The following is a 55492-nucleotide window of genomic DNA, read 5'->3' as shown; positions in this document are numbered from 1 at the left end:
TGGCCGGACTGGAGTCCGGCGACTCCGTGTTCTCCGCCGCCGACGGCGTCTTCGCGAGCAGCCGCACCTCGCCGCCGAAGATCGGCTTCCTGTTCCCCGGCCAGGGATCGGGCCGGGGCGGGGAAAGCGCGCTGCGGCGGCGGTTCGCCGCGGCTGCCGACCTCCACCGCGCGGCCGGGCTGCCCGCGGGCGGCGACCAGATGGCCACCGAGGTGGCGCAGCCGCGCATCGTCGCCGGTTCCCTCGCCGGGCTGCGCGTGCTGCGCCAGTTCGGGATCGAGGCGGATTCGGCGACCGGGCACAGCCTCGGCGAGCTGACCGCCCTGCACTGGGCCGGTGCGCTGGACGAGCGGGCGCTGCTCGAACTCGCGAAGGTGCGGGGCGAGGTGATGGCCAGGACGGCGGACGGCTCCGGGGCGATGGCCGGGATCGCCGCGTCGCCCGACCGCGTCGAGGAACTGGGCCTGGGCGACGAGGTGGTCATCGCCGGGTACAACGCGCCTCAGCAGACCGTGCTGTCCGGCTCGGCCGAGGCGATCGACCGGATCGTGGCGCGGGCGAAGGCGGAAGGCCTCGGCGCGGCCCGGCTCAAGGTGTCGCACGCGTTCCATTCGCCGGCGGTCGCGCCCGCCGCGCGCGCGATGACCGCCCGGCTCGGCGAATTCTCCTTCGCCCGGCTCGAACGGCCGGTGGTTTCGACGGTCAGCGGGGACGTGCTGCACGCCGCCGAGGACCTGCCCGCGCTGCTGTGCGAGCAGATCGTGCTGCCGGTCCGCTTCCGGGAGGCCGCGACCCGGGTGGCCGAGCGCAGCGACCTGGCCGTCGAGGTCGGCCCGGGCCGCGTGCTCGCCGGGCTGTTCGAGGAGACCGCCCCGGAGACTCCGGTGCTGTCGATCGACACCGACGACGGGTCGCTGGCAACGCTGCTGCGAGTGCTCGGCGCCGCGTTCGCCCTGGGCACTCCGATCGCGGCCGGGGCACTGTTCGAGGGCCGGGCAGTCCGGCCGCTGCCCGAGGACGGCCGGTACCGGTTCCTGTCCAGCCCGTGCGAGGCCGCGCCGAAGATCGACGCGGAACTCGCCGCCGAACTGGCCGCGAAGAAGGCCGAGGCGGACGAGAACACCAGTGCCGCGGGCGACGGCTCCGGAAAGTCCACTTTGGACCTTCTGCGCGAGGTCGCCGCCGACCGTGTCGAGCTTCCGCTGGAGACAGTCACCGCCGACACCCATCCGCTGGACGATCTGCACCTCTCGTCGATCACCGTGGGCCAGCTGGTCAACGACGTCACCCGGGTGCTGGACCGTCCGGCGCTGGCGGGCATGCCGAACTTCGCGACCGTCCGCCTCGGCGAACTGGCCGAGATGATCGACGAGCTGGCGGCGACCGAGGGCGGCGCGGACTCGGCGGCCCGGGGAGAAGCGCCGGGGATCGGACCCTGGGTCCGGCCGTTCGCAGTCGAGCACGTGCCCGCGCCGCGCCCGGCCGCGGCGGAGCACACCAGCGAAGGCGACGCCCAGTGGCAGGTGTTCACGACTCCGGGAAATCCTTTGGCCGCACCGTTGCGGACCGCGCTGGCGAGCGCTGGGGTGGGCGACGGCGTGCTGCTGTGCCTGCCGTCGGACTGCGGCCCCGAGCACGCCGGGCTGTTCCTCGAGGCCGGACGCGCGGCGCTGGCCGCACCGGCCGGTACGCGGTTCGTCGTGGTGCACCACGGTTACGGCGCGTCCGGCCTGGCCAAGACCTTGCATTTGGAGGACCCGTCAGCGAAGACCACGCTCGTCGACCTGGCCGACCCCGAGCCCGCCGATCCGGCCGCAGTCGCCGCCGCGGTGGCCACGGTGGCAGCCGAGGTAGCCGCGACCTCGGACTTCGCCGAAGTCCGCTACGACGCCCACGGCGACCGGACCGTACCCCGGCTCACCGCGCTGCCTCCCGCTCCGGCCGGTCCGGTCCAGGAGTCGCTGGACCGCGGCGACGTGCTGCTGGTCACCGGCGGCGGCAAGGGGATCACCGCGGAGTGCGCCTTGGCGCTCGCCAAGGACTCCGGCGCCCGGCTCGCCTTGCTCGGGCGCAGCGACCCCGAGGCCGACACCGAACTCGCCGAGAACCTCGACCGGATGGAAGCCGTCGGCATCCGCTGCCGCTACGAGCGCGCCGACGTCACCGATCCGGCGCGGACAGCCGACGCCGTCCGCAGGCTGGAAGCCGAACTCGGCCCGGTGACCGCGATCCTGCACGGCGCGGGCCGCAACGAACCGGCCGCCCTGTCCAGCCTCACCGAGGACAGCTTTCGCGAGACGCTCGCCCCCAAGGTCGGCGGATTGGCCGCGGTGCTGGACGCGGTGGACCAGGACCGGATCAAGCTGCTGGTCACCTTCGGCAGCATCATCGGCAGAGCAGGGCTGCGCGGGGAAGCGCACTACGCCACGGCGAACGACTGGATGACCGAGCTGACCCTGCGTTTCGGCCGGGAACACCCGGCGGCGCGGGCGGTCGCGCTGGAATGGTCGGTCTGGTCGGGCGCCGGGATGGGGGAGAAGCTCGGCGTGGTCGGCGCGCTGACGCGCGAGGGCATCACGCCGGTCCCGACCGAGGAGGGGATCGCCGTCCTGCGCCAGGTGCTGGCCGATCCCTCCGCGCCGCCGGTGCTGGTGGTCTGCGGGCGCACGGCCGGGCTGGCCACCCTGCCGATCCGGAAGCGGGAGCTGCCGCTGACCCGGTTCGTCGATCGCGCGGTCGTGCACTACCCGGGCGTCGAACTGGTCACCGAGGCGGACCTGTCCGCGGGCAGCGATCCCTACCTGGCCGACCATCTGCTCGACGGCCAGCTGCTGTTCCCCGCGGTGCTCGGCATGGAGGCGATGACGCAGGCGGCCGCGGCCGTGCTCGGCCGTTCCGGCACGCCGGTGTTCGAGGACGTCGAGTTCCTCCGGCCGGTCATCGTGCCGCCCGGCGGGACGACGACGATCCGGCTGGCCGCGCTCGCCCGCGACGCCGACACCGTCGACGTGGCGCTGCGCAGCGGGGAGACCGGGTTCAGCGCCGACCATTTCCGCGCCCGGCTGAGCTTCGCGCGGCAGGACGTGCTGGGCGAGCGGACGTCCTGCGAAGCCGCCCTTCCGCCGGTGCCGGTGGAGCCGGTGAGCGAGCTGTACGGGTCGGTTCTGTTCCAGGGCAAGCGGTTCCAGCGCGTGCTGGGCTACCGCCGCGCGTCCGCCCGGCACGCCGTCGCCGAGATCGCCACGACCGCCAACGTGGACTGGTTCGCCCCGTTCCTGCCGCAGGACCTGCTGCTCGCCGACCCCGGCGCCCGCGACGCGATGATGCACGCCATCCAGTGCTGCGTGCCGGACGCGACCTTGCTCCCGCAAGCGGTCGAGCGGCTGTACCTGGCCGAACCGGGAAGCCAGCACGAGGACTACGTCGTGCTGGACGCGCGGGAACGGTCCCAGGAAGGAGACAGCTACGTCTACGACCTCGACGTCCGCAATCCGGACGGGACGCTGGTGGAGCGCTGGGAAGGGCTCAAGCTCCGCGCGGTCCGGAAGCGGTCCGGGGCCGGGCCGTGGGTCCCGGCCATGCTCGGGTCCTATGTGGAACGTGCCTGCGAGCGAGTGCTCGGCGGAAGCCGGGCGGTGGCGCTGGAGCCGGACCCGGCGGGCAGCCCGGCCAGGGGGATCGCCGGACGGCGTGCACAGACGGCGCTCGCCGCGGGCCGGACGCTCGACCGGCCCGTCTCGATCCGCTACCGCCCGGACGGCAAACCGGAATTGGACGGCGACAGCGGCACTGCCGTCACCGCGTCGCACACCGCGCAGCTGACGCTCGCAGTGACCGGAACCGGTCCGCTCGCCTGCGACATCGAAACCGCGGTCGAACGGTCCGAAGAGGACTGGTCCGGGCTGCTGGGCGAAGAACTGCGCACCGCGGGGCACCTGCTGGCCGCGGACCTCGGCGAACCGCTCGCCGTGGCCAACACCCGGGTGTGGAGTGCGCTGGAATGCGTCCGCAAGACCGGCGAGATGACCGGCACGCTCACCGTGCGCGAGACAGCCGAGGACGGTTGGGCGCTGCTGGCCTGCGGCGCCGCGCGGATCGCCACCTGGGCGACGACGGTCGGCGACCGGCCGGACCCGATCGTCTTCGCCGTGCTCCAGGGAGAGGAGAGCTGAAGATGACCGACTACTACGAGATCCGCCACACAGTCGGCTTCGAAGAGACCAACCTGGTGGGCAACGTCTACTACGTCAATTACGTGCGCTGGCAAGGCCGCTGCCGCGAGCTGTTCCTCAAGGAAAAAGCCCCGGCCGTGCTGGAAGAACTCCGCGACGACCTGAAGCTGTTCACGCTCAAGGTCGAATGCGAGTTCTTCGCCGAGATCACGGCGTTCGACGAACTGTCGATCCGGATGCGGCTGGAAGAGCTTACGCAGACCCAGCTCCAGTTCGCGTTCGACTACGTGCACCTGCACCCGGACGGCGATCGGCTGGTCGCGCGCGGACGGCAGCGGATCGCGTGCATGCGCGGCCCCAACCGGGAAACCGCGCCGTCCCGGGTTCCCGAGCACCTGCGGGAAGCGCTCGCCGCGTACACGATCGACGGCGCGGCGGACGGCAAGGGCATCTGACGTGGCCGGGGAACAGGACAGGTTCGCCGACCAAGGGGTGCTCGCCCGCCTGTCAGCGTCATCCGCACGGCCCACGCTTCCCGAAAAGCACGGCCTGCGCCAAGTGCTGGGCCAGTTCGCGACGGGAGTCACGGTGCTGACCGCGGGCGGAGCGGACGCGCACGGGATGACCGCGAACGCGCTGTCTTCCGTCTCGCTGGAACCGCCGCTGCTGCTCTGCTGCGTCTCTCGGGCGGCACGGATGCACACCGCCATCGTCAGCGCGGGTTCCTTCGCGGTGAACATCCTTGCCGCCGGGCAGCAGGAACTGTCGAAGTACTTCGCCGATTGGCGGCGTCCCGCGGGGATGGGCCAGTTCGACGCGGTCGCCTGGACGGCGGGCAGCGAAACCGGCGCACCGCTGCTGGAAGGCACGCTGGCGTGGCTGGAATGCGAGCTGGAGCAGGTAGTGGCCGGCGGCGACCATTCGATCTTCCTGGGCCGGGTGGTCGCCGCCAGCCGCGGCTCCGGCGAGCACGCGCTCGTCTTCTACGGCGGCCGCTACCACCACGTCGACGGGCACGCCCGCGCGGCGTGAAGACAGCGCCGCCGATCGCGCCGGGCCGCCGGTCCGGGCGAAAACCGCACAGCAGGCCGGAATCGACGTGGTCGGTGCCGACCGGAGCGAGGAGGACCGGCATGACCGCGAACGGACCCATCGGCCGACCGGCGGCGCCTGCGAAACCCCGGCCGGAAACCGCCGACGAGCCGGTGGAAACCAGGATCCGGACGTGTGCCGCTCTCAGCCGCGGAATCGTGTGGGCGGACATCGTCGCCGAGATCGAGCGGGACGCCGCCGTCGTGCGGCGCAGAGAAGCGGCTTGAGCGGCGCGCGGCCAGTTCGGTTGGGTTCCCGAAACCTTCGCGGCCGCCCCGATCCCGCAATCGATGAGGCGCTGAACCCCCGGGGCGGGAGACGACCATCGACAGCGGCGACGACGACAACCGCGAGCTGCCGAGGAGACATCGTGCGCACACCAGACACCTGGGACCTCTTGGTCGACCGCTCCGACCCCGCCGACCTCGTGCTCCGGCCGGGACCGGACCGGCCGCTCGAGCCGGGCCAGATCCGGCTGGCGGTCGAGAAGTTCGGGCTGAGCATGAACAACGTCACCTACGCGCGGCTCGGGGATTCCGCGCTGCCCTTCTGGAACGCCTTCCCCGCCCCGGAGGGGTACGGCCGGCTCCCGGTCTGGGGGTTCGCGCACGTCGAGGAGTCCCGGCACCCGGAGATCGAGGCGGGCCGCCGGTATTTCGGCTACCTGCCGATGGCCAGCCATTTCACCCTCGCGGCCGAGCCGGACGGCGACGGCCTGCTGGACGTTTCCGGCGTCCGCGATTTCATGCACGTCTGGTACCGCACCTACCGGCCCGCGCCGGCCGAGGACGAGCTGGACGACCGCCGCGCGCTGCTGTGGCCGATCTTCCCGGCGTCCATGGTGCTGAACGACTATCTGCGGCGGACCGGCGCACACGGCGCGGACACCGTGGTGGTCACCAGCGCCTCCAGCAAGACCGCGATCGGCATGGCCGGGCTGCTGGCGGGCAACGGGCAGTTCCGGACCGTGGGCGTCACCGCCGACAAGCCGTTCCTGACCGCGCTGGACCGCTACGACGAGGTCGTCTCCTACGACGAGCTCGCCGCGCTGGCGGCCGGCAAGGGGACGGCCGTGCTGGTCGACTTCACCGGCGACGCCAAGCGGCTCGCCGCCGCCTACGAGCTCCTCGCGGACCGGCTGGTGTACACCGCCCTCGTCGGATACACCCACCCCGACGCCCAGCTGGAGCCGCCGGAACTGCCCGGCCCGGAGCCGGAGATCTTCTTCACCCCGGCCTACGAGGAGGAAACCGCGCGGGCCGAAGGACAACCGGCCTACCGCGGGCGGTACACGGCCGCCGAGGAACAGTTCGTCCGGAGCAGCACCTCGTGGCTGCGCATGTCCGCCGGGAAAGGGCCGGACGCGGCGGCCGACGTCTTCCGCTCGCTGCTGGCGGGCGAGCCGGGCCCGTCGGCCGGGCATGTCCTTCGACCGTAGAGGAGAGGTTCCGCCATGCGACCGTTCCGCATCGACATCCCCGAAGCCGACCTCGACGACCTCCGGCGGCGGCTGGCCGAAACCCGGTGGCCCGCCGAGATCCCGGACTCCGGCTGGGAACGCGGGGTCCCGCTGACCTACCTCCGGGAGCTGGCCGAGTACTGGCGCACAGAATACGACTGGCGCGCCGCCGAGGCCGAGCTCAACCGGCTTCCCCAGTACACCACCGAAATCGACGGCGTCTCGGTGCACTTCGCGCATGCCCGCTCGCCGCACCCGGACGCCACGCCGGTGCTCCTCACGCACGGCTGGCCCGGTTCGTTCACCGAATTCCTCGACGTCGTCGGGCCGCTGACCGACCCGCCCGCGCACGGCGGCGACGCCTCCGACGCCTTTCACGTCGTCATCCCCTCCATCCCCGGCTACGGCTTCTCCGGTCCCGTCCGGGAGAGCGGCTGGGACGTGCCGCGAGTGGCCCGCGCCTGGGCCGAACTGATGCGCCGGCTGGGCTACGACCGGTACTTGGCCCAAGGCGGCGACTGGGGCGAGGTCATTTCGCTGGAGCTGGGCCGGACCGACCCCGAGCACGTCCTCGGGGTGCACGTCAACATGCTGGTCACCTTCCCGGCTCCGGACCTGGAGCTGAGCGACGAGGACCGGGCGCGCGTGGCGCACGGCCTGCACTTCGCCGAGGACGGCACCGGCTGGCAGAAGATCCAGTCCACCCGGCCGCAGACGCTCGCCTACGGCCTCACCGATTCCCCGGCGGGCCAGCTGGCCTGGATCGTGGAGAAGTTCAAGGAGTGGACCGATTCGGAGAAGACGCCGGAGGACGCGGTTTCGAGAGACCGGCTGCTGACCAACGTGACGGTGTACTGGCTGACCGCGACCGCGGGCCCCAGCGCGCAGCTGTACTTCGAGACCACGCGCACCACGCCGGACTTCATCCGCACCTGGGGCGGTCCGTGGCCGCTGACCGTGCCGGTGGGGGTCGCGGTGTTCCCGGCCGACGCGACGCGGCCGGTGCGGGCGCTGGCCGAACGCGCGCTGCCCACCCTGGCGCGCTGGACCGAGTTCGAGCACGGCGGCCACTTCGCCGCGCTCGAACAGCCCGAAAAACTGGTCGGCGACATCCGGGCGTTCGCGCGCTCGCTGCGCCGGTGATCGGAGGCGACGATGCGTGTTCTGTTCCTCACCGTGGCGAACCGCTCCCACCTGCACATCGCGACCCCGTTCGCCTGGGCGCTGCGGACCGCGGGCCACGAGGTCCTGGTCGCCGCCCAGCCGGATCTGGCCGGCTCGATCGGAGCCACCGGGCTGACCGGGGTGGCGGCCGGCGACCTGGTCGAGGTCATCGGCGGCATGAACGAGGCCGAGCCCGCTCCGGGCACCGCGGCCCCGGGCGGGCCGCGGCCCAACCCGGTGCAGACCCAGTACGCCGAGGACGATCCGGCGGCCGAGTTCGAGACGCTGGTCGAGCGGCTGTACCCGCTGATGTGCCCGGATTCCCTGTTCGACGACCTGATCGGGTTCGCCCGGACCTGGCGGCCGGACCTGGTCGTCTGGGACATGCTGACCTACGCGGGCCCGGTGGTGGCCCAGGCCTGCGGCGCGGCGCACGCCCGGCTCGTGCTGGCCACCGACGGCGTCGCCCAGGTCCGGTCGGCGTTCCTGGCCGGGCGCCGCGGCGCGGACCGCGACCCGATGCGCGACTGGCTCGGCCCCAAGCTGGCCCGCTTCGGCGGGGAGTTCAGCGAGGAGACCGTGCTGGGCCAGTGGACGCTGGACCTGATGCCGTCCTGGACCTGGCATCCGCCGGGGGTGACCTACCTTCCGGTGCGGCACATCCCGTTCAACGGGCCGGCGATGCTGCCGGACTGGCTGCGGGAGCCGCCGGAGGGCCGCCGGGTCTGCCTGACCCTCGGCAACTCCCACCGCGAGGCGGGCCGGGTCGAGGCCAGCTCCCGCGATCTGCTCTCCGCGGTCGCCGACCTCGACGTCGAGGTGGTCGCGACCCTGACCAAGGAGCAGGCCGGCGAGGCGGCGCTGCCGGACAACGTCCGCGCCGTGGACTTCGTCCCGCTCAACTTCCTGCTTCCCAGCTGCAGCGCGATCATCCACCACGGCGGGGCGGGCACGTTCGCCTCCGCCGTCGAGCACGGCGTTCCGCAGCTCATCACGCCCAGCTGCTGGTGGACCGAGAAGTGGTACGGCCCGGTGGCGATGGCCAACGGCCTGGAGAAGCGCGGGGCCGGAATCTACGTCGGCGACTCCGACGTGATCACCCCGGACGCGCTGCGCGGTGCGCTGGTCCGGCTGGTGGACGACCCTTCCTACCAGGCGAACGCCGCGCGGCTGCGCGAGGAAGCGCTGGCTACGCCGACTCCGAACGACATCGTGCCGGAGCTGGAACGGCTCACCGCGGCTCACCGGACGGAGGCGCCGTGACCCGCACTCTGGAAGAGAGCGACCGCACCGCGGCGGGGCGGACCAGGCGTCCGCGCGACCGGGCCTGGTGGCTCGTGGGCGCGGCGATCTCGGTGGCTTTCCTGGCCTACGCGCTGCCGCCGTACCTGACGCTGAACCCGCGGCTGTCCCGGCTCCCGATGACACCTGGTTTCCCGGAGCACTACGGGTTGCTCGTCGCGCACATCGCGTGCGGGACGATCGCCATCGCCACCGCGCCAGTGCAGGTTTGGGGCCGGCTCCGGCGGCGGCGTCCGGCTTTGCACCGCGTTCTGGGCCGGGTGTACGTGTTCGCCGGGGTGATCCCGGCGGCCCTGCTGTCCTTCGTGATCATGCCGGTTTCGCTGTACCCGCCCGGAAATCTGGTCACCGGCGTGCTGTGGCTGGCCGCCACGGTGGTCGCCTACGCGCACGCTCGCGGGCGCAGGTTCGCCAGGCACCGGCAGTGGATGATTTACAGCGTCGCGCTGACCTACTCGGTCGTGTGGGGCCGCCTCGTGCTGGTGGCTCTGCCGTTCGTTCCCGGCTACTCGCCGCCGTGGGCGATCATGGCCGGGCAGACCGCGACCTGGATCGGGTTCACCGTCAATCTGCTGCTGGCCCAGTGGTGGCTCGGCCGGACGGCTCGCCGCCCGGCCCCGGTTCCCGTTCGCGGCTGAACGGCGGACGGCGCCCCTCGGCAGAGCCGCTGAGGGGCGCCGGTGTGTCATCGGTCAGGCGGCGGGAAGTCCGGCTCGGCGGCGGCCCCAGCGTCGCATGACGGGGCGTTCGACGCCGATGTGGAGCAGCCAGCCGGCCAGCACGGTGGTCACGAAGAACCCGATCAGCACGAGGATCGCGACTCCGGTGGAGAACTGACGGCCGCCCATCAGCGTCCGGCCGTACAGCAGGACGAGGCCCTGACAGAGGTAGAACGCGAAGGACACCTCGCCGAGCCAGACCATCGGGCGGCTGCGCAGCCCGCCGGTGCGCGCGCCGCGCACGTCCGCGGACGCGAAGGAACCGACCAGCAGCCCCAGGGGCACGATCATCACCGCGTCGAACCGGAACACCGGCGGCAGCCAGAGGGACAGGGCGTAGCAGACGGCGAACGCGAGCGAAGACCGGCCGATTCCGGCGTGCCGCCACCGGCCGGTGCGCACGATGCGGGCGATCAGCATGCCGAGCACGAAGTCCGGCAGCCGGGTCGGCGGGAAGAAGTAGCCCAGCCAGAACTGCGCGGTGGAGGGGGATCCGCCCGCGCCCGGCCCGCCGGTCACCGCGGGCAGCGCGAACTGCACCAGCAGCGCCACTGCGGCCACAATCGCGACCACGACGCCAGCCGCCGGCCACAACCGGCGCTCCGGCAACCGCGAAACCGGGCCGATCAGCAACGGGAACAGCAAGTAGAACAACAGTTCCGAGCACAGCGACCAGCTCGGCGAGTTGACGCTGATCGACGCGCCCGGATCGGGCGAGAAGGAATGCACGAGCAGAAGGTTGGGCAGCCAGCGGGATATCGGCGTCGCCGCACCGGCGAACAAGATCATCGTCAGCGCCCAGGTGACCGCGTGGTTGGGATAGATCTTGAGCAGCCGGCGCCGCACGAACGAGCGTCCGGATTCGCCGGGCCGGTGGGACCAGGTCAGGACGAACCCGCTGAGCACGAAGAAAAACGACACGGCGGCGAAACCGCTGGTGTTGAGCACCTCGGCGTACGGGACGGCGACGGCCGGATCGGCGAACAGGTTCACCGGCTGGCCCGGCGTCACCGGCGACGCGGTCAGCGAGCTGTGGAAGGCGAAGACCAGACCAGCGGCCGCGAAGCGAAGCCCGGTCAAGGACGGACAGGCCGGCGAGGCCGGCTCCGGCTTCACCGCGGCGGGAACGGTCGGATTGACTGCGGACACGGAAGCTCCCCTCAGTACGCGCCGGACCGGAGCGGTCCGAGCGGGACGAATCCTCGTCCGGCGGGGTGCGCGCAGCGCCTCCGTGCTTGCGCGATGAAGGCAACCGAGAAGGCGATCCGCCGCCGTGCCGGTGCGAAGTTGGACGGGAAGGGACCGACAAACGGAGCAGGGAGAGATCCGATGCACGAAGGCTGTCCTGTCCTCGACCCGAGCGGTCGCGACCTCCACGGCGAAACGGCCCGGCTGCGCGGACTCGGGCCCGCGGTCCGGGTGGAGCTGCCCGGCGGCGTCCAGGCGTGGTCGATCAACAGCTACGCCGCGGTGAAGAAGGTGCTCGCCGACCCGCGGGTCACGAAGAGCGCCCGCAACCACTGGCCGAGGTTCATCAACGGCGAGATCCCGCCGGACTGGGAAATGATCAGCTGGGTCGCCATGGACAACATGGTGACCGCCTTCGGCGCCGACCACGTCCGCCTGCGCCGCCTGGTCGGCAAGGCGTTCACCCCGCGCCGCACCCAGGCGATCCGCCCGCACATCGCGAAGCTGGCGGACCAGTTGCTGGACAAGCTCGCCACCACCGGGCCGGGCGAGGTCGTGGACCTCCGGCAGGAGTTCGCCTATCCGCTGCCCGCCATGCTCGTGGCCGACCTGATCGGGATGTCCGAACAGGCCCGGGCCGAGACGGCGAAGGTGATCGACATGATGGTCGACACCACGGTCACGCCGGAGCAGGCCCAGAAGACCCTGCAAGGGTGGCGGGGGGCGATGCGGACGCTGATCGAGCACAAGCGGCGCGAGCCCGGCGCGGACATCACCACCGACCTGATCGCGGCCCGGGACGAGGACGGCTCGCGGCTGTCCGAGGACGAGCTGACCGACACCATTTTCGCCATCCTCGGCGCGGGTTCGGAGACCACGATCAACTTCTTCGACAACGCGATCACCGCGCTGCTCAGCCATCCCGGCCAGCTTGCTCTGGTGACCAGCGGAGAGATCAGCTGGGACGCGGTCATCGACGAGACGCTGCGGGTGCAGTCGCCGCTGGCGCACCTTCCGCTGCGGTACGCGGTGACCGACATCGAGCTGGACGGCGTGCGGATCCCGCAGGGCGACCCGATTCTGGTGAACTACAGCGGCGTCGGCCGCGACCCGGCCCGGCACGGCGAGAGCGCCTGCGAGTTCGACACGACCCGGGAGGACAAGGATCACCTGTCCTTCGGCTTCGGGCCGCACTTCTGCCTCGGCGCCGGCATCGCCCGCGCGGTCGCCACGATCGGCCTGTCCGCTCTGTTCCGCCGATTCCCGGAGCTGTCCCTGGCAGTGCCCGCCGAAGACCTGGAGCCGCTGCCCACGTTCATCATGAACGGCCACCGCAGCCTGCCGGTCCGTCTGACCGCCTAGCTCCTCGGCCCCCAAGAAGGCGAAAGCCGCTGACAGTGCCATGACGGCGGCATTGTCAGCGGCTTTCGCCTGTGCGGCATGGGGGAGAGGGGTTCTCCGGAGATCGACGGCGGTCGTCGGCCGCGGTGCCGGTCTTGTCGGTGAGCGGGTTGTAATGCTGACGGCACGAGGAAAACGCGCGCAGCGAAAGGCCGCCCCCGCGTTCGCGGAGGCGGCCGGTGGGTTCGCTCAGCCCTGGTCTTGCAGGACCGAAAGCGTGTTGCCCGCGGGGTCGGCGAACCACGCGATCAGCGGGCCGCCGCCGCGGTAGATGCCGCGTTCGTCGGCGTCGAAGCCGTCGTACCGCAGGAACTTCACGCCCCGGCCGGTCAGCCAGTCCACAACGGACTCGATGTCGGGCACCGGGAAGTTGAGGACCGTGTAGTTGCCCGGCTGGTGGTCCGGGTGCTGGTAGATGAGCACCTCCCGGTCGCCGGACACGTCGAGCCCGAGCAGGCCGTACTTCTCGTCGACCACGCGGACGGCCAAGCCGAGAGTCTCGGAGTAGAAGGTCCGGGCCGCGTCGAGGTCGTCGACGGCGATTCCGCTGAAAGCCTTGCTGTCGTTGAGCATCTCTGTCTCCTTACGGTCGATGGCGGCGGGAGCCGTCAGTGGCCCACCAGTTCGCCGGAACCCGCGCTTTCCTCCGCTGGGCCGGATCCTGCTTCGGCCTGGTTGTAGGCCGGGACGTGGCGCAAGGTGAGCAGGCACAGCACGCCGAGCACCGCGAACACGCCCACGCTCACCCCGACCGCCACGTTCAGCCCGTCGGTGTAGGCCGCGCGCGCAGTGGCCAGCAGCCCGGGTTCGGGATGGCCGGTGGCCAGCAGTTCGCTCAGGCTCCGCCGCGCCGCGGTGGTCTGCTCGGACGCCGGCACGTCGGAAAGGCCGGCGCGGTACACCGCCGCGCCCAGGCTGCCGACCAGTGCGATGCCCGCGGCCAGGCCGAGTTCGCTGAACGCCTGGGACAGCCCCGAGGCCGAGCCCGCCTGGTCCGGCCGCACCGAACCGACCACCAGCGCCGCGCCCAGCCCGGCGGGCAGCCCGTTGCCGCCGAGCGTGACCGCCCAGCCCACCACCAGCAGCCACGGGCTTCCGGTGCTCGGCACCTGCGTGAGCATCAGATACCCGGCCGCGGCGAGGAACATTCCAGCCGCCATCACATAGCCCGGGCGGATCCGCCGGGCCAGCGCCGGGGCGCCGAGCGAACCGGCGGTCATCGCCGCGATGGACGGGACCAGCAGCAGCCCGGCGCGCAGCGGATCCAGTCCGGTCACCAGCTGGAGGAACTGGGTGACCAGGTAGGTGGTGCCGCCCAGGAACACCGCGCCGATCACGCTGATGGTCAGCGCGTTGCGCAGCGTGCGGTTGCCGAACAGTCCCAGATCCAGCAGCGGGTGGTCCACGCGGCGCTGACGGCGCACGAACAGCACGCCGACGGCCAGGCCCGCGACGACCGCGGCGACGTAGGGGAATTCCACGCCGTTGCGGGCCATTTCGGTGATGCCGTAGATGGTGCCGAGCACCGCGAACAGCGAGAGGGCGACGCTGATCAGGTCCAGCGGGGCCGGGTTCTCGTCCCGGAACTCCGGCAGCACGAAGGGGGCCAGCACGATGAGCAGCACCATGACCGGCGCGCCGATCAGGAACACCGAGCCCCAGCCGAACGACCGCAGCAGCAGCCCGCCGACGAGCGGCCCCACCGCGTTGCCGCCGACGAAGCAGCTCATCCAGGCGCCCACCGCGAACGCCTGCTGCTTGGGCTGGCGGAACATCGTGCTGATCAGCGCCATGGTGGACGGGGCCATCGTCGCGCCGGCGATGCCCATCGCCGCGCGGGCCGCGATCAGCATGCCCGCGTTGACCGAGAACGCCGCGACCAGCGTGGCCACGGTGAACGCGGCCGCGCCGAGGACGATGAGCTTGCGGCGGCCGATGCGATTGCCCAAAGTTCCCATCGTCACCAGGAAACCGGCGATCATGAACCCGAAGATGTCGGTGATCCACAGCTGCTGCACGGTGTCCACGTGCAGGCTCTCGCTCAGCCGCGGCAGCGCCAGGTACAGCACGCTCAGGTCGACGCCGAGCAAAAGCGTGGGCAGCAGCAGCACCAGCAGCCCGGTCCACTCGCGCCGCCCGGCGGCAGGCACGTGATCGGTCATTGTCCGGCCTCTTTTCGTCTCGGAGATCGGCTTCGGTACCTACTACGACGGCCGAGCCGGTCGGGAATCATCGGGTGCGCGGAAAAAACGCCGGATCCGCGCGAGAAGAGAGCGCCAGGCCCGCCGGCGCACGACCACCAGCACCGCGTCGCCGGGGCCGCGGTTGTACACCGCGCATTCCTCGCCCAGACCGGCCAGTGTCAGCACGGAGTGCTCGTCGAAGTCCGCGCCGGCGCCGCCGGGGCAGCGGATCTGCACGCGGCCGCGTTCCACCACCACCAGCGAAGAACGCTCGCCCGAGCGCCCGCGGCCGGGCCAGCACTGGCCCGGCGCGAGGTCCACAGTGGACTGCGAGAACAGCCACCGCGAGGCCATCAGACGCTCCGCGGCAGGCCGAACGCCGGGTACAGCTCGGGGGTGAACACGCCCAGTTCGGCGATCAGGCCGTCGGCCACTTCGAGCACGGTCAGCCCGAACGCCTGGTAGGCGCCGGTTCCCGGCTTGCGGGCGTAGGTCGCGACCGCGAGCTGCCCGTTGGCCGACGTGGCGCGGGTGGCGAACTCGACGGCGTCGTCGCCGCGCAGCGCCGGGGACCAGGCGCGCAGGATCGTGTCGCGGCCGGAGTACCAGATCGGGTCCGGGCCCATGTTGCCGCCGGCGCCGGACTGCTGGCCGCAGCGCGCGTCGGCGCGCAGCAGGTCGCCCAGCGCGTTGGCATCGGAGTTGTCCAGGGCGGCCATGTAGCGGCGCAGCACCGCGAGGTCCTGCTCGGAACTGCCCGGCGGCGACGTCCAGTCGATGCGCCGTCGCGGCAGGTGTTTCTTCATCGCCGGCCGGGCCCGCTGCAAGGTGCTGTTGACCGACGCGAGCGTCGTGTTCAGCACCGAGGCCGTCTCCTTGGCGGACCAGCCGAGCACGTCTCGCAGGATCAGCACCGCGCGCTGCTGCGGCGACAGGTGCTGGATGGCCGCCAGGAACGCCAGTTCGAGGGTTTCCTTGGCCTCGACCGCCTCGACGAGCGGCTCCGGGCACGGTTGCAGCCAGGGGACCGCCACCGCGGGCAGCGGCGCCGCGTCCGGGTCGCCCGGGAGCGCGCCGTCGCCGGCGAGCGGCGTGCGGGAGCGCTGGTCCAGCAGGTCGAGGCAGGCGTTGGTGGCGATCCGGTAGAGCCAGGCCCGGAAGGTGGCCCGGCCCTCGTAGCCCTCGCGTTTGCGCCACGCCCGCAGGAACGTCTCCTGCACCATGTCCTCGGACTCGTGGTACGAGCCGAGCATCCGGTAGCAGTGCGCCTGCAGTTCGAGGCGGTACCGCGCGGTCAGTTCGCCGAAGGCGGACTCGTCGCCCGCCCGCGCCGCGCTCACCAGGTCGGTGTTCTCGGCCCCGCCGCCCGGATCCACCCGCATGGTCATGGTCGTCGCCTCCCTGTTCTTCGGACCCTTGTACTCATGTGACGGCCGCCGGAGGGGAAACTCATCGGGCGCCGTTCGCCGGGCGTCACGCGGCCAGCCGATTGTCCGGCCGCTCCGGCGCGGCGGCCACCGGCGCCGGGGCCGCGCGCCAGCCGTTGCGCAGCACGCGCAGCGCGGTCGACGGGCTCAGCAGCGCCGACGGCGGGTCGACCAGTCCCGCGACCCGCATGAACGTGCTGGTGAGCCTGCCGTCCCGGACCGCGGCCGCCCGCAGCCGCGCCAGATAGGCGTTGAGGAATTTCACCTGGGCGGTGCGCTTGCCGGGTACCCCGGCGAACCCCAGGTCACCCGCCGCGGACATCCCCCATGGCACGTCGATGACCTCGGCGAGGTCGGCGAAGAACGCCCGGGCGGGCACGGCTCCTCCCGATTCCAGGCGCGACCGCAGCACGAGCGCCTCCAGGGCGGCGACGGTCATTCCCTGGCCGTACACCGGGTTGAAGCTGCACGCGGCGTCGCCCAGCACCAGGAATCCTTCCGGGAAGCGGTCCAGCCGTTCGTAACGGCGGCGGACGCTGGCGGGATACCGGAACGCGACGGCGTCGTCGAGCGGTTCGGCGTCCCGGATCACCTCGTACACGTCCGGGACCGGCAGCGACCGGGCGAACTCCAGGAACCCCTCAGAGTCGACCGGGGCGCTGTCGCCCAGCACGCCGGTCAGCGAGACGACGCACCGTCCGCCGCCGATGTCGCTGAGGAACGCGCCGCGCGGGCTCGCCGGGGTGGACACCGGGTTGATGGACAGGTCGCCTCGCAGCACGTCCGGCGAGGCAACGGCGAAGTGCCGGGTGGTGTAGCTCAGCTTGATGGGGATCCGGTCCTCCGCGGGACGCTCGTAACCGAGCTCGGCCAGCCAGGCGGGCGTGCGCGAACCGCGCCCAGTGGCGTCCACGATCAGGTCGGCTTCGAGCGCGGACGGCTCGTCCCCGGCCGTCGTGCGCACGCCGGTCACCCGATCCCGGCGAGGGGAGGCGACCAGGCCGAGGACCTCGCGGTGCTCCAGGCGGACGTTCGGGATCGCCCGGACCCGTTCCCGCACGTGGTGCTCCAGCACCGGCCGGCTGGCCGAGACACAGGTCAGGCCGGTGTCGCCGGGGCAGAGCCGCCTGCCGTCGAAGAACCAGCGCAGGCCGCCGAGATCGGCGGTCGGCACCCCGGCTCCGACCATCTGCCGGGTGAACCCGGGGAACAGTTCCTCGAGGATCTGCTGGCCGCGGGCCAGCAGGCCGTGCACGTGCCGCCCCTGCGGCACGCCCCGGCGGGCGCCGGCGACCCCGTCGACGTCGTCCCGGTCGAGGACCAGCACTTCGGCGAAGCTTTCCGACAGCACCCGGGCGGCCAGCAGGCCGGCCATGCTGCCGCCGAGCACTACCGCCCGGTCGCGATTGCGCGTCTCCATCCAGGTCGCCTCCTACGTCCAGCGCCGAGTGTCCAAACCCGGCCGAGAGTCGCACCCGCCGCGAACGGGGTACCACTCCTGCCTTGCCTCGCCCGCGCTCGCGGCGGAAGTCGTGCAAAACCCATGCGGAGCGGGTTCACCGGTCACTGTCGGCGACCGGCGTCGCGTGCCGACAATGGCACCGCGCGGACCTCTCCGGCCGCATTCCAGGACGACATTCCAGGACGACGACGCATCCTCGATGGGGGCTCGATGCTGGTACTCGGGATCAACGGCAACTTCGGGACCGAAAGCGCGGACCTGGTCCCCGGCATGCCGGACTACTACTTCCACGACGCCGCCGCCTGCCTGGTCCGCGACGGGGAACTGGTCGCCGCGGTGGAGGAGGAGCGGCTCAACCGGATCAAGAAGACGACCAAGTTCCCGGTCAACGCCGTCCAGGCCTGCCTGGATCTCGCCGGGGCGGCGCCCGGGGACGTGGACGCGGTCGGCTACTACTTCGACCGCGAGTTCACCGACCAGGCCCTCAACAACTGGTACGTGGAGAACCCGGCGACGCCGCTGCGCTACGCGAGCGACCTGATCGGGGACCGGCTGCACGGGCGGCTCGGCTGGCGGCCCCCGGACGACCGGCTGGTGTTCACCGAGCACCACGTCTGCCACGCCGCTTCGGCGCTGGCCCAGTCCGGAATGGACGAAGCCCTCGTCGTGGTGCTCGACGCACGGGGCGAGGAGCATTCCGGCACCGTTTTCCACGGCGCCGGCGCGGATCTGGCCACGCTCGGCCGGTACTCGATCGCGCAGTCGCTGGGCACGTTCTACGAATCGGCGATCAACCTGATCGGCTACCGGTTCGGCGACGAGTACAAGGTGATGGGCCTGGCCCCCTACGGAGATCCCGGACGCTATCGCGAGGTGTTCGACGAGCTGTGCCGGCTCGAACGGGACGGCGGCTACGAGCTCAACCCGGGCTCCCCGGAGATGAACCTGGTCTGTCCCGCGTTCTTCGCGAACGGATTCCTGCCCCGGCGCAAGGGCGAACCGCTGACCCAGCAGCACATGGATTTCGCGGCCGGTCTGCAGGACGCGCTGGAACGGATCGTGCTGCACGTGCTGGGGCACTGGGCCCGGACCACCGGCCTGCGCAAGCTGTGCTTCACCGGCGGCGTCGCGCACAACAGCAGCCTGAACGGGCTGATTCTGCGGTCCGGGCTGTTCGACGAGGTGTTCGTGCACCCGGCTTCGCACGACGCGGGAGCCGCCGAGGGCGCTGCCCTCTCCGCCGCTCGGAGCCTCGGCGCGGCACCGCCGCCGGTCGCCCGGATGCGCAGCGCCAGCCTCGGACCGGGCCTTGGCGACAGCTACCAGATCGAACGCGCGCTGAAGGCGTGGGGCGATCTCGTCGACTACGAGCGGCCGGAGGACGTGGTCGGCGCGACGGCGGAACTGCTGGCGGGCGGGGCGGTCGTCGCCTGGGCACAGGGCCGATCGGAATTCGGTCCCCGAGCCCTGGGCAACCGCAGCATCCTCGCCGACCCGCGGCCGAAGGAGAACCAGACCCGGATCAACGCGATGGTGAAGAAGCGGGAGAGCTTCCGGCCGTTCGCCCCGGTGGTGACCAGCCGGGACGCGGACGTCTACTTCGAGCTCCCGGCCACCGCGGCGAACTACGACTTCATGTCCTTCGTGGTCCCGGTCCGCGAGGAGCGGCGGAGCCAGCTCGGCGCCGTGACGCACGTCGACGGGACCGCCCGGGTGCAGGTCGTCGACGAGGAGGCCAACCCGAAATTCTCCCGTCTGGTGACCAGGTTCGGGGACCTGACCGGAACCCCGGTGCTGCTGAACACCTCGTTCAACAACAACGCCGAGCCGATCGTGCAGGACCTCACCGACGTGCTCGCCGGTTTCCTGACCACCGGGCTGGACGTCCTCGTCGCGGGGGATTTCGTGGTGCGCCGCAAGCCAGGGGCCGACCTGGACTTCGACGATTTCGTGCTGCGCTTCCGGCCGGTCACCCGGGTCTCCCGCACCGTCGCGACCGACGGGTCCGGGGCCGCGACGCGCCGCTGCGAGATCGCGCTGGACTACGCGACCGGCCCGCGGCGGGAGATTTCCGCCCGGCTGCACGACCTTCTGTCCGAAGTGGACGGACACCGGACCGTCGGGGAACTGGCCGCGCGCGCGGGCCATTCCCTGGACGAGGAGCTGCGGCGGGAGCTGCACTCCCGGTGGCAGGACCGGATGTTCACGTTGACGCCGAGGGTTCGGTAGGTGCTCTGGTGTCCGTTCCCAGCCAGCACCGCGCCCCGTACGGCGACGACGCGCTGCAGCACGCGTTGAACGCCTGCGCCGAGGTCCGCCGCTTGCTCGACGCGGCCGTGCGGCACCGCCGGGTGGGCCGACGGCGGGAAGCGGTCGAGGATCTGCGGACGGCGTCCGCCGCGGCCCGTTCGGCCAACGAGGCGGTCAAGTTCTGCCTGGTGCGCGAGGCCGACGCGGTCCGGGAGGAGGCGGCGAAGCGCGCCGCCTCCTGATGACGAAACCTTTCCGAGGAGGTTGGCATGACTGACAGCGCCGATGTCGTCGTCGTGGGCGGCGGGATCTTCGGCAGTTCGGCCGCGCTGCATTTGCTGGAGGCCGGGGTGCCGCGGGTGCGGCTGCTGGAGCGGGACGGCTTGTTCGAGGGCACGACCGGCGCGGGCGGCGGCTTCCTGGCCCCGTGGACCACGCTGTCGCCGCTGCACGGCGCGACCTCGCCGATGCTGCCGGTGGAGCGCTACGGCCTGGAGTTCTACGCCGGTCTGCACGAGGCAGGCTACGACGTCGACTACCGCCGCAACGGCCTGCTGTGGGTCTGCGCCAGCGAAGACGCGTGGGAACACAACCGCGGCCTCGCCTGGACGGCGGCCGACCCGGACAGCGTCCCGCTGGCCGGCGACCGGATCACCGAGCTCACCGGCGGCGTGGTGAACGGCGATCTGGTGCGGGCGGCCCAGTACCTGCCCAGCGGAGCCCAGGTCACGACCGCCAAGGTCGCGGCCGCCATGGCCGACCGCATCACCCGGGCGGGCGGCGTGATCGACACCCGGCGGCCGGTCACCGGCATCCGGGTCAGCGGCGGCCGGGCGACCGGCGTGGACACGCCTTCCGGGCCGGTGGAGTGCGACAGCGTGGTGGTCGCGGCCGGCGCCTGGAACACCGAACTGCTGCGGCCGCACGGGTATTTCCTGCCCGCCGTCCCGCAGATCACCTCGCGGATCATCACCGAGCCGCTCGGGCTGCCGGAGACCCTGCCAGTGATGATGCTCATGGGCACGCTCCCGGACGAGCCCGGCGGCGGCACCGTGCTGTGGGTGCGCTGGCACGACGGCGGCCTCCTCTGGGGCGGCATGTACACCACGTATCCGCGCAATGTCCTGGTCGACCAGCCGGTGCCCGACCGGCTGGACGAACTGCCCACCGACGGCGTGCTGGAAAACCAGCGGGTCGCCCGGGCCGCCCGCTACCTGCCCGCGCTGTGCCAGCCGAGCAGCATCCGGGTCAAGCACGGCGCACCCTGCTACACCCCGGACGACATGGCGCTGCTCGGCCAGGTGCCCGGCCTCGACGGCCTGTACGTGGTGGGCGGCGACAACGAACTCGGCGTCACCCACGGCCCCGGTTTCGGCCGGGCGCTGGCCGAGCGCATCGCGCTGGGCCGCACGGAACTGGTCGGGGACCTGGAACCGTGGCGGCCGGACCGGTTCGCCGGGATGTACTCCACCCAGTCCGAGGCGCTGGCGCCGGTCGCCGCGTCGTTCGAGCAATTGCTGGCTGGCGACTCGGCCGCCTGATCGCACAACGAAAGGGGCCGCTCCGGAAGCTCCGGGGCGGCCCCTTTCGTTGTGCCGTCAGGGTTTCTTCGTGCCGAGGAACAGCCCGCGGGCGGCGAACCCGCCGTCCGCGGCGACGTGTTCGGCCGCGCAGCCCGCCCGCTCGATCGCCGTGCGGTACTGGTCGGCGGTGAAGAGGTGCAGCGGCTGGACGTGCCGCAGGTGGCGGATCCCGCCCGGCCCGGCCACCAGGTAGTCGGCCTGATGGCGCACCGCGGCTCCGGTCCGGCGGGAATGGGACAGCCGCAGGATGACCCGGCCGGGTTCGCGCACCACGTCCCCGGCCACGTGACCATCCAAAAAGGACTCAGGCGACCACCACGGGTCCACCGCCAGCAGGCCTCCGGGAGCCAGGTGCGCGGCCATGCGGCGGCACGCGGCGGCCAGTTCGGCCTCGCCGGCCATGTAGCCGATGGAACTGGTCAGGCAGCACACCACGTCGAACGTCCGGCCCAGGTCGAAATCGCGCATGTCGCCCTGGTGCACCGGGATCCCGTCGAGGTTTTCCCGCGCGAGGGCGCACATGGACGGCGACAGCTCCACCCCGGCCAGTTCGGTGAAGTGGGCGGCCAGGCCGCGCAGGTGCGCGCCGGTGCCGCAGGCGACGTCCAGGACGGACCCGGTGCGGCCACGAGCGCGCGCGATCTCCGCGAGGACCGCCGCGTCCGCCTCGAAGTCTTGGCCGCGGCCGGCGTAGAACGCTTCGTAGACCGTGCTGACGTCCTCGTCGTAGACCGCGCTCACCGCACGCTCACCGACTCGAGCAAGGTGTCGGCCACGAAGTCGACCTCGTCGTCGGTGAGGGCCTGATGCAGCGGCAGGCACAGCGTCGCGGACACCGCGTGCGCGGCATTCGGCAGCCAGCCGGTCCAGCCGTAGGCCTCCACCTCGTGCAGCGCGGCGTAGCGGAACGTGGTGTAAATCCCGGCCGCGTACAGGTCGGCGGCGATCCGGTCGCGCTGGCCCGGGTCCACCTGGATCCAGTACATGTAGTGCGACGAGGTCTGACCGGCGGGCAGCGGCGGAGGGGTCGCGATCCCGACCGCGCCGCGCAGCCGCCGGTCGTAGTGGTCGACGATTTCCTGGCGGCGCCGGATGAACTCGTCCAGCCTGCCCAATTGCACCAGCCCGACGGCGGACTGCATGTCGTTCATCACCGACCGCCGGGAGAACGACGAGATCTGGAATTCCCACCACCGCGAACCGGCCTGCTTGGCCTGGGAGAACCCGCTGAACTGCTCCAGTCCGAAATACGCCAGCTTGCGGCCGCGCTCGATCAGCCCGGGATCGCGCGCGGCGAGCATTCCGCCGTCCCCGGTGACCAGGATCTTGGCTCCGTCGAAGCTCCACACGCCGAGGTCGCCGACGGTGCCGCAGGCCTGACCGTCCACCCGGGACGACGGCGCGCAGGCCGCGTCCTCGACGAGCAGGACGCCGCGCTCCCGGCACAGCCGCGCGATGGCCACCACGTCCCCGGCCCGGCCGCCGTAGTGCAGCACGATCACCGCTTTGGTGGCCGGCGTCAGCGCGGCCGCCACGTCGGCCGCGGTCGGGTTGAGCGTGCGCGGGTCGACGTCGCAGAACACCGGGCGGGCGCCGAGCGAGGCGATCGCGTTGCCCGCGCCGACGAAGCTGACCGTGGGCAGGACGACGTCGTCGCCCGGGCCGACTTCGGCCAGCTGCATCGACAGGAACAGGCCCTCGGTGCACGAGTTGACCGTCATCACCCGGTCCTGCCCGATCCCGAGGTGGCCGGCGAACGCGGCCTCGAACTTGGCCGTCCGCTCGCCCTTGCCGACCCAGTTGCTCTCGAACACCTCCGCCACCGCGGCGAGTTCCTCCTGGCCAAGGCTGGGCTGAAAAATGTTGATCACTGCCGGTCCCTTCCCGGTTCGCGTTCGGTCAGCAGCTGCAGCAGGCCCGCGACCGACACGCCGCCGACGATCTGCCGTCGCCGGATCAGGCCGGGGACCTCCGCCAGCGGCACCCAGTCGACGCGGTCGGACTCGTAGGCGTCCGGCGGCGGCCCGATCCGGTCGGCCCCCTCGGCGAGGAAGATGTACTGCTCGGCGTCGGTGATCCCGGCGATCGGCTGCAGGTAGCCGATTTCGCGCAGGGACCGGGGCCGCCAGCCGGTCTCCTCCTCGGCCTCCCGGGCCGCCGCCCGCGCCGGGCTCTCGCCGCTTTCCATCCACCCGCCGGGCAGCTCCCAGTTCCAGGTGTTGGTGGTGAACCGGTGCCGCCACAGCATCAGCACCCGGTCCCGGTCGTCCAGGATCAGGATCCCGACCGACGGCCCCAGCCGGATCAGGTGGTGTTCCCGCCGTTCGCTGTCGAACTCGATTTCGGACAGGCACAGCTGGACCCAGTCGCTGTGGTAGAGCTCGCGTTCTCCGTGCACTTTCCACCGCATGAGCGCTCCTCGGTTCGACACGCGTCGCGTCTCCCGAAGGTAGATCCGCGGCGCGGCCGCGTCCTCCTGCCGATTGCGCGGCGGTCCAGAGCAGAGCAGGAGATGCCGCGCGGGCGCGCCCCGGTATGTGATGGCGGGGAGGCACCGGTGCGGCGACGGCTCCAGGAGGGATGCGACATGGGTGACCGCAAGGAACTGTTGCTCGACGAGGTGATGAAGTACCACCAGGACAAGAGCCACTTCCAGGCGTTCGTGCCCGGCGTGAGCGAAATCTGGCCCTCCGGCGCGGTTCTGGACGCCGACGACCGCGCGGCACTGGTCGAGGCGGCGCTGGAACTGCGCATCGCCGCCGGGGCGAAGGCGCAGGTGTTCGAGTCGAAGTTCGCGCGGAAACTGGGCGTGCGCAAGGCACATCTGACCAATTCCGGGTCTTCGGCCAATCTCCTGGCGCTGTCCGCGCTGACCTCGCCCACGCTCGAGGAGCACGCGCTGCGTCCCGGCGACGAGGTCGTCACCGTGGCCGCCGGGTTCCCGACGACGGTGAACCCGATCGTGCAGAACGGCCTCGTCCCGGTCTTCGTCGACGTCGAACTGGGCACGTACAACACCACGCCGGAGCGGGTCGCCGCGGCGATCGGCCCGAAGACGCGCGCCATCATGCTGGCGCACACCCTGGGCAATCCGTACCAGGTGCGGGAAATGGCCGAACTGGCCGAGGACCGCGGGCTGTTCCTCGTCGAGGACAACTGCGACGCCGTCGGCTCCACCTACCGCGGCCGGGTCACCGGCGGGTTCGGCGACCTTTCGACCGTGAGCTTCTATCCCGCCCACCACCTCACCATGGGCGAGGGCGGCTGCGTGCTGACCGCCAACCTGTCGCTGGCCCGCGTGGTCGAGTCCATGCGGGACTGGGGCCGGGACTGCTGGTGCGCCCCGGGCGAAAGCGACACCTGCCGCAAGCGGTTCTCCTGCCAGATGGGCGATCTCCCGGCGGGCTACGACCACAAGTACATCTACTCGCACGTCGGCTACAACCTGAAAACCACCGATCTGCAAGCGGCGCTTGGCTTGTCCCAGCTGTCCAAACTGGACTATTTCACCTCGGTGCGGCGGCGCAACTGGCGACGGCTGCGCGACGCGCTGGACGGCGTGCCGCACCTGATCCTGCCCGAGGCCACCCCGGGCAGCGATCCGAGCTGGTTCGGGTTCGCCGTCACGGTCGAACCCGGCGCGCCGTTCGAGCGGCGGGAGCTGATCCAGTTCCTGGAGGGCCGCAAGATCGGCACCCGGCAGCTGTTCGCGGGCAACCTGATCCGGCAACCGGCTTACCAGGGCGTGCGCTACCGGGTCTCCGGCGACCTGACGGCGAGCGACGTGATCACCGAGCAGTCGTTCTGGCTCGGCGTGTACCCGGGGCTGTCCGACGAGATGATCGACTACGTCGCCGCGTCCCTCGCCGAGTTCGCCCGGGCCCGGTGAGGGACGTGTTCGACCCGGAACTGGCCGAGGTCTGGGACCTGGTGTACGAGAACGGCCGGGGCAAGGACTACCACGACGAGGCGCTGTGGGTCGCCGACACGATCCGGCGGCTGGCGCCCGCCGCGGACAGCGTGCTCGACGTCGGCTGCGGCACCGGCGGGCATCTGGCCACGCTGGCGAAGCAGTTCCGGCACGCCGAGGGGATCGACCTGTCTCCGGCGATGGCCGCGATCGCCGCCGCGAAGTCGCCCGGCACCCCGGTGCACGTCGGCGATATGTGCGACCTCGAGCTGGGCCGCCGGTTCGACGCGGTGGTGTCGCTGTACACCGTCGTCGGCTACCTGCCCTCGGCCAGTGCGCTGCGCACGGCCATTCGCCGGATGGCCGACCACCTCAATCCGGGCGGCGTGCTCCTGGTCGAACCGTGGTGGTTCGCCGAACGCTTCATCGACGGCTACGTCGCCACCGACATCGTCGAGGTGCCCGGCCGGACGATCGCCCGGATGTCGCACACCAACCGCCGCGCCGAACGGGCGCACATGCAGATCGACTACCTGGTCGCCGAGGACGACGGCATCCGGTTCTTCGCCGAGGAGCACGACTTCGGCCTGTGGTCGCGTGCGGAGTACGAGCAGGCGTTCGACGCGGCTGATTGCGACGTCGAGTACGTCGGCGACGTCCTGTACTGCGGGGTTTTCGTGGCCCAGCCGCGCGCGGGCTCCGCGCGCAATCGGGAGGACGCCGCCGGCCGGGCTCCGCTGCGACGCTGAACGACAGAACCGCGCCGGACCGGCGAAAACCGCCCGCCCGGAACACGAGCCCACCACCGTGAGGAGAAATGGTGTCGACCACCCGAGAAGTGGCCCGCGAACAGCTCGTCCGCGGTGCCGCCGAACTGGCCCCGCTGCTGCGCAAACACGCGGTGTGGCACGACGAAAACCGGCGCTTGCACGACGAGGTGGTCGACGCGGTCGCCGACGCCGGGCTGTTCCGGCTGCGCGTGCCCCGCCGTTACGGCGGCTTCGAGGCGGACGCCCGCACCCTCGTCGAGGTCGGCGCCGCACTGGGCGCCGCGGACGGCGCGACCGCCTGGACCGCGTCGGTCTGCTGGATCACCACGTGGATGGCCGGGCTGTTCCCGGACGAGGTGCAAGACGAAGTGTTCGGCGACGGCGAAGTGCGGGTGTGCGGAACGCTGAGCCCGACCGCGATGGCCAAACCGGTCGACGGCGGCGTCGTCGTCGACGGCAAATGGGGTTTCATCAGCGGCGCCCTGCACGCCCAGTGGCAGGTGATCATCGCGGTGCTGGTCGAACCGGAAGGCGAGCCGTACCCGATCATGGCCATGGCCCCGATGTCCGACCTGCTGACGGTCGACGACTGGCACACCTCGGGCCTGCGCGGCTCGGGCAGCGTCAGCACGGTCGCCAAGGGCGTATTCGTGCCGAGTGCGCGCATTCTCCCGCTGCCCGCCGTCCTGCAGGGCCAGTACGCTTCGGTGCGCAATTCCGAACTGCCGATGTTCCGCGCCCCGCTGCTGCCAGTCGCCTCCGCCTCGTCGGTCGGCACTGTGCTCGGCCTGGCCCGGGGCGCGCGGGACACCTTCCACCGGCGCCTGCCCAACCGGAAGATCACCTACACCGACTACGAAAGCCAGAGCGCCGCGCCGCTGACCCACCACCAGGTCGCGGCCGCGACGCTCAAACTGGACCAGGCCGAGTTCCACGCGCACCGCCTGGCGTCCCTGGTGGACAGCAAAGGCGCGGAAAACACGCCGTGGAAGCTGGAGGAGTGCGCGCGGGCGCGTGCCGACCTGGGCGCCGTCGTCGCGCTGGGCCGCGAGTCGGTGGACATCTTCGCCAACGCCAGCGGCGGTTCCTCCATTTTCCTGGACGTGCCGATCCAGCGGATCGCGCGCGACGTCCATGCCGTCAATCAGCACGCCCTGATGCACCCGGACACCAACAACGAGCTCTACGGCCGGGTCCTGTGCGGCCTGGAACCCAACACGCTCTACGTCTGAGCACGGGAGGACGAACACGATGACCAGCACCGGAACCGACGCCGACAAGGCCGCGATCGCCTCGCTGACCCAGCGGGTCATGGCAGCCTGGGCCTACCACGACGGCGACGCCTTCGCCGACCTTTTCACCGACGACGGCACGATGATCCTGGCCGGGCACTTCGCCAAAGGCCGCGAGGAGATCCGGGTCTTTCTGAAGGACGCCTACGCCGGCGAGTACCGCGATACCCAGGTCACCGGCAAACCGATCGACCTGCGCTTCCTGAGCCCGGACACGGCAATCCTGCTGACCGCGGGAGGCGTCCTTTACCCAGGCGAGTCGGAAGTAGCCGACCGCAACGCGATCCGGGCCACGTGGACGGCAGTGCGGGAGGGTGGCGAGTGGAAACTGGCCGCGTATCAGAACACTCCGCGGGACAAGGTTTAGGCTGGTTTCTCGGCGACGCGATGGCTTGCGACGGCTCATGGAGACGGTTCTCGTCATGGGCACCATGGCGATAGCCGATATGTGCGGAGACCTCAGGCGACCGGAGCGGCGTTCGCGCTACCGCGCTTTCTTGGTGGTCCTGCGGAGTTTGCCGCGCAGTGCGCGGAGTGCGATCGGTCCGAGATCGTCGACCACCTCGATGAGCACAGCCAGCCGTTCGAGTGCGTCCAGGGCCGCCTCGGCCCCGTCCGGGTCGACGCCTTCGTAGAGCTCCAGTCCGACGAACCCGGCGCTCACCGCGCGTGCGAGGCCCGCGGTGTCGATCACCTCGGATACCGGCGAGTCGGCCAGCAACCTGGTCAGGGCATGCTCGATCGGGGTGATCCACAGCTGCAGGGCCGTCGCCGTGGCCTCGGCGAGTTCGGGGTCGGCCTGGGCTCCGGCCAGCATCTGGGCGAGCACCGTGACGTTGCCTTGGGCGCGTTCCTCGGCATGCAGGGAGCGGCCGAGCTCAAGCAGCTGCCGCAGATCGGTGACCTGGTCGAGACGTTCGGCGAACGGTGCCACCCTGGCCTCGGTCGCGGCGAGGCACGCGGCCTGGAGCAGGTCGTGGACGGTGCCGAAGTGGTAGAAGACCAGGGCCTGGTTGATTCCGGCGGTGGCCGCGATGCTTCGCGCCGTGGTGCCGTTGAGCCCGTGCGTGCGGATCGTCTCGATCGTGCCATCGATCAGGCGTTGTCGGGTGTCGGCCACGGCATCACCGTAGAGGCCCTGGCAGCCGGCCACCGACGGCGCCCGGGTGAGGCAGTCGCTCCGGAGGACCGGCGGGCCAGTACTCGAAGTGCCACCACTCGTTGTCGTACACCCGGTACAGGTGATGGCACGCGCCATGCCGCTCCAGCCAGCGCGAACCCTCGACCGGCCGCACGTCCAGGGCAGTTCCCGCGACGTGCCGGGACTCGTTCGCCGGCAGCGCGCGCAACCGGGCCTCCGCCGGCGACCCGCTCCGACGGACCTCCTCGGCGAACAAGCGTTCCTGTTCCCCGGCGTCCCGGTGGCCAGAGGTGAGCCCGATGAGTTCACCGTCTCGCCACAACGCCTGCGTGCGCGCTGCGATGAAGGCGGCACGGGTCGCCGGTGTCAGGCCAGTGAGGTCTTCGGCGGGGAAACGCACAGCCAGGGCCCATTGACAGGCAGTACGACGAGCGCGGCGCGGCGTGATCAGGAACGCCAATGGCAACAACGCTATTGCCAGTAGCCGGGTGACCGCCTTGTACCAGCGATCACGACAGTGGGCCCAGCCGCGATCGGGACGAACGCTGGTCATCGCTACCCCCGCTCCGGTCGTTCGCACGACCGCCCAAGCCGTCTTTGAGCAGTTGCTCAAATCGAAGCATAAACGAGTTTTGAGCAACTGCTCAAGCGGTTGCGCCGTCGACTTGGACGCGCCCCCGTGCGGTCGCCTAGCAACGGATGGGGAATCTCTTCACCGAACGCAAGAGCCCAGCGATAGTCGACCCCGCCTCACCACAGTCGTGGCGCGACGGGCGAAGCCGTGGACTCCCAGCCGGGCCCCTTCGACGCTCGGCACCACCGGAATCCGTAAGGGTTGAACTGCACTGAACCATTACCGCACGATGGCGTCCATGGAAGAAAACCGTTGCCCCCGCTGTGGCTGGCCCTTGGCCGAACTGCCCGCCTCCGCTGTCGTGCCCGCGTCGGCGGGCAGCCGGGCCGACTACGTGCGTTGCGTCTGCGGCAGCTGGATCGCCCGGCTCGGCGGGGTCGTCGTGGGGTCCACCCGGCCGCGCTGACTACCAGTGCTCGGGGCGGGCCAGCCGGGCGGGGAGCTTGGTCTCGGCATCGCCGCGGGCGGCGTTTACCTGGGACTGGGTAAGGAAAATGCTGTCGGTGAAATCAGCGCCGCGGACGTCGGCGTCGCGCAGGTCCGCACCGATGAGGTCGGCGCGGCGCAGGTCCGCGCCCCGGAGGTTGGCCGCGATCAGGTAGGCGCCGCGGAGGTTCGTGCCGCGCAGATCCGCTCCGGCGAGTTTCGCGCCGATCAGGTCGGCGCCGCGGCGGTCTTTCTTGCGCCCGGCCCCGGCGCGGACCAGCTCGCTGGCGCGCACCAGCAGCGGGTTCACCTGCGCTCGGCGGGCGTTGACGTCAATGGCCAGCACCGCGTCCACGTCTCCGTCAGTCGCCTGTTCGAGTTCGGCGATCTCCGCGTCCAGTTCCGCGTGGATCTCGCGGGTTACGGCCAGCGAACGAGCCTCGGCGAGATACCAGAGCAGTTCGTGCAGATCCCGCATCACCGGCAGCGCGGCGAACATCTGCGCGCGCGTTTCGGGAGCCTGCCGCCAGCTCCGGCCGCCGAAGGTCACTTGTGACACCTGCTGTCCGGCACCGAAGCAGTCGTACGCGGTGCAGCCCGAGAAACCCTTGGGGCGCAACCGATCGTGGATCCCGCAGCGGTAGTCGTCTTCCAGGTTCGGGCACGGGTCGCCAGCTCGCTTGTCGATGGCGAAGTCGGCGGACTTCGTGAAGGTGAGCGCGACGCAGCAGAGCGCGAAACAGCTCGCGCAGTCGGCGGTCAGGGCGCGACGGTCGGGCAAGGTCTCTCCAGCGAAGGCGGGCGAACCTGTCCAGCGTAGTCGGCGCGTACGCCGGAACACCCTGGACTGCCGCACCTCATTCTTGAGCGATCGATCCAGAAAGAGGTACGATCACCTCATGGTCCGCACTCGCGAGTTCGATACCGAAGCCGCAGTGAGCCGTGCGATGGAACTGTTCTGGTCGCGTGGCTACGAGGCGACCTCGGTGCGCGATCTGACCCAGCACCTGGGAATCGGACAGGGATCGCTGTATGCCGCCTTCGGCGACAAGGACGGCCTGTACCGAGCCGCGCTGGAGCACTACCGCACGACTCTCGCGGCGACCGCCCTGGACGGCCTGAAAAACGGCGCCGACGCCCGCTCGGCGATCCGGACGCTCCTGGTCGAGCGGATCCGGATCGCCACGTCCGATGGCGGCCGAGGCTGCCTGGCGGTCAACGCCGTCTGCGAGCGCCTGCCGGGAGACACCGCGACCCGGCGCACGGTGCGGGACATGCAGGACGCCAGCCAGGAAGCGATCGCCGAGGTGCTGCGCGTCGCGGCGGAACGTGGCGAACTCGCGCTGCGGCACGATCCGTCTGCGCTGGCGGCCTTTCTGGTCACGTTCCTCAACGGACTGCTGGTCACCGCGAAGATCACTCCGGACGCCGGCGCCCTCGAACCACTCGTGGAGGTAGCTCTGGCTGCCCTCGGCTGAGCTTTGCCGCCTTCAATCTGGATCGGTCGCTCAAGAAAGGAAGATGATGCACGACCACAACGGAACCCCGGTCCGCACCGGCCGCGCCGCGGTCAACGGAACGAGCCTGCACTACCGAACCGCCGGATCCGGACCCGCGGTGGTGCTGCTGCACGGCGTGCCCAAGACGGGGTACCACTGGCGGCACCTCGTCCCGAAACTCACGCCGCACTACACGGTCGTCGTCCCGGACCTGCGCGGCCTCGGCGATTCCGCGCGCCCCGCGGACGGGTACGACTCCGCGACCATGAGCGAGGACGTCGCCGACCTGATGGCCAGCCTCGGTCACGAGACTTACGCCGTCGTGGGGGAGGATTGGGGAGCGGTGATCGGCTACCAGCTCGCCGCCCGCCACCGAGACCGCGTCACGTCTCTGGTGTTCGCCGAGGCGTTGTTCCCCGGGTTCGGTTTCGAGGACCACACCGCGCTCACCGCCGAGAACGTCGCGAGCGGCATGCATCTGTGGCACCTCGGCTTCTACTTCCAGCCGGACGTCCCCGAAATGCTCATCGCCGGTCACGAGCGCGAGCTGATCACCTATATGATCAAGTTCGAACGCAGCCGCCCGGACAGCGCCACGCCGGACGCGATCGAGGAGTACGTGCGCTGCTACTCCATGCCCGGCGGCATCCGCGCGATGCTCGCGATCTACCGGGCGATGCTCGTCGACGCCGAGCAGAACCGGCAAGCGGCGCAACGGAAACTGGACCTGCCCGTCCTCGCGCTCGGCGGCTCGGCGTTCCTCGGCGAACGCGCCGAATCCCAGATGCGGATCATGGCCGACGACGTCACCGGCCTCGTTTTCGACGCCGGGCACGACCTCGCCGAGGAAGTGCCCGACGAGATGGCCGACGCGCTCCTTCCGTTCCTCGCCAAGCACCAGTAGCGCCGGGCGTCAGGAGAGGGGCTGGTCGATCTGCTCGCGCAGGATGTCGCCGTGTCCGGCGTGCCGGGCGAATTCCTGGATCATGGCGAGCAGCGTCCAGCGCATGCTGACGGTTCCCTCGCCCGGGAACTCTTTGGTGTCGTCGAGGTCGAACCGCGCGGCGATCTCCCGTGACCGCTGGCTGGCGCGCTCGTACTCGGCGATCACGTCGGCCACGGTTTCGTCGTCGGCGACCGCGAAGGTGCCTACGTCGCGCTTGGAGTATCCGTCGCATTCGGACTCGTCGAGACCCGCCCAGAACCGCTGAAACCAAATGCGTTCCGCGGCGGCGGCGTGCTTGACCACGGAAATCGGCGTCGACAGCGACGCGACGAGCCGTCGGCGGGCATCGGCCTCGGACAGGCCGCGGAGGGTCTCGACCAGCGCTTCGCGGTTGCGGTCGAGCGTGTTCTCGAGAAGTTCTCGCTCGGTGCCGTTGGTGAGGCGTTCGGTGGGCATGGTTGTACTCCGTTCTCGGGCATGGCTGGGACGGCCTGGACGAGGCCGGGATCGGTGAAGTGTGCTCACTAGGGGAGCGCGCCTGCGCGGGCCAGGAAAGGCACCGCGAGCGATGACCGTCAGCCGGGAAGACCCGGTGACCGACCGGTATTCAACCACAACCCTGCCGGGTGTGGTGGCTGCTTCGGCAACAGCCACCACACCCGGCTACTCGGCCTCTTCCTTCTCCGCCTCGCGAAGCCGCCGCAACTCGTCCAGCTCCGCCTGCTGGGCACTGACGCGAGCGCGCAGTTCTCCCAGCTCAGCGTGCAGCGGTGCGAGCGTCTCGGCATACGTCTTGGTCGCCTGACTCAACTGCACCGCCGCCTCGGCGACCCGCTGATCGGCCGCCGCCTGCACGCCGCGCACCCGTTCGTCGGCCTCCGCAGCCTGTTCACGCAGCCGTTCGTCAGCCTGGATACGCAGCCGCTGCTCCTGCTCACGCATCCGATTTTCGTGCTCGGCGACCAGCGACGCCCGAAGCTCCTGCTGCGCCTCCGCCGCGGTGCGCCGCGCCTGCTCCAGATCCTCGACCGCCGTCGCGCGCAACGCGGAAATCTCACGCTGCAACGCCGTGACCCGATCGTGCGCGGCCGCCGCCTGTTCGAGCGCCCGCTGCCGGTTGTTCTCGGCTTCATCACGGACAGCCAGCGCGGCTTCCTGCGCTTTCCTTGCCTCAGAAGCGTTCGCGAGCGCAGCGTCGCGCTCCGCCCGGTCCACTTCGGACTGTTTCTTGGCCTCTGCCTCCGCCTCACGCGCTTCATCCGCGGCGGCCACCGCGCGGTCCCGTTCCGCCTTCGCCGCCCGGGCCTGTTCCCTCGCCTCGTCGCGCGCAGCCTCGGCTTCCTCCCGCGCTTTGAGGGCGGCCGCGGTCTGGTCGTTGACGTGCGTGCGCAGCGCGGTCAACTCCGCGTGCAGCGGGTCCAGCGCGGAGAGCGCCGCGCCGAGCTGCTCGTCGAGCACCCGGGTGTCGAGCTGGGTCATCGGCTGGTCGGGGCCGTAGACGGTCACCCAGATCTCTCGCTGCTCGTCGAGCATCGCGCAGGTGATGACCTTCGCGCCCCACCTGCCGTACCGCTCCGGATCGGCCGGGCAGTACGGCGTCGGCCGCCCGCCCTGCCGGGGGATCGGGGGGAGCGGCTGGCCGCAGTACGCACACCCCGCCTCGTCTCCGGAAGCCATCGCGCGCACGGTCGCCTCCCGGCGCTCGTCCCGGCTCCCACGCCGCATCGGTGGCGTCGCCGTCTCCATCTGTGCCCCTTTCCGCAGGTGGAGACCACTATACAGTTAGAGTTTCAATACTGAATCACTAGGTATCGGATAGCAAACTGAAACTACTGAGAATGATGATACTGCATGAACTATATGGATAACTGAGATTATTCATATAGTCATGCGTCAGACCGCCGCGATGACGCATTCTGACGCCCAGAGGCCTCAGAATCCCGGCCGTCGGCCCGGCAGCGACCGCTGCCGGGCCGCGGAGATCAGGAGAAGATCACGTCCGAGCAGGAGTAGAAGGCCTCGCCGGAGTCGGGCCAGTGGCGCTGCCAGATCGAGTAGATCAGGTGCCTGCCGGTGCGCCCGCCGGGCAGGTTCGCCTGGAGCTGGTAGGCGTTCCCGGCGATGGGCGGGTTGTCCTGCTTGTAGAACGGGGTGTCTTCCAGGTCGGACCACTTGAGCGGTTTCGTGGGGTCGTAGCCCGGTTTGGTGACGTACAGCTCGAAGGTGCCCTCGTGCGCGGCGGTCAGCTGGTACTGGAAGGTGTACGGGCCGCTGCTCGGCAGCGGGGTCGCCGGCCAGTCGTCGCGGGCCAGGTCGAGGCCCTTGTACTTGTCCCGGCCGGCGCTGCACAGCTTGCCGTCCGGGATGATCTCGCGGCTGCGGCCGCTGGCGTCGCCGATGTTGACCTCGTCCCAGTCGTAGATCGGCCAGCTGTCGCCCACCGCGACGGCGGCCTTGCACGCGGCGGACTGCGGATTCTCCGGACCCTCCTGGAAACACTGCATGATCCGGCTGACCGGATTGCCCATCGAGCCGTGCGCGAGGGCGGGGACGGCGGTGAACACCGAGGTCGTGCCGAGCACGGCGGTCAGGATCGCGACTTTGACGGCGGAGCGGGAAAACCTCATCGCGGGGTTCCTCTCTTGAGAGGTCTAGACCACCCCACGGTAGGGTTTCCGGCGCACCGGCCTGTAGGCCCGAAAGTCGGGCACGGGTGATTTCGCCCGTGCTCCGCTCGCCTCAGCGCCCCGAGAGGCGGAGAAGCGCGATCGCTGTCATCGCCCTTTGGCGCTGAATCCTTACAACTCCCGGTTCACCACGCTGCCCGTCCGCACCGTCGCGAACCCCAGCCGGTGATTGACCGCGATCATGTGCGCGTTGCCCGCCCCGGTGGCGGTCCAGACCTGCTTGACGCCAGGCCGGTCCGCCGTGAACCACCGCAGCATCTCCGACTTCATCGCCAACCCCAAGCCGTGCCCGCGATGCGCGGCCAGCACCGCGGTGTCGCCTTGCTGCAACCGCTCCGGCAGCAGCGGCCGCGACTCCATCTCCGTCAACCCGACAACCTCGCCCCCGGCTGCGACCGCCACGACCGTCCGATGCTCGATGTCCCGCGAGCGATACGAGGCCTCGACCCGCCGGACCCGGTCCACCGACCAATCCGGCGCTTCAAGGCCGGACTCGCCCAGCGGCGCGTCGCCGATCGCCGCGCGAGCCTTCGCGTACGCCTCGACCAGCTTCTCCGGTGCCGCCCCGACCCATCGCACCAGCCGGTATCCCGAAGGAGCCGCCGCTTCCCACCGTCCGCGGTCGACCTCGTCCAGCTCCATGATCTGCAGGACCGCGGAATGCACGATCCGGAAGCCGAGCCCCAGTGCCCAGCTCTCGCCGGGACCGCCGAGCGTCAGGTTCCATCCCTCCACCCGCGTCCGGCCGCGCTCCCGCAGCATCGGCTCCAGCGCGTGCAGCAGTTCCGTCCCGATGCCCTGCCGCCGCACGTCCGGGTGCACGTGGATCCGCACGAGGGCGAGCTGGTCGTTCCCGTCGGCGGGCAGGACCACGACTGCTCGGGCGACGAGCCGCTCGTCCCGGTGCGCGGTCCACACCAGCTGTTCGCCCGCCTGGATCTGCGGTGCGCGCACTCCGGAGATCGTCTCCTGCCGCGTCATCGGCGGACGTTCCGGGGTGTCCAGCCGATAGGCGGCGAACTGCAGCTCGTGCAGCTCGTCCCAGTCCGCGTCGCTCGCCCGGTCGGCGTCGAAAAGCCGTACCTCCAGCACTGCCGCCCCCTCCAGATCGGAAACCCTCTGGAGAAAGTTAGCGCCGATGCAGTGGGGTTTGCCGCCGAATTGAGACCTGGACCGGCAGTGCCGTAAGCCCGCGCAGGGTCGCGGTGTCCTCCCAAGCCGGACTTCCGGCCAAGGTGAGCGTGATTTCGTTGTCCCGCAGGCAGTCGAAAAGCGTCCGCAGTTGAAGCCCGACCAGGGCGGCACCGAGGCAGGAGTGCGCGCCGCGGCCGAATCCGAGGTGCAGGCCGCGCCGGGGCCGCGGATTCACCTCGTCTGGGCAAGGAAAAACAGCGGGATCCCGGTTCGCCGCGGCCAGCAGCACGATCACCACGTCGCCGCGCCGGATGCGCCGGCCGCCCAGTTCAGCGTCGGCGACGCACATCCGGCCGTCGGCCTGAACGGAACCGTCGAGGCGGACCAGTTCGTCGGCGAGGTCGTCCGGTCCGTCCGAAGTGGACAGCAGGCCGGGTCGGCGGGCCAGGCGCAGCAAAGCGGCTCCGAGCAGGCGGCTGGACGATTCGTACCCGGCGTGCAGGACCGCGCGGAGCGAGTTGGCCAGCAGGTCCGCCGAAATGCCCGGGCGGACGCAGCGGGCGCGGCTGGCGGCGGCGATCAAGCCGGTCTGGGCTGGAGATTCCAGCCAGCTCGAGACGAGTTCGCTCAGCTTGGCCCGGGCCTGGTTCCCGGCCGCCGCGCGGGACGGGTCGAGACCGGCGTCCATGCTGCGCACGATAGCGTTGGAGTAACGCTCGAACTCTTCGCCACCCGGCGGTTGCACGCCGAGATACCGGCTGATCGTGTCGAGCGCGACCGGGCGGGCGAAGCCGCGCACCAGGTCGGCGGGGCTGTCGTCGGCCAAGGCGAGCAGTCGGGAGGTCATGGTCGTGCGCAGATGTTCGGCCATGGCGCGCTGTGGCGTTTGGCGCAGCGCGGAGACCAGCAGGCGACGGATCCCGGTGTGCTCCGGCGGGTCCAGCCGTTGCAGGCTCAGCGACGCGGCGGGGACGTCGATCCCGGCCCGGCGGAAATCCGAGGCGTAGCGGGCGGGATCGGCGAGCACCTGGCGTCCGGCGGCGTGCTCGGTGACGACCCAGGAGCCCAGCATTCCGTGCCAGTACACCGGATGCGCCTCGCGCAGCGAGCGGTAGTACGGATGCGGATCGGCGAGCACGCGCGGGTCGAGCGGCTCGTAGTACGGGTCGTCGGGCGAGGTCACAACGTCCTCCGGTTCCCCGGCGAAGCACGCCGCGGTCGGGTGGGATGGGAGCGGGCGCGTTGCGGCCGATCGGGTCGCGACGCGCCCGCGGGTGGGCCGGATCAGTGGACGTACAGCATCAGCTTTTCACCTCCCGATTCGCGTTCCCGGCAGCGGAAAACCGCGCCCGCGGCGGGCGAAAGCCAGCGGGCGCGTTCTCGGCGTGCGGCCGCGCCGCCCGGGCTGTGGCCCATCGTGGCCGGGCCGCCTTGTCGAAACCTTGCAGCGACCTTGAAACCGCGGCGGCGGGGCTGGTATCCCGGAAATGACCCAGGGAGGTTCCGTGTGCGGCACCGAGGTCAGGGTTCTCGGAGAGGTCGAAATACGGGTCGGCGGGCGGATTCTCGGCCTCGGCCCGCCCCGGCAGCGCCGGCTTCTGGCGGCGCTGCTCGTCCAGCCGAACGTCCAGATCTCGACCGGCGAGCTGATCAGCCGGGTCTGGAACGGCTCTCCGCCGGCTCGCGTGCACACCGCGCTCTACAGCTACGTTTCCCGGCTCCGCGCGGTGTTCCAGTGCAGTGATCGACTGGTGCTGACGCGCGGGCACCGCGGATATGTGCCGCTCGTGGACGAGGACGACATCGACCTGTGCCGGTTTCGCGGCCTGGTGTCGCGGGCGCGGCAGGCCGGCACCGACCGGCGGCGGGCGAAACTGGCCTACGAGAGGGCGTTGTCGTTGTGCCGCGGCGTTCCGTTCGCCGAGGTCGACGCCGCGTGGCTGGTCGAGCTGCGCGCCCGGTTCGCGGCCGAACGCCTCGGTGCGGAGCTGGATCTGTTCGACATCTGCCTGCGGGAAGGCAGATCCTCGGACCTGCTCGGCCCGTTGAACGACTACGCCGCCGAACATCCGCTGGACGAACGGATCGCCGCACAGCTGATGACGGTGCTGTGCCGGCATGGCCGTCAGGCGGACGCGCTTCGCCGGTACGCCGGGCTGAGCCGTCGTCTCCGCGACGAGCTGGGCGTCGATCCCGGCGCACGGCTGGCGGAGCTGCACTGCCGGATCCTGTCCGGTGCGTGCCCTTAACCCGGCTCGGCCGCCCGCAGCAGCAGATCCCGCAGCGCGAGTGCGACTTCCGACGGTGTCTCGGGCAGCAGGACGACCTGGTCGGCAGTCGTCGACGGCCCGGTCAGCGGGATGATCCGCAGTCCCGGCGGCTGGTGGTCCAGCGCTGAGCCGACGGTGATCCCGATGCCCGTTCCGGCCGCGACGTGGGCGGCGATCGCCTGGACGCTGTCGGCGGTCCGGATGATCCGCAGGTCCGCGCCGCTGATCCGGAACGCGGACAGCAGCCGGTCGCAGAGCCCGCTGTTGATCTGGTGCGGCCAGGTCAGCAGCGCGGTCGAGGACAGTTCGGCCGCGCTCAGTTCCGTATGCCCGGCAAGGGGATGTGCCGCGGGAACCAGTGCGACGAACCGTTCGGCGGACAGCACTCTCGCCCGCACGCCGTTGATCCCGCCGGTCGCCCAGCCGATGCCGAGCCCGACGGTTTCCGCGCGCAGGGCGGCGAGCTGAGCGGTGGTCGGCATCGCCTCGGGCACGATCGTGACGTCCGGGAACCGCTCGCGCAGTGGCGGCAGGCAGCGCAGCAGTACCTGGTGCGCGGTGTATTCGGCGTGGGCGACGACGAGCGTGGTGCGTTTCCGGTCGCCGTTGGCCAGGGCGCGGCCGCGGTGCTGAAAGCGGCGCAGCTGGGCGAGGGCGGCGTGCGCGTCGGGCAGGAGGGCTTCGCCGAGGTCGGTCAGCGCGACTCGGCGGCTGGTGCGGTGGAACAGCTTGCCGCCCAAGCTTTTCTCGAGACGGCGGACGGCGTCGCTGACTGTCGGCTGTCCGCGGTGCAGCCGTTCGGCCGCGCGGCCGAAATGCAGCTCCTCCGCGACCGCGACGAACGCTTCCAGCTCGATCCGGTCCACCGGAGCAGGCTAGCCCGATCGATCGGTGGCACCGATCGCTGGGTGCCGGAGAACGGCGTTGATGGGGCCGGGCGGGAGGGATGAGATGGGGAGCAAGCAGGGGATTTCCCCACGACCGGAAGAAGTTCTCGCATGACAGCCACTGCCGTTGACCGCACACCCGAAGCCACCGTGACCGTCGTCTGCCATTCGGTGCACGGGCACACCCGCCTGCTGGCCGAGCACCTTGCCGAGGGTGCGCGGCAAGTGCCAGGGGTGCGGGTGCGTCTCGTCGAACTGCGGGCCGAGGACGTGAACGCGGGCCGCTGGCACGACAGCGAGGTCATGGCGCTGCTGGACCGTTCCGACGCGATCGTGTTCGGCTGCCCGACGCTGATGGGCAGCGTGTCCGCGGTGTTCAAGGCGTTCATGGAGGCCGCGTTCACGGTCTTCACGACGCAGGCGTGGAAGGACAAACTGGCCGGCGGGTTCACCATGTCCGCGTCGCAGAGCGGCGACAAGCTGGCGGTGCTGCAGCAGTTGTCGGTGTTCGCGGCACAGCTGGGCATGCAGTGGATCGGCGTGGGCGACATGCCGGGCAACAACTGGAGCGGCGGCACCCGCGACGACGTCAACCGGCTCGGCTCGTGGCTGGGGCTGATGAGCCAGAGCCACGCCGACCTCGGCCCGGAGGACGCGGGCTCGCTCGGCGACCGGGTCACCGCGCAGCGGTACGGCGAGCGGATCGCCCGGCTGACGCAGCGGTGGGTCAACGGCGTGCCGTACGAGACCGGCCGGATGACCGAGCACGAGGCCCGCGCGCTGTCGGCGTCGCTGCGGGAGGCGGTGGCCTGAGCGGCCTGGGGGTGCGGGACGCGCCCGCACCCCCAGGATTCCTACGTCCCGGCGGCGAACTCGGCGAGCAGGCCGTGCGGTGCGTCGGGGCCGAACATCTGCTTCTGCAGGTGTGCGCCGTCGGCCGCGGTTTCCGCCGCACGCGGGAACATCGCCTGCTCGTACTCGGCGAACGCGGCCTCGACGTCGCCGGGACGCGCGGCGAGAGCGATCCCGAGTTCGGCGCCGTCGAGCATGGCCAGGTTCGCGCCTTCCCCGTTCGGCGGGGCGAGGTGCGCGGCGTCGCCGACCAGCGTCACGCCCGGCACGCGCTCCCACCGGTGCCCGATCGGCAAGCCGTAGTACGGCCGGAAGACCGGTGCGGTGTCGGTTTCGGTGATCAGCGTGGTCAACGCGCTCGCCCAGCCCGCGAACTCTGCCGCGATCCGGGCCGTCGCGGCGGCGGGGTCGGCGAAATCGATGCCGCCGAACCATTCCAGCGGTCGCGTGAGCCCGATGTAGGCGTGCAGGGTCCCGTTCCGCTCGCGGTGCGCGGTGATGCACTGGCCCGGCGCGGGCACCAGCAGCATCCCGCCGCCGACCGCTTCGGCCGCGGCGGGGAAGCGGCGATCGGAGTCGTGGACGAAGGTCTCGATGGCCGCCGCGCCGGCGTATTCCGGTTTCGCCGGGGAAAGCAGCGGCCGGACCTTCGACCACGCGCCGTCCGCGCCCACCAGCAGCTCCGTGGTGACCGTCCTTCCGTTGCCGAAGGCGACCTCGTAGCCGTCGCCGACGGCGCGCACGCCGCTGACCTTGTGTCCCCAGTGGACAGTGCCGTCGGGCAGCGAGTCGATCAGCAGTTGCCGCAGCTCGCCGCGGTGGACTTCGGGACGGCCGCCGGTGCCGTCGTCGGGTTGTTTGAACAGCACTGTCCCGTCGCGGCTCAGCAGCCGGATCTCTTGTCTCCCTTCGAGGATCAGGGTGCGGAATTCCGCGGCGAGCCCGGCGGCTTCGACGGCGAGCTGGCCGTTGTAGTCGTGGATGTCGAGCAGGCCGCCCTGGGCGCGCGAGGTCGGGGACGGTTCGGCCTCGTAGACCGCGGCCGGGATGCCGTGGACGTGCAGGACGCGGGCGAGGGTGAGGCCGCCGAGCCCGGCGCCGACGATCGTGACGGGTGTGGTCATGACAAAACTCCTTCTCAAATGAGGACTGGTACGCCATTCCATATTGGAACGGCGCTCCAGATGTGTCAAGATGGACCCATGGCTACGGGGACGCGCCGGGCACAGCGGCGCACGGAGGCGCTCTCGCGGGAGCGCATCGTCGAGGCGGCGGTGGAACTGCTGGACGCGGCCGGCGAGGGCGGCCTGACGTTCCGGGTGCTCACCGAACGGCTCGCGACCGGGCCCGGGGCGATCTACTGGCACGTCGCGAACAAGGGCGAGCTGCTGGTCGCCGCGACCGACGCGGTGGTGGCGGACGCGCTGGCGGCGGAGCCGACCGGATCGCCGCGGGAAGACGTGCACGCGGTAGCGCTCGGGCTGTTCTCCGCGATCGACGCGCATCCGTGGCTCGCCGCGCAGCTTCTGCTTCAACTGTCGCGGAGCCCGGGCGGGCCGGTGGCGCCGCGCATCCTCGAAAGCCTCGGCCGCCGTGTCCGCGCGCTGGGCGTGCCGGAGGAGCACTGGTTCACCGCGACGTCGGTGCTGATGCACTACGTCCTGGGCGCGGCCGGGCAGAACGCGGCGAACAGCCAGGTCGCCTCGCCGGACGCGGACCGTGCCGAATTCCTCGCCGCCACAGCGGAAGCGTGGGCGGCGCTCGACCCCGGGGACTACGAGACGACCCGCATGATGGCGAGCCAGATGCGCGAGCACGACGACCGCGAGCAGTTCCTCGCCGGAATCGATCTCGTGCTCGCCGGGGTGGCGGCGCTGTATCCGGGCGGGCGCGCATGACCCTCGCGATCGCCGATGCCGGGGGAGCGGGCAAAGACGCGCGGGAACGATTCGCGGAATTCCTGCGCGTGTACGCCTCGCTCAACACCCGCGTCGCGTACGCGACCGATCTCGGCATCCCGCTCGACTGGGTGCCCGGCTACCAGCCGCCCGATCCGGGACGCCGCCGAGGCCGTGCGCGGCGGACGGATCCGGACGCGCTCGCGTGGCTGCCGTGGTGCCTGCGCAACGGGTTCACGTCGTTCGCCGACGTCCGGGTGGAGCACGTCGAGCAGTGGCTGGACGAGCTGGCGCGGGCCGGGTACCGCGACGCGACGCGCGGCCGGATGCTGTCGGCGGTGTCCGCGTTCTACCGCAAGTACCTGCTGCGGGAAGGCTTGGCCGGGCACAATCCCGCCGCGCTCGTGGACCGGCGCGCGCAGCATCTCAACCGGCCTTCCGGCGTCCCGTCGCAGACCGCGCGCTGGTCGTTCGAGGCGTGCCGGGCGCTGCTGCTCGCGGCATGGCTGCTGGTCGAGCACAGCCGGAACGGCCTCCGGGACCGGGCGATGGTCGAGATCCTGATCGGCACCGGGGTGCGCGCGGAGGAACTCGTCGGCGTCGATCTCGGCGACTACCGGCGTCCGACCGCAGGCGGCTTCGGCGTGCTTCGCGTGCACGGCAAGGGGTCCAAGGACCGCGAGGTCGCGCTGGCCGCGCCGGTGGCGGACGCGCTCGACGCTTATCTGGCGGAGCGGGTCACGCCGCGAGTCCCGGCGCTGCGCGGGCAGGTCGGCGCGAACCGGGCCGAGCCGCTGTTCGTGACGAGCACCGGGGCGCGCGTGCACGTTTCGCACGTGACAGCGTTGCTGCGGAGGCTGTGCGCGACGTTCTGCCAGCCGCCCAAGACCGCGCGCCTGCGGGAAGTGCTCGACACCGCCGAGGCCCGGTTCGTCGCGACGCACCTGCAGCCGTTGTGCGACACCATCCATCCGCATTCGGCGCGCCACTCCTACGCGACGCACGCGATCGAGCGAGGGGTCCCGCCGCGGCAGGTGCAGCGCGATCTCGGGCACGCCGCGTTGTCGACCACGGAGGGCTATCTCCACGACGAGAACGCCATCCGGGACTCGGCCGCGCACGAACTCGCCCCGGCGCTGCACCGCGGCTGGCTCGGCTAGTACCGCTTGTGCTCGGTGCTGATCGCCGGTTTTCCGCGCCGGAGAAGGCGAGCTAACCGAACGGGTGCCGCGGAACCGGTTAAGCCTCGATGAACGGCTCGGCGCAGAGCGTGCACGTGATCGGCCCCAGCTCCAGGATCGACCGGGCCGCGCGGATCCGGCGCGGGGGCTCGCACCGGCAGATCGCCGCGACGTAGTTCGGCCCGCCGCGATGCGCGCCGCGCCCGTCGACCGGGGCGATCACCACCGGCGGCGCGAGCGGTTCGGCGACCTCGCCCGGTGTTTCCGGGTCGTCCGGCGGTGCCGCGACGGCGCGGCGGGCGACTTCTTGCTCGCTGTGCCGCCACACGGTCAGCGCCGCTTCGAGCCGGGACAGTTCTCCTTGGTAGGCCTGGAGAGTCGCGGGGAGCGCGGTGGTCGCGGACCAGCCGATCCGGTCAGCCTGTTCGGCGCGCAGGCCGAGTTCGGCGGCCAGCGCGGCGAAGCGTTTGTTGTGGTAGCGGCCGTCGCTGACGTCGACGATGTCGCGCGTGGCGGCGAGTCCGTGCGCGGCCTCGTGCAGCGTGGTGGAGAGGATCTCGGCCGCGCCGCGCCGCAGTCCTTCCGCGCCGAGGAAGAACTCGGCGCGCGGTTCGACGCCGTCGCCGACGTGCCAGCGGGAGCGCGCGAAGTGGCCGTGGATCTCGGTGGCGGTGCCCATCGTTCCCGAGGCCAGCACCAGGATCGCCTCGGGAACGTCCGCGTGCCGCCGCCGGATTTCGGCCCAGAGCTGCTCCATCGCGTGCATGACGCGGGTCGTCGGGCCCAGTGCGGCGGTGTCCATGGACCCATCTTGCCGCTTAAGCGGTAATCAGCTCAGGGAGAGTCCGGAGAGCACCCGGTCGAGGCCGGCGGCGAAGACGGTGTCGCTGTCCGGGTGGACGGCGTCGCGCGCGGTGCGCAGCAGGGTGGGGTAGCGGCCGGTGTCGAACATCCGCCGCAGGTACGGCCCGGCGGTGCGCTGCCAGCCTTCCTCGTCGAGGCCGGTGTCGCTGACGAGCCGCCGCTCGCGGATCTCGCTGCGCACCGCGCCGGACACGTAGGCGTGCACGGTGAACACCGTGACCATGGCGTCCTCGATCGGGCCCGTCCCGGCCGCGGCGGCCAGCGACGCCTCGAGGTACGCGAGCGCGTTCGGGCCGAGCCCGGGACGTCCGCCGATGAGGTCCGCGAACCATTCGTGCCGCTGGACGGCGGCGCGGCAGCCGTGCGCGAGCGCGCGGAGGGCGGCCGCTCCTTCGGTGTCCGGGTCGGGCAGCGGAATCTCGCCGTAGACGGCGTCGGTCATCAGGTCGAGCAGTTCTTCTTTGGTGTCGAGGTAGCCGTACAGCCGCATCGGCCCGGCTCCGAGCGCGGCCGCGACCTTGCGCAGCGACACCGCTTCCAGCCCGCCTTCGTCGGCGAGCGCGCAGGCGGTCTCGACGATGCGGGCGCGGCTCAGCGGCGTCGGCGCCGCGCGCGCCGGCGGTTCGGGCCGTTCCCACACCACTTCGTCCATGCTCGCTCCTTTTTCGGGTGACAGTACCGGGGCGTCTTCGATACAGTGTATTTCGTCAATACAGTGTATCGAGGGGATGTCGTCATGCGAATCGTCATTGCCGGGGGCGGGCTCGGCGGCCTGACCTGTGCGCGGGTGCTGAAGGCGCACGGCGTCGACGCCGTGGTCTGCGAGCGCGACGCCGGTCCGGGAGCCCGGGTCCAAGGCGGCACGCTGGACCTGACGGTGGACGGGGGCCAGTGGGCGCTGCGCGAGGCCGGTCTGGAGGCCGGGTACCGCGCGATCGCCCGTCCCGAAGGCCAGGACATGGTTCTCTACGACTCCGCGGGAACCCTGCTGCGGCGGGAAGTCGCCCCGGAGGAAGGCGACGCGCGGTGGGGCCGTCCCGAGGCGGACCGGCCCGCGCTGCGGAAACTGCTGCTCGACGCGCTTCCCGAGGACACCGTCCGCTGGGGGCGCGCGGTGACGCGGGCGGAGCCGCTCGGCGACGGACGGCACCGGATTCACCTGTCCGGCGGCGAAACCCTGGAGTGCGATTTCCTCGTCGGCGCGGACGGCGGCCGGTCGAGGATCCGCCCGCTGCTGACCGACGCGAAACCGGCGTACTGCGGCGTGCACGGGATGGAACTGGTCATCCGCGACGCGGACCGGGCGCATCCGGCGGAGTCGGCGCTCGTCGGGCGGGGCAGCTTCTCCGCGCTCGGGGACCACCAGACGCTTTCCGCGCAGCGCAACGGGGACGGCACCATCCGAGTCCACATGGCACTGCGGTGCGCCGAGGACTGGCCGGAGACGTCGGGGATTCCGTTCGACGACCCGGATCGCGCCCGCGTCGCGCTGAAAGAGCTGTACGCCGGGTGGCCGGCGGAGTTCCTGGCGTTGCTGGACGCGACGTCCGGGCCGATCCTGGTGTATCCGCTGAACGCGCTGCCGATCGGGGTGCGGTGGGACCACACGCCCGGGGTGACGCTGATCGGGGACGCCGCGCATCTGATGTCGCCGTTCGCCGGGCAGGGCGCGAACCTCGCGATGCGCGACGGCGCGGATCTCGCACTGAGCCTCACCGAAGGCGGCGACGTGCGGAAGTTCGAGGAGGCGATGTTCGACCGCGCCCAGCCGGCGGCGCAGATGTCGGCGGACAACCTGGAGCTGTTCCTGTCCGAAGGCGCCGGGGAGAAGGTGCGGACCATGTTCGCGACGATGTCCGGGGAGGAAGCCTGACCGCTTTGGCCGAGTCGAGCCGGGCGTTCGCGCCGTGAGTTCCCGGGGAAGAAGTCTGACCGGCTTTGGCCGGGTGGTGTCAGGCGTTCGCGCGGTGAGTTCCCGGGGAGCAAGTCTGACCGGACTTCGCCGGGTGGAGCCGGGCGTTCGCGCGGTGAGTTCCCGGGGCGGTTGGCCGATCGGGGAACTCACCGCCGTGGCCGCGGTCGGCGGCGGCACGCGCAGCGACCGGTTCGGTCGCGCCTGGTGGATGGTCAGGCGGGTTCGCGCAGCCGGTAATGCTGGGGGCTCCGCCCGTACTCGCGTTTGAACGCGGCGCTCAGCGTGAAGGGGCTGCGGTAGCCGACCTGCCGGGCGATCGCGGCGAGCGTCGCGTCGGGTTGCTGGCGCAGGAGGTCGGCGGCGAGGGCGAGCCGCCAGGCGGCGAGGTAGGTCATCGGCGGTTCGCCGACCGCGTCGGTGAACCGCCTGGCGAGCGCGGCGCGGGAAACTCCGGTCGCGCTCGCCAGGCTGGCGACGGTCCACGGCTGTTCGGGCCGGTCCTGCAGCAGGCGCAGGGCGTGCCCGGCCACCGGGTCGCCGTGCGCGCGGTACCAGGCGGGCGCGGCCGGTCGGCCGAGCCATTCCCGCAGGACGCGGACGAGCAGGAGGTCCAGCACCCGGTCGAGGACGGCTTCCTGCCCGGGAACGTCGCGTTCGATTTCGTCGGCGAGCATCGCGACGAGCGGGTCCGGAGCGTTCCCGGCGCGGGCGGTGACGACGCCCGGCACCGCGGCGAGCAACCGTCGTGAGACCTCGCCGACGGTCGGGTAGGTGCCGGTGAGCAGCACTGTCGGACCGTCGGCGCCGGCGCCCCAGGTGCGGACGCCGAGTTCGGTCAGGTCGGTGAGGTGGCCGCCGTCCGGGGTGACGCACTCCTGCCCCGGGAGGATCACCGCTTGCGGCGGCGTCCCCGGATCGTCGGCGACGAGGTACGGCTCGGGGCCGCGGACGACCGCCACGTCACCGGTGTTCAGGTGGACGGCGTCGGCGTTGTCGGGCGCCAGCCAGGCGTCGCCGCGGACCACGGCGAGCACGGTCAGCGGCGCTTCGTCTTCGATTCGCAGCGACCACGGCGGGCACAGCACGGACCGGAGCAGGAACGCGCCGTGCGCACGGGGTCCTTCGAGCAACGCGGTGAGCGGGTCCACCTCGCCGAGACTAGCGCCGCGGCAAGCGAAGGCTCCGCTGTTTCTGTGACAGGAAGGGCCCGCATCGCGGTGCGCGGCAAAGGAATTCCGGCGGCTCGCAGCACAACCCCGGCTCAGAGGGCGAGCATCGCCTCGGCGATTTTCTCGGCCGCGCTGTCCGGGATCGCGCTCGCGGCATCGTCCAGAACGACCAGGCGCGCGCCAGGAATCTCGCGGGCGAGGGCTTCGCCGTTGCCCACGGGGAAGAACACGTCCCGGCGGCCGTGCAGCACCACTGTCGGGAGCTTGAGTTCCGGGAGGCGTTCGCGCCATCGCGGCGTGCAGTCGAGTTTGGAGAACACCGTTCCCAACTGGTTGGCCAGCTGCACGACCGGCGCCGTGCTGGCCGCGCGGTCGAAGATCCGGACGGCGACGGTGCGGGCCGCCTCCGGGTCGTTGCCCAGGACCGCGGCGCCGGCGGCGGCGTGATCGGCCACGGCGGCGCGGTCCGACCAGTCGGGCATCGGCAGGGAGAACAGTTCGCGCATGGCTTTCGCGTCGTGGTCGGGCAGGTCCGGGTCCACGGGTCCGGGCGCGACGGGACGGGTTCCGTACAGGGTCAGGGCGGAGAACGCGCCGGGGTGGTCGAGCGCGGCGACCTGGGCGACCATTCCGCTGACCCCGATCCCGGCCAGGTGAGCGGGCCGGTCGTCGAGTTCGCGGGCGAGGGCGGCGGCGTCGGCGGCGAGGTCGCGCAGGGTGTAGGCCGGGGCGTCCGGGTCGAGAGTGGTGGAGGTGCCTGCGTCGCGGAGGTCGTAGCGCACGACGTGCCGTCCGCCGCGGGCGAGTGATTCGCACAGGGCGTCCGGCCAGGACAGCATCGTGACGCCGCCGGCGAGCAGGACCAGCGGGGCGGCCGGATCGCCGAAGTGCTCGGCGCCGAGGGTGACGCCGTGGGGAAGCGTGTGCTGCACGAGGGTCTCCTAGCGAGACGATGACGCATGGTTCCGAGTGGATAAGCGATGGATCGTCTCGCGGTTCGCGGGTTGACTGGGATGCGTTGGGGGAAACAGGACGGAAGGCAAGGCGATGGTGATCGTTTCCAAGGCGGTTCTGGTGGCGGCGGTGCTCGCGGCGGGGCTGATCGCGGGGTTGTTCTACGCGTACACGGTGTCGGTGATGCCGGGTCTCGCCCACGCCGACGACCACACGTTCGTGACCGCGATGCGCCAGATCAACGAGGCCATCCTCAACGGCTGGTTCATGCTGTCGTTCCTGGGCGCGCCGCTGCTCGCGGTCGCCGCCGTGATCCTGCATTTCACGAGCGGAGCGGCCGGCGGATTGCCGTGGCTCATCGCGGGCGCGGCGCTTCTGGTGGCGACCGTGGTGGTGACCGGCGCGGTCAACGTGCCGATGAACAACGCCCTCGACGCGGGCACGGCGGACTTCGCCGCGCTGCGGGCCCAGTTCGAGGCGCCGTGGGTGCGGTGGAACGTGGTGCGGACAGTGCTGTCCGCGGCCGGATTCGGTTGTCTCGTCGGTGCTGTGGTGGCCCGGGGCGCGTGATCCCGGGCCACCGGCGGGGTCAGTCGGCCAGCCGGAAGCAGAGATCGGTGTCCCAGTTGCGGGCGTCCGGTTCGACCTGCGGGTTGGTGCGGTAGATCTCGAGCCGGGCGGCCCAGTGCTCGCCGTCGGCCTCGATCGTGCGGTCCCATCGCACGTTTTCCTTGTCGCCCCAGGCGAGCAGGTCGGCGGTGGCCGCGAAGAGGCCGCTGGGAGTGCCGTGGTGGGTGGCCTGCGCGTACCTCCCGGCAGGCAGGACGGCGTTGAAGTATTCGTCGCCGAGGTCGATCGGCTCGGATACGGGCACTCCGGCCTCGACGGTGACGGCCTGCATGTCCGTGCCGAGCACGACGTAGCGCAGGAACGGCGCGCAGGCGGGTTCGAGGCCGCGTTCGGCGAGCTTGCCGACGATCGCGGCGATCCGGTGCGCGACGGCGGGCATTCCGTCGAACGCGACTGTCGCGCGGTAGCCGACGTACCGCTGTTCGTTTCTGTCCACAATGGAAGGCATGGGGTTCCTTTACGGGTCGGGACGCGGGAATCAGCCGAGAAGCGGGCGGACTTCGATGGTGCCGTAGGCGGCGGCCGGATGCCGGGACGCGTGCTCGACGGCCTCGTCGAGGTCGGCGCATTCGAGCACGGCGTAGCCGCCGATCTGGTCCTTGGTCTCGGCGAACGGCCCGTCGGTGAGCAGGACCTCGCCCTCGCGCACGCGCACCGTGGTGGCGGTCGCGGGCGGGTGCAGGCCCCCGCCGCCGAGCAGGATCCCGCGTTCGAGCAGGTCTTCGGACCAGCCGCCGCAGCCCATCGCGAGCTGTTCCTCGGTCGGCTCCTCGGAGCCGGCGATCATCAGCAGGTAGCGCATCAGTTCTCCTCGAGGGTTTCGGCGAGGCGAGCGGCGAAAGCCTCCGGCTCGGCGGCGAAGCCGCCGTGGTCGCCCGGAAACCGCACGGGCTCGCCGCCGAGCGCGCGGGCCAGCCCGGCGCCCGCCTCGTACGCCGGGGTTCCGGCGGCGTCGCCCACCGCGACGACGATCCGGGTTTTCGCGGCGGCGAGCGCTTCGAGATCGGGTTCCCAGGCTCCGACGGCGGCCATCAGCTTGCCGAAGAACACCTCGAAGTTGCCGCGCATCCGCTTGCCTTGCTCGACGTCCTCGGCGGTCGGGTGCTCGGGCGGCGGCGGGATCTCGAACCCGCTCGCGGCCATGAACGCCCCGATCGCCGCGTCGACGCCCTGCTCCCGGTAGATCGCCGGGATGTCCGGGAAGTCGGCGAGCAGCTCGCCGAGGTACCGGCTGACCGGCGGTTCGTGGGCGACGAGCGTCCGCACCACGCCCGGATAGCGGGTGGCGTGTTCGAGCATGGTGATCGCGCCGCCGCTGTTGGCGAGCACCGAGACCGGTCCGGCGTCGTCCAGTTCGGCGAGCAGGAGCTGGACGTCCTCGGCGTGCTGGCCGACCAGGTCGTCGTCGAGTTCGGTGGTCCGGCTGCGCGAGATGCCGCGCGGGTCGAAGGTGACGACGGTGTAGCGGTCGGCGAGGAACGGGCGCAGCGCGGCGAACCCGGTGGCGTCCGCGGGGCCGCCGGGCACCAGGAGCAGCAGCGGCCCGGAACCCGCGACGTCGTAGTGGATTTCCGCGCCGGGCACGGGGAGGGTTGTGGTGATCATGGCTGTCCTTCCGGAGTCGGTTCGCTCTCCCGACGAACGGGAGCGACGCGGACAGACACCTCCGGCGGAGAAATTTCCGAAAGTCGTCTCCGGAGGTAGCTGCGTTCGGCTCCGGTGCGGGCCAACGCGAGCGCTTCGGCGTACGCGACCTGGGCTTCTTCGGTGCGGCCGAGCCTGCGGAGGAAATCGGCGCGGGTGGCGGGCAGCAGGTGGTAGCCCGCCAGGTCTTCGGCCAGCCGGTCGGCGAGGGCGAGTCCGGCTTCCGGTCCGAAGGCCATCCCGACCGCGACCGCGCGGTTCAGTTCGACCACCGGCCCGGGCCGGAAGCGCAGCAGTTGGAGGTAGAGCGCGGCGATCTGCGCCCAGTCGGTGTCCTCGGCGCGCGCGGCGGTGGCGTGGCACGCGGCGATCGCGGCCTGGACCTGGTACGGCCCGGGACTGCGCCGCCGCAACGCTTCTTCCAGAAGCGCGGTGCCCTCGGCGATCGCCGCGGTGTCCCACTGGCCGCGGTCTTGTTCTTCGAGCGGGACCAGCTCGCCGCCGGGACTGGTTCGCGTGCCGCGGCGGGCGTGCTGCAGCAGGAGAAGCGCGAGCAAACCGGTGGCCTCGGGTTCGTCCGGCAGCAGGAAACACAGCAGCCGGGCCAGCCGGATCGCTTCGACGGCCAGGTCGGGCCGCTGGAGGTCGTCGCCTTCGCTGGCCGAATAACCCTCATTGAACAGCAAATACAGCACGCCGAGCACCGCGGCGGTGCGCTCGGGCAGCAGAGGGGCGGGCGGCACGCGGTACGGGATCCCGGCGGAGCGGATCTTGCGTTTCGCCCGGACGAGGCGCTGCGACATCGTCGATTCGGACACCAGGAACGCGCGGGCGATCTCCGCGGTGCTGAGCCCGACGAGCGTGCGCAGCGCGAGCGCGACCTGCGCTTCGAAGGCGAGCGCGGGATGGCAGCAGGTGAAAATGAGCCGGAGCCGGTCGTCGCCGAGCCCGTCAACCTCGCTTCCTCCACTGTGCACAGCCGGTTCCTCCGGCACGGCCAGAAGCGCCGCCTCGCGAAGTTTGCCCGCTCCCGTTGCCTCGCGCCGGATCCGGTCGACCGCGCGGTTGCGAGCGGCGGTGGTCAGCCACGCCCCGGGCCGCTCGGGCACGCCGTCGCGCGGCCAGGCGCGCACGGCGAGCGCGAACGCGTCCTGGGCGCATTCCTCGGCCAGGTCCCAGTCTCCGGTGACGCGGATGAGCGTGGCCACGACGGAACCCCACTCGTCGCGGAACGCCTGCGCGATCGCGGCGTCGTGCTCCCCAGCCACCGTGGGACTCCCTTCTCGAGTGTCGGCGGACAGGTTCCGCCAGCACCCTCCGCACGGTAAACCGAGGCTCCGACAATTTCGCGCGCCCTAGGCTCCGGCGAGCTGCCCGATCCCGTCGAGGATGCGGTCGAGCCCGAACCGGAAATGGTGCTCGGGATCCGAGGACCCGCCGTAGGTCTGCCCCGCGGTGGTGCCGACCCGGCTGGCGCGCGGGAAGTGCACCGGATCCGCCGCCGGGATCTCGGCCAGCACCGGTGCGGAGCGGTTCCACCAGTCGAGGTCGGTCATCCCGGTGCGCCGCGCTGCGCGCGCCGAGTCCACCGAACCGCGCGCCGCACCCGCGACCAGTCCGTTGAGCAGGCTAACGATCGCGTCGAGCTGGACGTCGTCGAGGTCGAGTCCGTCCATCGCGGCCAGCTCGCGCTCGTATTTGGCGAAGGTGTGCGGGCCCAGCGTCGGACGGCCGACGCGGATCTCCAGCAGCCACGGATGCCGGTGGTAGAGCCGCCACAGGTCCTCGGCGACCGCGGCGAGCCCGGCCCGCCAGCCCTCGGGCAGTTCGCCGGGCAGTTCGCCGTGCGCGTGGTCGAGCATCAGCTCCAGCAGTTCGGCGCGGCCGGGCACGTAGGTGTAGAGCGACATCGGCGCGACGCCCAGCTCGTCGGCGACCCGGCGCATGGTGACCGCGTCCAGCCCGTCCGCGTCCGCGATCCGGATCCCGGCGAACACCACGTGCTCGACCGACAGCTTCGGCTTCGGGCCGCGGCGCGGGGGGCCGGGCACGCCCCAGAGCAGTTCGATGGTCCGCCGCGGATCGCCCGGTTCCTCGGTGTCCATGGTGTCCATTTCGCTCCTCGTACGCAGTACAGAGTTTTCCGGTAGACTATCCCGCAGAGGCCAGCCAGGGGAGGGCGGAGCACTGAATTCAGTGGTGATGGAGCCGGGACGGGTCGTGTTCTGGCGACCGGACGGCACGGTGCCGGACGGTCCGGGGACGTCCGGAACGGTCGAGGTCGTGCTGCCGGACGGGGTGCGCACGGTTCCCGCCCTGCGGCTGCCAGCCGCGGAGGCGGCGCCGGTGCTGCGCTCGCTGACGGACCCGTCGGCGCGGTTCTGGGCGCTGGCCGCGGAAGCCGCGGAACGGCTCGCCGCGGCGGGGTGGAGCGGGCCGCTCGATCCGGCCGAGGAAGCCTGGCTGCGCCGCCTCGCCGACGCGATGCCGCCGCACGCCCACGCGACGCCGGTCCCGGGCGACCCGGCGCGGCTGCCGGAGCCGTATCCGCTGCTGATGCGGTTCCTCGGCGACGTCGCCGGGGTGCGGCCCGCGCTGGGAGTGTCGCTGCGGATCGAGTCCGACGACTTGGCCGGCGGGAGGTTCCGCGCGGTCGTCCAGGTGCACGGCGGGACCGAGCCGCTGGTCGACGCGGAAGAACTGTGGCGCACCGGCAGCCAGGAGGCGCGGCACGAGGTCCTGCTGAGGGTGCGCCACGGAGCGGAAGTGTGGCCCGCGCTGGCTCCGCTGCTGTCGGCGGCGGTTCCGTCGTCGGTTTCGCTGGGAGACCGCGAGATCGCCGAACTGCTCGCGGGCGCGCTCGACGCGACGGAGCTGGCGGTGCACTGGCCTTCGGAGCTGACCGGGCTGGCCGCGCGAGCGGTGGTCCGGCCGGGCGACGCGCCGTCGGACGCGAGGACGTTCTTCGGCGGAGACCGGGTGCTGCAGTTCGACTGGCAGCTCGCGCTCGGCGACAGCGAGCTGAGCGTCGCCGAACTCGACGCGCTCGCCGAGGCCCAGCGTCCGGTCGTCCGGCTGCGGGACCGGTGGGTGCTGCTGGACCGCAAGACCGCCGACCGCGCCCGGGACCGCACGCTCAAGCCGCTGACCGCGATCGAGGCGCTGGGCGTCGCGCTCACCGGCCGCACCGAGGTCGACGGCGACGAGGTGGAGGTCCGCACCGACGGCTGGCTGGACGAGCTGCGCGCGCGGCTGGCGGCCGATCCCGAACCGGTCCCGCAGCCCGCCGGTCTCGCCGCGACCCTGCGCGATTACCAGCTGCGCGGCCTGCACTGGCTCGACACCGTGACCGGGCTCGGCCTGGGCGGCTGTCTCGCCGACGACATGGGGCTGGGCAAAACCGTCACGCTCATCGCGCTGCACCTGCACCGCGGCGCCGGTCCGACGCTGGTCGTGTGCCCGGCTTCGCTGCTGGGCACCTGGGAAACGGAGATCCGCCGGTTCGCGCCCGGGGTTCCGGTGCGCCGGTTCCACGGCGCCGCGCGGTCGCTGGACGACCTCGGCGGCGGCTTCGTCCTGACCACCTACGGCACGCTGCGCACGGATCCCGCGCCGCTGGCCGAGGTGAGCTGGGATCTGCTGGTCGCCGACGAGGCGCAGCACGTGAAGAACCACCGCTCCGACACGGCGAAAGCGTTGCGGCTGCTGCCTTCCGCGGCGAAGGTCGCGCTCACCGGCACGCCGGTGGAGAACACCCTCACCGAGCTGTGGGCGATCCTCGACTGGACCACGCCCGGACTGCTCGGCTCGCTCGCCGACTTCCGCCGGCAGTGGGGGAAACCGGTCGAATCCGGGACCGACCCGGCGGTCGCCGAGCAGCTGTCCCGGCTGCTGCGGCCGTTCCTGTTGCGCCGCCGCAAATCCGACCCGGGCATCGCGCCCGAGCTGCCCGCCAAAACCGAGACCGACCGGCCGGTACCGCTGACCGCCGAACAGGCCGCGCTGTACGAGGCGACCGTGCGCGAGCTGATGGCCGACATCTCCGAGAGCGACGGCATGGCCCGCCGCGGCCGGGTCGTCAAGCTGCTCACCGCGCTCAAGCAGATCTGCAACCATCCCGCGCACTACCTCGGCGAGTCCGAGGACAGCACGCTCGCCGGCCGGTCCGGAAAGCTCGAACTGCTCGACGAGCTGCTCGACACGATCCTCGCCGAGGACGGCGCGGTGCTGGTGTTCACGCAGTACGTGGCAATGGCGCGGCTGCTGGAACGGCATCTCGCCGCACGCGCCATTCCAGCGCAGCTGCTGCACGGCGGCACTCCGGTCGGCCGGCGCGAGGAACTGGTCCGGGGCTTCCAGAACGGCGACTTTCCCGTGTTCCTGCTGTCGCTCAAGGCCGCGGGCACCGGGCTCACCCTCACCCGCGCCGACCACGTCGTGCACTACGACCGGTGGTGGAACCCGGCGGTCGAGGACCAGGCGACCGACCGCGCGTACCGGATCGGGCAGACCCGGCCGGTGCAGGTCCACCGGCTGGTCGCCGAAGGCACCGTCGAGGACCGGATCGCGGTGATGCTGCGGGAAAAACGCGCGCTCGCCGACGCGGTGCTCGCCTCCGGCGAGGCCGCGCTCACCGAACTCACCGACGCCGAGCTGGCCCAGCTCGTCACCCTCCGGAGGCCTCGATGACCGACCGGGTCCGCGGATTCCCCGCGTTCCCCGCCCGCACCGGCCGCGGCCCGTTCGCCCGCACCTGGTGGGGCCGCGCGTGGCTGCAAGCGATGGAGGACACCGCGCTCGACCTGCGGCAGCTCAAGAAAGGCCGCCGCTACGCCGCGGCAGGCCTGGTCGGCCCGATCACCGTCAGCCCGGGCCGGATCACCGCGACCACCGAGGACGCCGACGACGGCCCGTACCGCACCGGCGTGCACCTGGCCGAACTGTCCACAGCGGACTGGGAGCTGCTGCTCGACCGCGCGGCCGACCACTCCGGGCACCTCGCGGCGCTGCTGGACCGGCAGCTGCCGCCGGAGCTGGCCGAGGTCGTCCCGCTGCTGCCCGGCATCGGCGACCTCGACCCGGACTGCGACTGCCCCGGCTGGGAGCTCCCGTGCCGGCACGCCGCCGCGCTGTCGTTCCAGGTCGCGTGGCTGCTCGACGCCGACCCGTTCCTGCTGCTGCTCGCCCGGGGCCGGACCGAGCAGGAAATCCTCGACGAACTCGGCCGCCGCACCGCCACCCGGGTCACCACCGGAGTGCTGGCCGCGGACGCGTACGCCCGGGAGGTGCCGCCGTTGCCGGATCTCGCGGAGTTCACGCCGCGCGTCCGCTGAGCCGCACCTCCGCGGTCACCCGATCCGGTGGAGCCGTGCCCGCTCGCTGTGCGG

General features: G+C 71.5%; 56 protein-coding genes (1 of these 56 running past the window's edge). 27 read left to right on the top strand and 29 right to left on the bottom strand.

Going from position 1 to position 55492, the window contains the following annotated elements; translation table 11 throughout:
• The 8 genes from ACZ63D_RS25275 to ACZ63D_RS25240 all read left to right on the top strand — a co-directional run.
• On the top strand, positions 1–4172 hold the 3' portion of the coding sequence (locus tag ACZ63D_RS25275; protein ID WP_465356812.1) for a type I polyketide synthase. It extends 1663 nt beyond the left edge of the window; only the last 4172 of its 5835 coding nucleotides appear in the window; the start codon falls outside the window, past its left edge; its stop codon occupies positions 4170–4172.
• Between the two features lie 2 nt (positions 4173–4174).
• The gene (locus ACZ63D_RS25270) at positions 4175–4627 is read left to right on the top strand and encodes an acyl-CoA thioesterase (RefSeq protein ID WP_465356811.1); all 453 of its coding nucleotides are present in this window, start codon (positions 4175–4177) and stop codon (positions 4625–4627) included.
• Between the two features lie 37 nt (positions 4628–4664).
• On the top strand, positions 4665–5204 hold the full coding sequence (locus ACZ63D_RS25265; protein WP_465357002.1) for a flavin reductase family protein: 540 nt from the start codon (positions 4665–4667) through the stop codon (positions 5202–5204).
• Between the two features lie 101 nt (positions 5205–5305).
• Positions 5306–5491 carry a DUF6222 family protein gene (locus ACZ63D_RS25260; protein ID WP_465356810.1) on the top strand — a complete coding sequence of 62 codons (186 nt, stop codon included), beginning with the start codon at positions 5306–5308 and terminating at the stop codon, positions 5489–5491.
• 143 nt (positions 5492–5634) lie between these two features.
• Positions 5635–6702 (top strand): DUF2855 family protein, encoded by a 1068-nt coding sequence (locus ACZ63D_RS25255; RefSeq protein ID WP_465356809.1) that lies wholly within the window; start codon positions 5635–5637, stop codon positions 6700–6702.
• Positions 6703–6717: 15 nt separating this feature from the next.
• Positions 6718–7866 (top strand): epoxide hydrolase family protein, encoded by a 1149-nt coding sequence (locus ACZ63D_RS25250; protein ID WP_465356808.1) that lies wholly within the window; start codon positions 6718–6720, stop codon positions 7864–7866.
• A gap of 12 nt (positions 7867–7878) precedes the next feature.
• The gene (locus ACZ63D_RS25245) at positions 7879–9150 is read left to right on the top strand and encodes an activator-dependent family glycosyltransferase (protein WP_465356807.1); all 1272 of its coding nucleotides are present in this window, start codon (positions 7879–7881) and stop codon (positions 9148–9150) included.
• Positions 9147–9827 carry a DUF2306 domain-containing protein gene (locus tag ACZ63D_RS25240; protein ID WP_465356806.1) on the top strand — a complete coding sequence of 227 codons (681 nt, stop codon included), beginning with the start codon at positions 9147–9149 and terminating at the stop codon, positions 9825–9827. Before ACZ63D_RS25245 ends, ACZ63D_RS25240 begins: the two co-directional genes overlap by 4 nt.
• Before the next feature lie 54 nt (positions 9828–9881).
• Here ACZ63D_RS25240 and ACZ63D_RS25235 read toward each other — a convergent pair whose 3' ends face one another.
• Positions 9882–11057, bottom strand: a complete 1176-nt coding sequence (locus tag ACZ63D_RS25235) for an acyltransferase family protein (protein WP_465356805.1) — start codon at positions 11055–11057, stop codon at positions 9882–9884.
• A gap of 180 nt (positions 11058–11237) precedes the next feature.
• On the opposite strand from ACZ63D_RS25235, the gene ACZ63D_RS25230 reads away from it, so the two are divergent.
• Positions 11238–12458, top strand: a complete 1221-nt coding sequence (locus tag ACZ63D_RS25230; RefSeq protein WP_465356804.1) for a cytochrome P450 family protein — start codon at positions 11238–11240, stop codon at positions 12456–12458.
• Between the two features lie 228 nt (positions 12459–12686).
• Here ACZ63D_RS25230 and ACZ63D_RS25225 read toward each other — a convergent pair whose 3' ends face one another.
• The 5 genes from ACZ63D_RS25225 to ACZ63D_RS25205 all read right to left on the bottom strand — a co-directional run bounded on the left by ACZ63D_RS25225 (position 12687) and on the right by ACZ63D_RS25205 (position 17527).
• Positions 12687–13070 carry a VOC family protein gene (locus ACZ63D_RS25225; protein ID WP_465356803.1) on the bottom strand — a complete coding sequence of 128 codons (384 nt, stop codon included), beginning with the start codon at positions 13068–13070 and terminating at the stop codon, positions 12687–12689.
• Between the two features lie 35 nt (positions 13071–13105).
• Positions 13106–14659: an MFS transporter gene (locus tag ACZ63D_RS25220; RefSeq protein WP_465356802.1), complete on the bottom strand. Its 1554-nt coding sequence runs from the start codon at positions 14657–14659 to the stop codon at positions 13106–13108.
• A gap of 42 nt (positions 14660–14701) precedes the next feature.
• Entirely contained in the window at positions 14702–15034 is a 333-nt protein-coding gene (locus tag ACZ63D_RS25215) for a hypothetical protein (protein ID WP_465356801.1), read from the bottom strand.
• On the bottom strand, positions 15034–16068 hold the full coding sequence (locus ACZ63D_RS25210) for an RNA polymerase subunit sigma-70 (RefSeq protein ID WP_465356800.1): 1035 nt from the start codon (positions 16066–16068) through the stop codon (positions 15034–15036). Before ACZ63D_RS25210 ends, ACZ63D_RS25215 begins: the two co-directional genes overlap by 1 nt.
• An 85-nt stretch (positions 16069–16153) precedes the next feature.
• Entirely contained in the window at positions 16154–17527 is a 1374-nt protein-coding gene (locus ACZ63D_RS25205) for an FAD-dependent oxidoreductase (RefSeq protein WP_465356799.1), read from the bottom strand.
• A gap of 252 nt (positions 17528–17779) precedes the next feature.
• Between ACZ63D_RS25205 and ACZ63D_RS25200 the strand changes: the two genes are divergently transcribed.
• From ACZ63D_RS25200 to ACZ63D_RS25190, 3 genes are read left to right on the top strand one after another with little or no spacing between them, the layout of a single operon-like run.
• Positions 17780–19798, top strand: a complete 2019-nt coding sequence (locus tag ACZ63D_RS25200) for a carbamoyltransferase family protein (protein WP_465356798.1) — start codon at positions 17780–17782, stop codon at positions 19796–19798.
• A gap of 8 nt (positions 19799–19806) precedes the next feature.
• On the top strand, positions 19807–20061 hold the full coding sequence (locus ACZ63D_RS25195; protein ID WP_465356797.1) for a hypothetical protein: 255 nt from the start codon (positions 19807–19809) through the stop codon (positions 20059–20061).
• Between the two features lie 27 nt (positions 20062–20088).
• The gene (locus ACZ63D_RS25190; protein ID WP_465356796.1) at positions 20089–21360 is read left to right on the top strand and encodes an NAD(P)/FAD-dependent oxidoreductase; all 1272 of its coding nucleotides are present in this window, start codon (positions 20089–20091) and stop codon (positions 21358–21360) included.
• Between the two features lie 57 nt (positions 21361–21417).
• On the opposite strand, the gene ACZ63D_RS25185 is transcribed toward ACZ63D_RS25190, so the two are convergent.
• From ACZ63D_RS25185 to ACZ63D_RS25175, 3 genes are read right to left on the bottom strand one after another with little or no spacing between them, the layout of a single operon-like run.
• Positions 21418–22143, bottom strand: a complete 726-nt coding sequence (locus ACZ63D_RS25185) for a class I SAM-dependent methyltransferase (RefSeq protein ID WP_465356795.1) — start codon at positions 22141–22143, stop codon at positions 21418–21420.
• Positions 22140–23273 carry a DegT/DnrJ/EryC1/StrS family aminotransferase gene (locus tag ACZ63D_RS25180; RefSeq protein WP_465356794.1) on the bottom strand — a complete coding sequence of 378 codons (1134 nt, stop codon included), beginning with the start codon at positions 23271–23273 and terminating at the stop codon, positions 22140–22142. The genes ACZ63D_RS25185 and ACZ63D_RS25180 overlap by 4 nt, the downstream gene beginning before the upstream one ends.
• The gene (locus tag ACZ63D_RS25175; RefSeq protein ID WP_465356793.1) at positions 23270–23812 is read right to left on the bottom strand and encodes an NUDIX domain-containing protein; all 543 of its coding nucleotides are present in this window, start codon (positions 23810–23812) and stop codon (positions 23270–23272) included. The genes ACZ63D_RS25180 and ACZ63D_RS25175 overlap by 4 nt, the downstream gene beginning before the upstream one ends.
• A 177-nt stretch (positions 23813–23989) precedes the next feature.
• Between ACZ63D_RS25175 and rfbH the strand changes: the two genes are divergently transcribed.
• The 4 genes from rfbH (at position 23990) to ACZ63D_RS25155 (ending at position 27741) form a co-directional block, all read left to right on the top strand.
• Positions 23990–25291 (top strand): lipopolysaccharide biosynthesis protein RfbH, encoded by a 1302-nt coding sequence (gene rfbH / locus ACZ63D_RS25170; RefSeq protein ID WP_465356792.1) that lies wholly within the window; start codon positions 23990–23992, stop codon positions 25289–25291.
• A 5-nt stretch (positions 25292–25296) separates the two neighbouring features.
• Positions 25297–26061, top strand: a complete 765-nt coding sequence (locus tag ACZ63D_RS25165; RefSeq protein WP_465356791.1) for a class I SAM-dependent methyltransferase — start codon at positions 25297–25299, stop codon at positions 26059–26061.
• Positions 26062–26132: 71 nt separating this feature from the next.
• Positions 26133–27314: an acyl-CoA dehydrogenase family protein gene (locus tag ACZ63D_RS25160; RefSeq protein WP_465356790.1), complete on the top strand. Its 1182-nt coding sequence runs from the start codon at positions 26133–26135 to the stop codon at positions 27312–27314.
• 19 nt (positions 27315–27333) lie between these two features.
• On the top strand, positions 27334–27741 hold the full coding sequence (locus ACZ63D_RS25155; protein WP_465356789.1) for an SgcJ/EcaC family oxidoreductase: 408 nt from the start codon (positions 27334–27336) through the stop codon (positions 27739–27741).
• Positions 27742–27858: 117 nt separating this feature from the next.
• Here ACZ63D_RS25155 and ACZ63D_RS25150 read toward each other — a convergent pair whose 3' ends face one another.
• Positions 27859–28494, bottom strand: coding sequence for a TetR/AcrR family transcriptional regulator (locus tag ACZ63D_RS25150; protein ID WP_465356788.1), 636 nt, complete (start codon positions 28492–28494; stop codon positions 27859–27861).
• A 4-nt stretch (positions 28495–28498) separates the two neighbouring features.
• Positions 28499–29068, bottom strand: a complete 570-nt coding sequence (locus tag ACZ63D_RS25145; protein ID WP_465356787.1) for a D-alanyl-D-alanine carboxypeptidase family protein — start codon at positions 29066–29068, stop codon at positions 28499–28501.
• A gap of 319 nt (positions 29069–29387) precedes the next feature.
• Here ACZ63D_RS25145 and ACZ63D_RS25140 point away from each other — a divergent pair, with 319 nt between their 5' ends.
• The gene (locus tag ACZ63D_RS25140) at positions 29388–29555 is read left to right on the top strand and encodes a hypothetical protein (RefSeq protein WP_465356786.1); all 168 of its coding nucleotides are present in this window, start codon (positions 29388–29390) and stop codon (positions 29553–29555) included.
• Here the strand turns inward: ACZ63D_RS25140 and ACZ63D_RS25135 are convergent, their stop codons facing one another.
• Entirely contained in the window at positions 29556–30356 is an 801-nt protein-coding gene (locus ACZ63D_RS25135; RefSeq protein ID WP_465356785.1) for a pentapeptide repeat-containing protein, read from the bottom strand.
• A gap of 118 nt (positions 30357–30474) precedes the next feature.
• Here ACZ63D_RS25135 and ACZ63D_RS25130 point away from each other — a divergent pair, with 118 nt between their 5' ends.
• A complete protein-coding gene (locus ACZ63D_RS25130; protein ID WP_465356784.1) occupies positions 30475–31053 on the top strand; it encodes a TetR/AcrR family transcriptional regulator in 579 nt (192 codons plus the stop codon).
• A gap of 43 nt (positions 31054–31096) precedes the next feature.
• Positions 31097–31978 carry an alpha/beta fold hydrolase gene (locus tag ACZ63D_RS25125; protein ID WP_465356783.1) on the top strand — a complete coding sequence of 294 codons (882 nt, stop codon included), beginning with the start codon at positions 31097–31099 and terminating at the stop codon, positions 31976–31978.
• Positions 31979–31987: 9 nt separating this feature from the next.
• Here ACZ63D_RS25125 and ACZ63D_RS25120 read toward each other — a convergent pair whose 3' ends face one another.
• From ACZ63D_RS25120 to ACZ63D_RS25095, 6 genes are all read right to left on the bottom strand, one after another.
• On the bottom strand, positions 31988–32476 hold the full coding sequence (locus ACZ63D_RS25120; RefSeq protein ID WP_465356782.1) for a DinB family protein: 489 nt from the start codon (positions 32474–32476) through the stop codon (positions 31988–31990).
• Between the two features lie 207 nt (positions 32477–32683).
• A complete protein-coding gene (locus ACZ63D_RS25115; protein ID WP_465356781.1) occupies positions 32684–33697 on the bottom strand; it encodes a hypothetical protein in 1014 nt (337 codons plus the stop codon).
• Positions 33698–34002: 305 nt separating this feature from the next.
• Positions 34003–34647, bottom strand: a complete 645-nt coding sequence (locus ACZ63D_RS25110) for a lytic polysaccharide monooxygenase auxiliary activity family 9 protein (RefSeq protein WP_465356780.1) — start codon at positions 34645–34647, stop codon at positions 34003–34005.
• A gap of 171 nt (positions 34648–34818) precedes the next feature.
• Positions 34819–35799, bottom strand: coding sequence for a GNAT family N-acetyltransferase (locus ACZ63D_RS25105; RefSeq protein WP_465356779.1), 981 nt, complete (start codon positions 35797–35799; stop codon positions 34819–34821).
• 37 nt (positions 35800–35836) lie between these two features.
• On the bottom strand, positions 35837–37024 hold the full coding sequence (locus tag ACZ63D_RS25100; protein WP_465356778.1) for a cytochrome P450: 1188 nt from the start codon (positions 37022–37024) through the stop codon (positions 35837–35839).
• Between the two features lie 101 nt (positions 37025–37125).
• Positions 37126–37257, bottom strand: a complete 132-nt coding sequence (locus tag ACZ63D_RS25095) for a hypothetical protein (RefSeq protein ID WP_465356777.1) — start codon at positions 37255–37257, stop codon at positions 37126–37128.
• An 89-nt stretch (positions 37258–37346) separates the two neighbouring features.
• Between ACZ63D_RS25095 and ACZ63D_RS25090 the strand changes: the two genes are divergently transcribed.
• The gene (locus ACZ63D_RS25090) at positions 37347–38090 is read left to right on the top strand and encodes an AfsR/SARP family transcriptional regulator (protein WP_465356776.1); all 744 of its coding nucleotides are present in this window, start codon (positions 37347–37349) and stop codon (positions 38088–38090) included.
• On the opposite strand, the gene ACZ63D_RS25085 is transcribed toward ACZ63D_RS25090, so the two are convergent.
• Positions 38087–38977 (bottom strand): LysR family transcriptional regulator, encoded by an 891-nt coding sequence (locus tag ACZ63D_RS25085; RefSeq protein WP_465356775.1) that lies wholly within the window; start codon positions 38975–38977, stop codon positions 38087–38089. The two genes, ACZ63D_RS25090 and ACZ63D_RS25085, sit on opposite strands and share 4 nt — an antisense overlap.
• Before the next feature lie 132 nt (positions 38978–39109).
• Between ACZ63D_RS25085 and ACZ63D_RS25080 the strand changes: the two genes are divergently transcribed.
• The gene (locus ACZ63D_RS25080) at positions 39110–39811 is read left to right on the top strand and encodes a flavodoxin family protein (RefSeq protein ID WP_465356774.1); all 702 of its coding nucleotides are present in this window, start codon (positions 39110–39112) and stop codon (positions 39809–39811) included.
• A 41-nt stretch (positions 39812–39852) separates the two neighbouring features.
• Here the strand turns inward: ACZ63D_RS25080 and ACZ63D_RS25075 are convergent, their stop codons facing one another.
• Positions 39853–40974, bottom strand: coding sequence for an FAD-dependent oxidoreductase (locus ACZ63D_RS25075; protein ID WP_465356773.1), 1122 nt, complete (start codon positions 40972–40974; stop codon positions 39853–39855).
• Positions 40975–41052: 78 nt separating this feature from the next.
• On the opposite strand from ACZ63D_RS25075, the gene ACZ63D_RS25070 reads away from it, so the two are divergent.
• Both ACZ63D_RS25070 and ACZ63D_RS25065 read left to right on the top strand, forming a co-directional pair.
• Positions 41053–41748, top strand: a complete 696-nt coding sequence (locus ACZ63D_RS25070) for a TetR/AcrR family transcriptional regulator (RefSeq protein ID WP_465356772.1) — start codon at positions 41053–41055, stop codon at positions 41746–41748.
• A complete protein-coding gene (locus ACZ63D_RS25065; protein WP_465356771.1) occupies positions 41745–42908 on the top strand; it encodes a tyrosine-type recombinase/integrase in 1164 nt (387 codons plus the stop codon). The genes ACZ63D_RS25070 and ACZ63D_RS25065 overlap by 4 nt, the downstream gene beginning before the upstream one ends.
• A gap of 79 nt (positions 42909–42987) precedes the next feature.
• Here the strand turns inward: ACZ63D_RS25065 and ACZ63D_RS25060 are convergent, their stop codons facing one another.
• Both ACZ63D_RS25060 and ACZ63D_RS25055 read right to left on the bottom strand, forming a co-directional pair.
• A complete protein-coding gene (locus ACZ63D_RS25060; RefSeq protein ID WP_465356770.1) occupies positions 42988–43731 on the bottom strand; it encodes a hypothetical protein in 744 nt (247 codons plus the stop codon).
• A 27-nt stretch (positions 43732–43758) separates the two neighbouring features.
• Complete coding sequence (locus ACZ63D_RS25055) at positions 43759–44445, bottom strand: TetR/AcrR family transcriptional regulator (protein ID WP_465356769.1); 687 nt, start codon at positions 44443–44445, stop codon at positions 43759–43761.
• Between the two features lie 84 nt (positions 44446–44529).
• Here ACZ63D_RS25055 and ACZ63D_RS25050 point away from each other — a divergent pair, with 84 nt between their 5' ends.
• Positions 44530–45666 (top strand): FAD-dependent oxidoreductase, encoded by a 1137-nt coding sequence (locus ACZ63D_RS25050; RefSeq protein ID WP_465356768.1) that lies wholly within the window; start codon positions 44530–44532, stop codon positions 45664–45666.
• A 254-nt stretch (positions 45667–45920) separates the two neighbouring features.
• Here ACZ63D_RS25050 and ACZ63D_RS25045 read toward each other — a convergent pair whose 3' ends face one another.
• On the bottom strand, positions 45921–46856 hold the full coding sequence (locus ACZ63D_RS25045) for an AraC family transcriptional regulator (RefSeq protein ID WP_465356767.1): 936 nt from the start codon (positions 46854–46856) through the stop codon (positions 45921–45923).
• Positions 46857–46969: 113 nt separating this feature from the next.
• Entirely contained in the window at positions 46970–47809 is an 840-nt protein-coding gene (locus tag ACZ63D_RS25040; protein WP_465356766.1) for an alpha/beta fold hydrolase, read from the bottom strand.
• Positions 47810–47924: 115 nt separating this feature from the next.
• Here ACZ63D_RS25040 and ACZ63D_RS25035 point away from each other — a divergent pair, with 115 nt between their 5' ends.
• Complete coding sequence (locus ACZ63D_RS25035; protein ID WP_465356765.1) at positions 47925–48401, top strand: anthrone oxygenase family protein; 477 nt, start codon at positions 47925–47927, stop codon at positions 48399–48401.
• A 19-nt stretch (positions 48402–48420) separates the two neighbouring features.
• Here the strand turns inward: ACZ63D_RS25035 and ACZ63D_RS25030 are convergent, their stop codons facing one another.
• The 5 genes from ACZ63D_RS25030 to ACZ63D_RS25010 form a co-directional block, all read right to left on the bottom strand.
• A complete protein-coding gene (locus ACZ63D_RS25030) occupies positions 48421–48909 on the bottom strand; it encodes a GyrI-like domain-containing protein (protein WP_465356764.1) in 489 nt (162 codons plus the stop codon).
• A gap of 30 nt (positions 48910–48939) precedes the next feature.
• On the bottom strand, positions 48940–49263 hold the full coding sequence (locus ACZ63D_RS25025; RefSeq protein ID WP_465356763.1) for a YciI family protein: 324 nt from the start codon (positions 49261–49263) through the stop codon (positions 48940–48942).
• On the bottom strand, positions 49263–50066 hold the full coding sequence (locus tag ACZ63D_RS25020; protein WP_465356762.1) for an alpha/beta fold hydrolase: 804 nt from the start codon (positions 50064–50066) through the stop codon (positions 49263–49265). The genes ACZ63D_RS25025 and ACZ63D_RS25020 overlap by 1 nt, the downstream gene beginning before the upstream one ends.
• Positions 50063–51373, bottom strand: coding sequence for an RNA polymerase sigma factor (locus ACZ63D_RS25015; RefSeq protein WP_465356761.1), 1311 nt, complete (start codon positions 51371–51373; stop codon positions 50063–50065). The genes ACZ63D_RS25020 and ACZ63D_RS25015 overlap by 4 nt, the downstream gene beginning before the upstream one ends.
• A gap of 87 nt (positions 51374–51460) precedes the next feature.
• A complete protein-coding gene (locus tag ACZ63D_RS25010; RefSeq protein ID WP_465357001.1) occupies positions 51461–52210 on the bottom strand; it encodes a TetR/AcrR family transcriptional regulator in 750 nt (249 codons plus the stop codon).
• A 97-nt stretch (positions 52211–52307) separates the two neighbouring features.
• Between ACZ63D_RS25010 and ACZ63D_RS25005 the strand changes: the two genes are divergently transcribed.
• Positions 52308–54794 (top strand): DEAD/DEAH box helicase, encoded by a 2487-nt coding sequence (locus ACZ63D_RS25005; RefSeq protein ID WP_465357000.1) that lies wholly within the window; start codon positions 52308–52310, stop codon positions 54792–54794.
• Complete coding sequence (locus ACZ63D_RS25000) at positions 54791–55438, top strand: SWIM zinc finger family protein (RefSeq protein ID WP_465356760.1); 648 nt, start codon at positions 54791–54793, stop codon at positions 55436–55438. Before ACZ63D_RS25005 ends, ACZ63D_RS25000 begins: the two co-directional genes overlap by 4 nt.
• Positions 55439–55492 lie beyond the last annotated feature (54 nt).

The sequence above is a fragment of the Amycolatopsis sp. NPDC104775 genome (genome assembly GCF_055583325.1).
The sequence above is the reverse complement of the archived record's forward strand: the minus strand, read 5'-3'. Positions and strand labels throughout refer to the sequence as shown.

Excerpts from the sequence above, each read along its gene's own strand:
- ACZ63D_RS25270 (WP_465356811.1), top strand. The coding sequence starts at position 4,175 with ATGACCGACTACTACGAGATCCGCCACACAGTCGGCTTCGAAGAGACC.
- ACZ63D_RS25260 (WP_465356810.1), top strand. The coding sequence starts at position 5,306 with ATGACCGCGAACGGACCCATCGGCCGACCGGCGGCGCCTGCGAAACCC.
- ACZ63D_RS25250 (WP_465356808.1), top strand. The coding sequence starts at position 6,718 with ATGCGACCGTTCCGCATCGACATCCCCGAAGCCGACCTCGACGACCTC.
- ACZ63D_RS25245 (WP_465356807.1), top strand. The coding sequence starts at position 7,879 with ATGCGTGTTCTGTTCCTCACCGTGGCGAACCGCTCCCACCTGCACATC.
- ACZ63D_RS25230 (WP_465356804.1), top strand. The coding sequence starts at position 11,238 with ATGCACGAAGGCTGTCCTGTCCTCGACCCGAGCGGTCGCGACCTCCAC.
- ACZ63D_RS25225 (WP_465356803.1), bottom strand. The coding sequence starts at position 13,070 with ATGCTCAACGACAGCAAGGCTTTCAGCGGAATCGCCGTCGACGACCTC.
- ACZ63D_RS25220 (WP_465356802.1), bottom strand. The coding sequence starts at position 14,659 with ATGACCGATCACGTGCCTGCCGCCGGGCGGCGCGAGTGGACCGGGCTG.
- ACZ63D_RS25215 (WP_465356801.1), bottom strand. The coding sequence starts at position 15,034 with ATGGCCTCGCGGTGGCTGTTCTCGCAGTCCACTGTGGACCTCGCGCCG.
- ACZ63D_RS25210 (WP_465356800.1), bottom strand. The coding sequence starts at position 16,068 with ATGACCATGCGGGTGGATCCGGGCGGCGGGGCCGAGAACACCGACCTG.
- ACZ63D_RS25205 (WP_465356799.1), bottom strand. The coding sequence starts at position 17,527 with ATGGAGACGCGCAATCGCGACCGGGCGGTAGTGCTCGGCGGCAGCATG.
- ACZ63D_RS25200 (WP_465356798.1), top strand. The coding sequence starts at position 17,780 with ATGCTGGTACTCGGGATCAACGGCAACTTCGGGACCGAAAGCGCGGAC.
- ACZ63D_RS25190 (WP_465356796.1), top strand. The coding sequence starts at position 20,089 with ATGACTGACAGCGCCGATGTCGTCGTCGTGGGCGGCGGGATCTTCGGC.
- ACZ63D_RS25175 (WP_465356793.1), bottom strand. The coding sequence starts at position 23,812 with ATGCGGTGGAAAGTGCACGGAGAACGCGAGCTCTACCACAGCGACTGG.
- rfbH (WP_465356792.1), top strand. The coding sequence starts at position 23,990 with ATGGGTGACCGCAAGGAACTGTTGCTCGACGAGGTGATGAAGTACCAC.
- ACZ63D_RS25155 (WP_465356789.1), top strand. The coding sequence starts at position 27,334 with ATGACCAGCACCGGAACCGACGCCGACAAGGCCGCGATCGCCTCGCTG.
- ACZ63D_RS25145 (WP_465356787.1), bottom strand. The coding sequence starts at position 29,068 with ATGACCAGCGTTCGTCCCGATCGCGGCTGGGCCCACTGTCGTGATCGC.
- ACZ63D_RS25140 (WP_465356786.1), top strand. The coding sequence starts at position 29,388 with ATGGAAGAAAACCGTTGCCCCCGCTGTGGCTGGCCCTTGGCCGAACTG.
- ACZ63D_RS25130 (WP_465356784.1), top strand. The coding sequence starts at position 30,475 with ATGGTCCGCACTCGCGAGTTCGATACCGAAGCCGCAGTGAGCCGTGCG.
- ACZ63D_RS25125 (WP_465356783.1), top strand. The coding sequence starts at position 31,097 with ATGATGCACGACCACAACGGAACCCCGGTCCGCACCGGCCGCGCCGCG.
- ACZ63D_RS25120 (WP_465356782.1), bottom strand. The coding sequence starts at position 32,476 with ATGCCCACCGAACGCCTCACCAACGGCACCGAGCGAGAACTTCTCGAG.
- ACZ63D_RS25115 (WP_465356781.1), bottom strand. The coding sequence starts at position 33,697 with ATGGCTTCCGGAGACGAGGCGGGGTGTGCGTACTGCGGCCAGCCGCTC.
- ACZ63D_RS25110 (WP_465356780.1), bottom strand. The coding sequence starts at position 34,647 with ATGAGGTTTTCCCGCTCCGCCGTCAAAGTCGCGATCCTGACCGCCGTG.
- ACZ63D_RS25095 (WP_465356777.1), bottom strand. The coding sequence starts at position 37,257 with ATGGGCCACAGCCCGGGCGGCGCGGCCGCACGCCGAGAACGCGCCCGC.
- ACZ63D_RS25080 (WP_465356774.1), top strand. The coding sequence starts at position 39,110 with ATGACAGCCACTGCCGTTGACCGCACACCCGAAGCCACCGTGACCGTC.
- ACZ63D_RS25075 (WP_465356773.1), bottom strand. The coding sequence starts at position 40,974 with ATGACCACACCCGTCACGATCGTCGGCGCCGGGCTCGGCGGCCTCACC.
- ACZ63D_RS25070 (WP_465356772.1), top strand. The coding sequence starts at position 41,053 with ATGGCTACGGGGACGCGCCGGGCACAGCGGCGCACGGAGGCGCTCTCG.
- ACZ63D_RS25065 (WP_465356771.1), top strand. The coding sequence starts at position 41,745 with ATGACCCTCGCGATCGCCGATGCCGGGGGAGCGGGCAAAGACGCGCGG.
- ACZ63D_RS25060 (WP_465356770.1), bottom strand. The coding sequence starts at position 43,731 with ATGGACACCGCCGCACTGGGCCCGACGACCCGCGTCATGCACGCGATG.
- ACZ63D_RS25055 (WP_465356769.1), bottom strand. The coding sequence starts at position 44,445 with ATGGACGAAGTGGTGTGGGAACGGCCCGAACCGCCGGCGCGCGCGGCG.
- ACZ63D_RS25050 (WP_465356768.1), top strand. The coding sequence starts at position 44,530 with ATGCGAATCGTCATTGCCGGGGGCGGGCTCGGCGGCCTGACCTGTGCG.
- ACZ63D_RS25035 (WP_465356765.1), top strand. The coding sequence starts at position 47,925 with ATGGTGATCGTTTCCAAGGCGGTTCTGGTGGCGGCGGTGCTCGCGGCG.
- ACZ63D_RS25030 (WP_465356764.1), bottom strand. The coding sequence starts at position 48,909 with ATGCCTTCCATTGTGGACAGAAACGAACAGCGGTACGTCGGCTACCGC.
- ACZ63D_RS25025 (WP_465356763.1), bottom strand. The coding sequence starts at position 49,263 with ATGCGCTACCTGCTGATGATCGCCGGCTCCGAGGAGCCGACCGAGGAA.
- ACZ63D_RS25020 (WP_465356762.1), bottom strand. The coding sequence starts at position 50,066 with ATGATCACCACAACCCTCCCCGTGCCCGGCGCGGAAATCCACTACGAC.
- ACZ63D_RS25010 (WP_465357001.1), bottom strand. The coding sequence starts at position 52,210 with ATGGACACCGAGGAACCGGGCGATCCGCGGCGGACCATCGAACTGCTC.
- ACZ63D_RS25005 (WP_465357000.1), top strand. The coding sequence starts at position 52,308 with ATGGAGCCGGGACGGGTCGTGTTCTGGCGACCGGACGGCACGGTGCCG.
- ACZ63D_RS25000 (WP_465356760.1), top strand. The coding sequence starts at position 54,791 with ATGACCGACCGGGTCCGCGGATTCCCCGCGTTCCCCGCCCGCACCGGC.